Genomic DNA, 54,546 nt, shown 5'->3' on the forward strand with positions numbered 1-54,546 from the left:
GGCGAAATCGGCGGCCCACCTGGCCGCGCTGCGCGAACGCAGCGACCTGCAGGTGCGCCTGGCCGACCTGACGGAGCGCGAGCGCGACGTCATGGACCTGGTGGTCGAGGGCCTGCCCAACAAGCTGATTGCCGATCAGCTCGACATCAGCGTGCGCACGGTGGAAGTGCACCGCGCGCGCGTGTTCGACAAGATGCAGGTCAAGTCGGCCGTGGAGTTGGCCAACCTGCTGCGCCAAGGGCACTGAGCCTGGCGCTCAGTCCTTGCCTGGCGGTGGAGAGGCTTTTTCGCCCTCCTCCTGCTCCGGGGCCTTGAGCTCGCCGCCACGCCGCCCGGAAAACATGGTCCACCAGACGATGGCCACCAGCACCACCAGCGCGAGCAGCGCTTCAAGCAAAATCAGCCCCATGAAATTGACACTCCTGCGCCTTGTGACGACGGCGCTGATTGTAGGAACGCTGGCCGCCTGCTCCAGCACGCCGCCCCCAAGTCCCTCCCGCCCCGCGGTCCTCTCCCCAGCGCTGCCGCCGGGCGCGGTGTCCATTCCCGGAGACAACGGCCCGCTGCCGCCGGCCATGGCCCAGCCCAAGAGCCGCTGGATCCCGGTGCGCTGGGCCGAGTTGCCCGGCTTTGCCAACGACGCGCTGCACGAGGCCTGGAATGCCTGGATCAAGAGCTGCGAGCGTCCGGCCCCGCAGTTCGTGCAGCTGTGTGGCGAGGTGCGCCAGCTGAGCATCGCCACGCCCGAGGAGCAGCGCGCCTGGATGGTGGCGCGGCTGCAGCCCTACCGCGTGGAGTCGGCCGAGGGCAACCCCGAGGGCCTGCTCACCGCCTACTACGAGCCCCTGATCGACGCCGCGCGCCACCCCGGCAACGGCTACACCGTGCCTGTGTACCGGCTGCCCGCAGGGCATGGGGCACGCAAGCCCTGGTACACGCGCCAGCAGATCGACACCCTGCCCGAGGCGCAGGCCGCCCTGCAGGGCCGGGCCATCGCCTGGCTGCGCGACCCGGTGGAGTCCATGGTGCTGCACATCCAGGGCTCGGGCCGCCTGCGCGTGGCCGAGCCCGATGGCTCGGTGACCCTGGTGCGGGTGGCCTATGCGGGCACCAACGACCAGCCTTACCAGAGCGTGGGCCGCTGGCTGCTGGACCAGGGCGCCACGCGCGATGCCACCTGGCCCGGCATCCGCGCCTGGCTGGCGCAGAACCCGCAGCGCACCAACGAGCTGCTCTGGGCCAACCCGCGCTATGTGTTCTTCCGCGAAGAGACGCTCGATGGCATGGAGGCCGGCTTCGGCCCCAAGGGTGCCCAGGGCGTGGCGCTCACGCCGGGCCGCTCCATCGCGGTGGACCGCCAGAGCATTCCCTATGGCACGCCGGTGTGGCTGGCCTCCAGCGGGCCGCAGGTGCAGCTGAGCCGCCTGGTGCTGGCGCAGGACACGGGCAGCGCCATCCTGGGCGCGGTGCGGGCCGACTATTTCACGGGCTGGGGCCAGGAGGCCGGTGACATCGCCGGGCGGCTCAAGCAGGGCCTGCGCTTGTGGGTCCTCTGGCCCCGTTGATCCAGGAGCTCAGGTCTCGCGCAGACCGTCGAGCCCGGCGGCCGCCATCGACGGCAGGAACTCGATGAGCTCGTAGTCCGCGAGCTGCTCGCGGTGGAAGGGGTCTTGCTGCACGATGGCGAGCACCTCGTCGCGGCTGGCGGCGCGCACCAGGATCACGCCGCCGGTGCGGGGCTCCCGGCGGCCCGAGAGCTGGAAGTGGCCGGAGGCGTAGTGCCGCTCCAGGAATTGCCGGTGCTCGGGCACGAACCGGTCCACCTCGGACAGGGGCTGCTTGTAGCTGAGGATCAGGAGGTACATGGGTGTTCAGCGCTCCACCACGAAGCGCGAGACCAGGGGCGGGGCGTCGCCGATGTGGAAGGCCAGCTTGCGTTCGCGCAGCGCGACGTCGGAGGCGGTGACGCGGTCGAAGCGGCGCAGGTGCTCGGTCCAGGATTCGTCCTCGATCTGCTCCACATAGCGCGCCGGGTCGGCGATGTCGTGGCGCAACTGCCAGGACAGGGCGCCCTGGCGCAGGCGGCTGCGCCGGCTTTCCTGCATGAGCTCGCGGAAGTCGGCCGCGCGTGCGGGGTCGATGGTGTATTCGATGGTGGCGACCACGTGGCCGCGCTCAGGGGGCGTGGGGGCCACGGGGGCCTTGAAGGCCTGCGAGGGGCTCAGGTCCTCCTCGATGCTGCGGTCGGCCACCAGGCGCTGCACCACGGCCATGGCGGTGAAGCCGGTGACGGCCGCGATGCCCAGGCTCAGGTGCACGCTGGTCAGCGTGGCCACCTGGCCCCAGACGGCCGCGCCCAGGGCGGTGGAGCCCATGATGGCCATCTGGAAGATCGACATGCCGCGCGCGCGCACCCAGTTGGGCAGCGCCAGCTGGGCCGAAACGCTGAGCGTGTTGGCCGTGGTGATCCAGGCCATGCCGCCCACCACCATGGCCGGCACGGCCACATAGACATTGGGCGCAATCGCCATGACGCCCGTGGCCGCAGCCTGCAGCAGGGTGCCGCGCAGCACCAGCACGTCGCGTGGCATGGCCTGGCGCAGGCGGGGCAGGAACATGGCGGCCGCGATCGCGCCCGCGCCCATGGAGGCCAGCAGCAGCGTGAAGGTGCCGGCGCCGCCGCCCTCCAGGCCCTTGGCCAGTAGGGGCAGCATGGCCATGAGCGCCGTGGCATGCAGGAAGAACACAGAGATGCGCCAGAGCACGGCGCGCAGGCGCGGCGACTGGCGCACGAACTGCAGGCCCACGCGCATGGCGCTGGGCAGGCGCTCGCGGCCCAGCGGGCTGGGGACATGGGTGCGCTTCCAGCGCATGATCACCAGGCCCGAGCCCACCGACAGCACGGCGTTGAGCACGAACACCCAGGCGCTGCCGGCACTGGCGATGATGGCGCCTGCCAGCAGCGGGCCGATGATGCGCGAGGCGTTCATGGCCACGCCGTTGAGTGCCAGGGCGGCGGGCAGCTGCGGCCGGCTCACCAGCTCGGGCACGATGGCGGCGAACACCGGCCAGCGCATGGCCAGGCCGATGCCGTTGGCAAAGGTCAGGGCCAGCAGCAGCGGCGCGGTCATGCCGCCGGCCAGGATGGCCACGCACAGCACCAGGGCCACGGCGGCGACCCAGAACTGCGTGGCCATGAAATAGCGCCTGCGGTCCAGGATGTCGGCCAGCGCACCGCTGGGCAGGCCCAGCAGGAACACGGGCAGGGTGGAGGCCGACTGCACCAGCGCCACCAGGATGGGCGAGGTGGTGAGCGTGGTCATGAGCCAGGCGGCCGCCACGTCGTTCATCCACATGCAGGTGTTGGCGGCCACCCAGGTGAGCCAGAGCATGCGGAACACCGGCACCGACAGCGGCGCCAGCGGCGAGAGCGATACCTGGTTCGGGTCGGCGGGGGGAGTGGCCGCATCGGCCTGGGGCGTTCCCTGCGCGGATCCGGCCCCCTCGGCGCTGGAAGGGGGGAGGGATTCGGGTGCGACGCTGCGCGTGCTTTCGTGGGACGGCAATGGTGGCATGTCCCGCCATTGTGCGCCGGTTGGAGTGGCCGTGCCGGATCAGCGCCAAATAGCCGACTGCAAGCCTGTCCCCTCCCCCGGCACCCCTTCACACCGCATCGGTCGGCTCAGCCGGTGCGTGCTTGCCTGCCCGCCTGGTCTGCCGCAGCAGCAGCCAGGCCATGAGCGCCAGCGCCCCCACGCCTGCCAGCAGCACGCCCCACAGCACGGCACTGCGCGTGGAGATGCCGCCGCTGGCCTCTGCAGCAGGCACCTGCGTGCTGTCTTGGAGCTTGCCACCGGTGATGTCGGCCCGGGCTGCATCGGCCAGCGCTATGGGCAACTGGTTCTCCTGAGCGGGCTGGTAGCCCGGCACCAGGCTGGCCAGGGGCAGAAAGGCACTGGCCGCTGCGCTGGCACCGGGCAGCCCAGCGGCCAGTGTGAAGGGCCCTTGCCCGCTGGCCAGGAACACCAGCTGCACGGGCTCGAACTGCAGCGCCATCTCGGGCGCGGCGGCAAAGCCGGGGGTCTTGGGGTCGACTTCGATCTTGATCTCGCGCACCGAGGCGCCGCCCAGCCCGATGGGGCCGCTGGCCTGCTCCTGGCCTCCCATGGTCATCTTGTAGACCACCGCGCTCGCCAGCGGCGACCAGGGCTGCTCGCGGTGGTTGCGGCCCAGCACGCGCACGGGGATCAGCACATTGCTGCCGGGCGGCTTGATCTCAAGCGCGGCGACTGGCGTCGCAAACGGCAGCGCAAACACCAGTTCACGCGGGTTGTTGCCCAGTGGCGGCACCGCCATGCTGGCGCTGACGCGCTCGCGCGGGCCCGTTTGGGCCGAGGTAGCCAGCTGGACGCCGCGCAAGGTCACAACAGCATCGCCCCAGGTCACGCGCAGGTAGTGGCCCTTGAGGTCGGCCCGTTGCAGGTCGATCTGCTCGCTGCCCAGGCGGCCTGGTGCCGTGGGTGGCATCGCAGCGCTGGCGCGGTACAGCACGGTCTCGGCCAGTGGGTGCCAGTGCTGGAGGTCCTTGCTGGCCTGCACCCGGAACGTCACGGGTTGGCCTGCGGGCAGATCCGCGTCCAGGGCCATGCGGGCCACGGGCAGCTGCACATCGCGCGCGTCGAGCAACGCGCCCCACACGGTTTGTGTGGCTGCAGGACTTGCGGTGCCGGGCCTGTCGATCTGCACCACGCGCTGGCCCTGGCGCTCCTCGATGCGCAGCGACAGGCCTTCCAGCCCTGCTGTCCCCGCGCTGGCAGCGCCCAGGATGGGATAAGCGGGCAAGGTCACCGACCCCTCGGGGGCACTGGCTGCCGCCACACCGGCCAGTGCCATGGGCACGGGCTGGCCCAGGCCGTTGAAAAGGCGCAGGTCGGCGTAACCCGGGCTTTGCAGGCGCACCAGCACCTCGGCGGGCAGCGGGATGCGCTGCAGCGGCGCATCGGCCGCGAGCGCCACGGGAAGGCGGATGGCGTAGGCGGCGGGGTCGTTGGCATCGGTCACCGCGTGGGCCGCACCGGCACACAGGGACAGGGCGGCAGCGGCCAGCGCCAGGGGCAGGTTCAGAGCGGCAGGCTTCATGGGAGTGTTTCTGGTTGCGATGGCGCCAGCGGCGGCGCAGCAGGCTCCGCGCGGGCAGCCGCCTTGGGCGGCAACGGCGCGAAGTAGCCCACCACCAGCATGAGCACACCCACGGCGATGAAGGCAATGATGCGTTCGGCACCGCCGGCATTGGACAAATCGATCAGCAGCAGCTTGACCACCACCCCGCCCAGCAGGCCTGCGCCCACCAGCCACAGCGGCCGCTGCATGCGCCGGTGCGCCAGCACCATCATGCCGAGCGCCAGCAGCGTCCACAAGATGGCGTAGCCGGTCTGCACCACGAAGCTGTCGAACAGCGCCGACGCATTCCAGCGCACGCCGAAGAAGTGGTGGGCCACACGCAACCACACGGTGTTGATCACGATGAAGGCCAGCAGCGCCAATGCCAGCAGTGCATGGCGCCCGGTGACCCAGCCCGAGCGGGCCGGGAGCGGCAGCGCCGAAAGCAGTGCCCGCCGCCAGAACACCAGGCCGCCCAACGCGAGCGCGAGCGTCAGGTCGGTGGGGTTGAGCAGTGGAATGTAGGGCAGCGGCGCGGTGTGGCCCGACGAATGCACTGCCGCCAACAGCGCGCCCCAGAACACCATCACCGCCATGGGCAGGGCCGCCAGCCAGTAGTAGGCCTCGGCATGCGGGTTGAGCGGCCAAGGCAGCGCTGCACGCGCTGCCGGCCGGTTGCCACGACCCGCCCACAGCGCCAGCAGCACCAACACCGCAATGGCGCTGACCAGCAGGACCACACCGGCCCAAGAGGTGTGCCATAGCTCAGCCTTGCCGATGCCGGACCACAGGCAGTCGGCCAGCAGCAAAGTCACCAGCCACGCTGTGGCAGCATGGAACCAGCCAGCGAGCGGGCTGGGCGCACCCGGCTTGCCATCCACATCGGCCGCCAGCTGCAGCTGGTCTGTCTGCCGCAGCATCCACACATGCAGCGCCAGCACGGCGGGCCACACGGCCCAGGCGGGGGTGGCGAGCACGCGGTAGCCGTCGGCCACCTGCACGGCCCACCCCAGCGCCAGCACGGCAATGGTGCCGCGCGCCGGCCAGGTCGCCACTGCCCAGCGCGTGCGAAGGCCCAGCACCATCGACAGCGCGGCGCTGAGCACGACGGCCAGCATGGCCAGCAGTTCGGTCACCTGTTCGGAGAACACCGGCGTGGGCCACTGGCCCGCTTCCAGGCCGGGCACATGCCGCGTGATTTCCATGAGCCAGGCCAGGCACCAGAATACAAAGCCGTAGAGATAGGCCGGGTTGGACAGCCGCGCCTCCACACCCGCATAACCCCGGGCCCAGGCGGAGCCGCTGTGCGGCAGCGGCTGGCGCAGCCACCAGGCCAGCAGCAGCGAGGGCAGCGCGATCAGCAACGCGCCCAGGAAGGCGGGGTTGACCAGCGGCAGCGGCGAGATGCTGGAGGTGCTGCCCAGGAAAGCCAGCATGGCCACGACCTGCAGCACCAGCCCGAAGGCGCGTGGCATCCAGCGGGCCTGGCGCATGCCGACCCAGAAAGCGCCTGCGCCTTCGAGCGCCCAGACCGCAGACGTCCATTGCGCGTCCAGCGCCAGCGGCACGGCCAGTGTGGCAAAGCCCACGCCAACGGCAATGAAACATTCGACGAGCAGGCGCCAGCTGTCCAGCGCGCGGCGCGCCAACACGGTCGCCGTCACCAGGTACAACGCGGCAAAGGCCATGGCGGAGAAGGCGGCGCCCAGCTCGAAAGGCTGTACCAGCCCGGCCTGCAGACCAAAACCCACCAGCGGCGTGCCAAAGACCAGCATGGTGTCCACGGCATTGCCCAGCTTGGTGGGCGTGTTGCGGGCATAGAGGATGGCAGCACACAGGTAGATCAGCACAAAGCCCGCAAGAAAGGGCTGCGTGCTGGCGTAGTGCTCTGGCTGGTACTTGAGCGCGCCCCATGCCGAAGCGACGCCGAAGGTGGCGACAAAGCCCACCACGTTGAGCATGCGCCAGGAGCGCTTGTGGGCAATGAAGAGAATGGCCAGGTTCAGCAGGGTGTAGTAGCTGAACAGGCCCACATGGCTGCCCTGGCCCGTGGACAGCAGGATGGGGGCGGCAAAGCCACCGGCAAACGCAGCCACGGCAAGTGCGCGCGAGTCCTGCAGCAGTGCCAGCGCGCAGCTGGCCGCGCAGACCGCGATCATCAGACCAAAGGCATACAGCGGTGGCAGCAACCCGTAGAGCCGGAAGGCGGCGAACACGGTGAGGTACATGACCGCCACGCCACCGCCCTGCAGGGCCAGCGCAAAAGCGGGCTTGTCAGCGCGCTTGCGAAAGCCCACTACCAGCAGCGCAATGCCCACCGCCGCGACCGCGGCCAGGCGGAATTCGACCGGCAACAGCCCGGCCGAAGCGGCATACCGCGCAAGGAAGGACAGGCCAATGAACAAAATCACCAGGCCTACCCGCACGATGGTGTTGCCGCCCAGCAGCCAGTTCCTGGCGGCCAGCACGGCCTGCTCCAAGGGGTTGGGTGGGGCGGGCTGGCGAAGTTCATCGGGGCGGGGAGGCACCGGAGCCGAGGTGGAGGCCGAGGTCGGGACGGGCGGCAGGCCGTGCGGCGTGGGTTCGCCCGTCCAGAACGGATCGTCCGCGTCCGGGCTTGTGTTCTGGGGCACCGGCGGGAGGGGCGGTGAGGGCGGGGCCACCTGTGCCCGGTCTTCGGCCGAGGGCGCCGCTTGCGCCGACGCAGCGGGCGGGGCGACAGCCTTCGCGGCCTGCGCCTGCAACTCCGTACGAATGGCGGAGCGCACCGCCCAGCGCAACGACAGGCCGGCAAAAAAGCCCAGGATGGCGCCGACAAACGGTCCGAAGTCACCATGGCCGCCAAACCACGAACCCAGCACCGCGCCCCAAAAAATGCCCCAGATGATCATGCCGCTCGCTCCCTCTTTGGGACTTCCCTCGGCAGGCCGCCTGCCTGTGCGATAGAAGCCACCGTATTTTTAGCCCCACCGGCCAACGTGCAACCCCCTGGGCATTGCGGCAAAGCGCCCCGGTCGTACAGGGGGGGCGCGCGGCAGCTGGGTGGTTCCGCGGTGGTTGTGCAGTGGCGTCGCAGGCTTATACAGCACACCCTGTGGTGAGTGCACGCCCGAACGCCTTGTTACCGCGGCGTGTCAGCGCCGATATCCGTCCGAAAGAGACCTTGGCGCATGCCCATCGAGCGCGATTTGCTGCGAAATCAGCAGCGCCATCACTTCGTCCGGGCCAGGTGTGTGAGCGGAAGCGCCCCGCTGGCCTTGACCTCGCCCAGCGAGAAACTGGTGTGCATGTCCTTCACATTGGGCAGGTTCAGTAGCACATTGCGCGCGAACTGCGAAAAGCTCTCCAGGTCGCGTGCCACCACCTGCAGCTCGAAGGTGCCGGTGCCACTGATGTAGTGGCAGGCGATCACCTCGGGGATCTGGGCGATGGCGTCCTCCATCTCGCGCGTGAGGTTGCCGGTGCTGCGGTCGGCATCGAGCCGCACGAAGGCCAGCACCCCCAGGCCGATCTTGTTGCGGTCGATCTCGGCGCGGTAGCCCTTGATGAAGCCCTCTTCCTCCAGCGCACGCACGCGGCGCCAGCAGGGCGCGGCCGACAGGCCCACGCGCTGGGCCAGCTCGGCATTGGTCAGGCGGGCATCGGTTTGCAGCTCGTTGAGGATGGCCAGATCGAATTTGTCGAGAGTGTTCACAAAGTGCTTGGTTTGAGAAAGATCCTTTCTCAGAATAGCCTAAATGCGGCACACAACGCAAAGACATATCAGCGACGCGGGCATACACTTGTCTCCACACTGGAGGTGCCGCCCTAAACGGGAGGCGCGGCCATGAACCACAGCTTCCACAAGAGGCGCACCCCACAAAAGCCATTGGAGACATAGCCATGAATGCCCCGCTGCCCGAGCACATCCGCAAGGCCCTCGAGACCGTCACGCTGGACGATAAGTACTCTTTAGACAGTGGGCGGGCCTTCATGAGCGGGGTGCAGGCCCTGGTTCGCCTGCCCATGCTGCAGCGCCAGCGCGATGCCGTGGCAGGGCTCAACACCGCCGGCTTCATCAGCGGCTACCGTGGTTCGCCTCTGGGCACCTACGACCAGGCCCTGTGGGCGGCCAAGAAGCACCTGGCGGCCAACAACATCGTCTTCCAGCCCGGGGTGAACGAGGAGCTCGGCGCCACGGCCGTCTGGGGCACGCAGCAGCTCGACCTGTACCCCCAGTCCAAGAAGTTCGATGGCGTTTTCGGCATCTGGTACGGCAAGGGCCCGGGTGTGGACCGTTGCTCGGACGTGTTCAAGCACGCCAACATGGCAGGCACCGCCAAGCATGGTGGCGTGATCGCCATCGCGGGCGACGACCACATCAGCAAGAGCAGCACGGCCGCGCACCAGAGCGACCACATCTTCAAGGCCTGCGGCACGCCGGTGTTCTTCCCGAGCAGCGTGCAGGAAATCCTGGACATGGGCCTGCACGCCTTCGCCATGAGCCGCTTCTCGGGCGTGTGGTCGGGCATGAAGACCATCCAGGAGGTGGTGGAGTCCTCCAGCAGCATCTTGGTGGACCCCGACCGTGTGAAGATCGTGATGCCCGAGGACTTCGTGATGCCGCCCGGCGGCCTGCACATCCGCTGGCCCGATGCGCCGCTGGAGCAGGAAGCGCGCCTCATGGACTACAAGTGGTACGCGGCCCTGGCGTACATCCGCGCCAACAAGCTCAACTACAACGTGGTCGAAGGCCCGAACGACCGCTTCGGCATCATCGCCAGCGGCAAGGCCTACAACGACACGCGCCAGGCCCTGGTGGACCTGGGCCTCGATGACGCCACCTGCCGCCAGCTCGGTATCCGCGTGCACAAGGTGAACGTGGTGTGGCCGCTCGAAGCGACCATCACGCGCGACTTCGCGCAAGGGCTGCAGGAGATCCTCGTGGTCGAGGAAAAGCGCCAGGTCATCGAATACCAGCTCAAGGAAGAGCTCTACAACTGGCGCGCCGACGTGCGCCCGAATGTGCTGGGCAAGTTCGACGAGCCCGAGGGCGATGCGACGGGCGGCGAGTGGTCCATGCCCAACCCCAGCCAGAACTGGCTGCTGCGCGCCAAGGCCGACCTGACCCCGGCCATCATTGCCAAGGCGATCGCCAAGCGGCTCAAGAAGCTGGGGGTCTCGGACGACATCATCGCCCGCATGGACGCGCGCATTGCCGTCATCGAAGCCAGCGAGCGCGGCATGGCCGAGCTCAAGGTGGACACGGGTGAGCGTGCGCCCTGGTTCTGCAGCGGCTGCCCGCACAACACCAGCACCCGCGTGCCCGAGGGCTCGCGCGCCGTGGCCGGCATCGGCTGCCACTACATGGCCAACTGGATGCCCGACCGCAACACCTCCACCTTCACGCAGATGGGCGGCGAGGGCGTGACCTGGGTGGGCCAGGCACCGTTCACCACCGACCAGCACGTGTTTGCCAACCTGGGCGACGGCACCTACTTCCACAGCGGGCTGCTGGCCATCCGCCAGAGCATCGCGGCGGGCACCAACATCACCTACAAGGTGCTCTACAACGACGCCGTGGCCATGACCGGCGGCCAACAGGTGGGTGAGCGGCCCGAAGGCCACTCGGTGCTGCAGATCATGAACAGCCTGAAGTCGGAGGGCGTGGTCAAGCTCATCATCGTCACCGACGAGCCGCAGAAGTACGACGGCGTGGCGCTGGCCGAGGGCGTGACGGTGCACCACCGCGATGAACTCGACGCGCTGCAGCGCCAGTTCCGCGAGATCAAGGGCTGCACGGTCATCATCTACGACCAGACCTGCGCCACCGAAAAACGCCGCCGCAGGAAGCGCGGCACCCTGGCCACGCCCGACAAGACCGTGGTCATCAACGACCTGGTGTGCGAGGGCTGCGGCGATTGCTCGACCAAGTCCAACTGCCTGAGCGTGGAGCCGGTGGAGACGGAGTTCGGCCGCAAGCGCCGCATCAACCAGAGCACGTGCAACAAGGACTACTCCTGCGTCAACGGTTTCTGCCCGAGCTTCGTCACGGTGGAAGGCGGCAAGCTCAAGAAGCCCAAGAAGGAAAAGAAGGGCGACCTGGCCAGTCTGCCGGCCATCCCCGATCCCGTGCTGCCCGTGGCCGAGGCGGCCTGGGGCATCGTGGTCGGCGGCGTGGGCGGCACAGGCGTGATCACCATCGGCTCGCTGCTGGGCATGGCAGCCCACCTGGACGGCAAGGGCGTCATCACCCAGGACGCCGGCGGCCTGGCCCAGAAGGGCGGCGCCACCTGGAGCCACATCCAGATCGCCAACCGGCCCGAGGCCATCTACACCACCAAGGTCGACACCGCCAAGGCGGACCTGGTGATCGGCTGCGATTCCATCGTCGCGGCGCACAAGTACACGCTGGCCGTGATGCAGCCGGGCCGCACCTTCGTGGCGCTCAATACCCATGGTACGCCCACGGCGGCCTTCGTGACCAACCCCAACTGGCAGTTCCCCGGCGCCAACTGCGACAGCGCCATTGCGGCGGCGGTCGGGGCCGGTGGCGTGGGCAGCTTCGATGCCGAGCAGGTCGCCACCCAGCTGCTGGGCGACAGCATCTACACCAACCCGCTGATGCTGGGCTATGCCTGGCAAAAGGGCCGCGTGCCGCTGACCTACGCTTCGCTGATGCGCGCCATGGAGCTCAATGGCGTGCAGGTGGACAACAACAAGGCGGCCTTCGAATGGGGCCGCCGCTGTGCCCACGACGTGAAGGCCGTGCAGTCGCTGTTCCAGGCGGCGCAGGTGATCGAGTTCGTCAAGAAACCATCGATCACGGAGATGCTGTCCAAGCGCGTGGACTTCCTCACGGACTACCAGAACGCCGCCTATTCCGCCGAGTACACGGCCTTTGTCGAAAAGGTGCGCGCTGCCGAAGGCCAACTGGGGACCACGACGCGCCTGTCGGAGGCCGTGGCCCGCTACCTGTTCAAGCTCATGGCCTACAAGGACGAGTACGAGGTGGCACGCCTGCACACCGACAAGGCCTTCACGGACAAGATCGCGAACATGTTCGAAGGCGACTACAAGCTGGTGCACCACCTGGCCCCGCCCATGACGGCCAAGAAGAACGAGCGCGGTGAACTGGTCAAGCAACCCTTTGGCCCCTGGATGCGCAGCGCCTTCAGTGTGCTGGCCAAGCTCAAGGGCCTGCGTGGCACGGCCTTCGACCCCTTCGGCCGCACCGAAGAGCGCCGCATGGAGCGCGCGCTGATCGTGGAGTACCGCGCCTGCATCGACGAGCTGCTGCAGGGCCTCACCGCCGACAACCTGGCGCTGGCCGTGGAGATTGCCCGCATTCCCGAAGAGATCCGCGGCTACGGTCATGTGAAGGAGCGCCACCTGGCGGCGGCCCGTCCCAAGTGGGAGGGCCTGATGGCCCAATGGCGCCGGGGCGGTGCGGTGCGGACCGAGCGCCAGGCCGCTTGAAGTCCGGCGGCCTGGCCGCACCTTGCAGGGAGAGCCCGCGCTTGCGTGGGCTTTTTTGCTATCAGGAGTGTAGCAATTGATCCTTTGCAGGCTTGCCAGAGTCGGCATTCTGTGGAGGACAACAAACACCCGCTGCCACCTTGGGTCATACCCCTTGGGGGCGTGGCGGGGGCCCGCATACAATGTCCTGTTCCGCCCGGTGAGCGCGCAGGCGCTGTCTGCAGGCGGTTTTCAGTGTGTTTTGACCATCCGTTGTGGAGTTCCGTCCGTGTTTATTTCTTCTGCTTTTGCCCAGACCGCTCCCGCCGCCGCTGCGGGCGGTGGCGACATGATGTCCTCGCTCACCGGCATGCTGCCCCTGGTGCTCATGTTCGTGGTGCTGTATTTCGTCATGATCCGCCCCCAGATGAAGCGCCAGAAGGAACACCGCGCCATGATCGACGCCATCGCCAAGGGCGATGAGGTGGCCACGGCCGGCGGCATCGTGGGCAAGGTCACGCGCCTGTCCGAAGGCTTCCTGCACATCGAGATCGCCAGCGGCGTGGAAGTGCAGCTGCAGCGCAGCGCCGTGGTCCAGGTCCTGCCCAAGGGCACGGCCAAGTAAGGCCCGAGAGAGCCCCGTGTGTCCAGGGCGCCCGGTGCAAGGCCGGCGCCCTCTGAAGCTTTCCAAGAGGCAAGAGCGCGATCATGAACCGATATCCGGTGTGGAAGTACGCGATCCTGGTGATCGTGCTGCTGGTGGGGACCCTGTACACCCTGCCCAATTTCTTTGGCGAGGCCCCTGCGGTGCAGGTGTCTGCCGTCAAATCCTCCGTGAAAGTGGACACCGCTGTCCTGCAGCGGGTGGAAGAGGCGCTCAAGGCCGCCAGCATCACGCCCGTTTCCGTGAGCCTGGAGGGCAATTCGGTGCGGGCCCAGCTCGACTCGGTGGACACCCAGGGCAAGGCCAAGGACGCGATCCAGAAGGTCCTGGTTCCCAATGAGGCCGATGCCTCCTATGTGGTGGCGCTCAACATGTTCTCGCTGTCGCCCAAGTGGCTGACCTCGATCCATGCCATGCCCATGTACCTGGGCCTGGACCTGCGCGGTGGCGTGCACTTCATGCTGCAGGTGGACATGCAGGCCGCGCTGACCAAGAAGGCCGAGTCCTATGCCGGCGACCTGCGCACCCTGCTGCGCGACAAGAACATCCGCCATGGCGGCATCAGCCGCGATGGCCAGGCCGTCGAAGTGCGCCTGCGCGACGAGGCCACGCTCACAGCCGCCCGCAACCTGGTGAGCGACCAGTTCCCCGACCTGGTGGCCACCAGCGTGCCCGACGGCAGCGAGTTCAAGCTGCGCGCCACCATCAAGCCCGAGGCCACGCGCCGCGTGCAGGAGCAGGCGCTCAAGCAGAACATGGTCACGCTGCACAACCGCATCAACGAACTGGGTGTGGCCGAGCCGGTGATCCAGCAACAGGGCCTGGACCGCATCGTGGTGCAGTTGCCGGGTGTGCAGGACACGGCCAAGGCCAAGGACATCCTGGGCCGCACGGCCACGCTGGAAGTGCGCATGGTCGACGAGGGCACCGAGGCCCGCGCGGCCGAATCGGGCCGCGGCCCGGTGCCGTTCGGCTCCGAGCGCTACCCCGATCGCAGCGGCCAGTCCATCGTGGTCAAGAAGCAGGTCATCCTGACCGGCGAGAACCTGACCGACGCCCAGCCCGGCTTCGACGGCCAGACCCAGGAGCCCACCGTGAACCTCACGCTGGACGCCAAGGGATCGCGCATCTTCCGCGACGTCACGCGCGAGAACATCAACAAGCGCATGGCCATCGTGCTCTTTGAAAAGGGCAAGGGCGAGGTGGTCACGGCGCCTGTGATCCGCAGCGAAATCGGCGGCGGCCGGGTGCAGATCTCGGGCCGCATGACCACGGCCGAGGCCAACGACACGGCGCTGCTGCTGCGCGCAGGCTCGCTGGCGGCGCCCATGGAGATCATCGAGGAATACACCATCGGCCCGAGCCTGGGCGCCGACAACATCGAGCGCGGCATCCACAGCGTGGTCTGGGGCCTGGTGGCCATTGCGGCCTTCATGTGCTTCTACTACATGCTGTTCGGCGTGTTCTCCAGCGTGGCGCTGGCCGTCAACGTGCTGCTGCTGATGGCCATCCTGTCCATGCTGCAGGCCACGCTCACGCTGCCCGGCATTGCCGCCATGGCCCTGGCCATTGGCGTGGCCATCGACTCCAACGTGCTGATCAACGAACGCATCCGCGAGGAACTGCGCGCCGGCCTGTCACCGCAGGCGGCCATCCATGCGGGTTACGAGCGCGCCTGGGCGACCATCCTGGACTCCAACGTGACCACGCTGATCGCCGGCCTGGCGCTGCTCGCCTTCGGCTCCGGCCCGGTGCGCGGCTTTGCCGTGGTGCACTGCATCGGCATCCTGACCAGCATGTTCTCGGCCGTGTTCTTCTCGCGCGGCCTGGTGAACCTGTGGTACGGGCGCCAGAAGAAGCTCAAGAGCGTGTCGATCGGCCAGGTCTGGAAACCTGATGCCGACGGCACCTCGGTGGCCAAGACGAACTAAGGGGCAGTGGCCATGGAATTTTTCAGAATCAAAAAAGACATCCCCTTCATGAAGCACGCGTTGATCTTCAACGCGATTTCCTTCCTGACCTTCGCGCTGGCCGTGTTCTTCCTGCTCACGCGCGGGCTGCACCTGTCGGTGGAGTTCACGGGTGGCACGGTCATGGAAGTGGCCTATGTCCAGCCGGCCGAGCTCTCCAAGGTGCGCGAGACGGTGGCTGCACTGGGCTACCCCGACGTGCAGGTGCAGACCTTCGGTTCCGCGCGCGACGTGATGATCCGCCTGCCGGTGCAGAAGGATGTCACTTCTGCCCAACAAAGCGAGCGGGTGCTCACTGCGCTGAAGGCGGCAGACCCCGAGGTCACCTTGCGCCGCACCGAGTTCGTCGGGCCGCAGGTGGGCGAGGAGCTGGTGCACGGCGGCCTGATGGCCCTGGGCATGGTGGTGCTGGGCATCGTGATCTACCTGGCCTTCCGCTTCGAGTGGAAGTTCGGCGTGGCGGCCATCATCGCCAACCTGCACGACGTGGTGATCATCCTGGGCTTCTTCGCCTTCTTCCAGTGGGAGTTCTCGCTGTCGGTGCTGGCGGCCGTGCTGGCCGTGCTGGGCTATTCGGTCAACGAGTCGGTCGTTATCTTCGACCGGATCCGCGAGGCCTTCCGCAAGTACCGCAAGATGACGACGCACGAGGTGATCGACCACGCCATCACCAGCACCATGAGCCGGACCATCATCACCCACGCTTCCACCGAGGCCATGGTGCTGTCGATGTTCTTCTTCGGCGGCCCGAGTTTGCATTATTTTGCACTCGCGCTGACCATTGGTATCCTGTTTGGTATCTACTCGTCGGTGTTCGTGGCTGCGGCGATTGCCATGTGGCTGGGCGTCAAGCGTGAAGACCTGATCAAGACCAACACCAAAAAGGACGGCGATCCCAACGATCCCAACGCCGGGGCCACCGTCTGAACCGCTAATATTGGCGCATGCAAAACTCCCCTGCCCCCTCACCGCAGCGCCGCCTGGCACGCCTGGCGCGCCAGCGGTTCGTTGAGGGGCTCTGCGCAGGGCTGGTGGAGGTGGACAAGACCGTCGCCGACTTCCTGGGGGTGCTGATCGCACAGACCGGAACCGCGCGCGAGATGCAGTCGCGCCGCGACACCTGGATGCTCTACCAGCAGCACCATGCCAAATGGGTGTCGGCCACCAGCAACGCCTGGCAGGAGGCACTGGCGCCCCACACCAGCGCGCGTTCGGGTCTGTCTGCGGCCGGCGGCAACAACCTGTCGTTCGAGCTGCTCAGCGACGACGTGGTGGAAAACAAGATCGTCGCTTCGCGCATGGCGCTGACCATGGCCGAGCAGGCCGGCCAGCAATTCGACGCACTGCGCCAGCGCACCCAGATGCTCGAAGGGCAGGAGATCGACAGCAGCGACATCCTGCGCCCCGAAACCATCTGCCTGCTGCTGGTGCAGCAGTGGGTGGAGGCGGGCCTGCCGCGCACCGACCTGCTCACCGTCGTGGACCCCCTGCAGCGCGAACTGGCGAATGTGCTGCAAAAGCAGTACCAGGCCACCAACGCCTTCTATGTCGAGCAGGGCGTGGCCGTGTCCTCCGACCTGCGCTCGCGCGTGCGGCGCACCGGAGCGGGAGGCGGTGGCGCACCGGGCGGCGGCGACACCGGTCCGGGCGGGCTGGCATCGCAGGCCCTGGCCCAGTCGCGCGAAGCGATGGTGGCCGCTGGCCGACAGGGCGGCGCCCCCGCGGGCATGTACCCGCAGCAGATGCAACCAGGCCCCCACATGCAGGGGCAGCGCATGCCCCAGGGGCCGGGTTATCCCATGCCCCCGGGCGGCATGGGCTTTGCCACGGGCATGACGCCGCTGATCCGTGCGCGCCAGCGCGCACAGGGCGTCATGGGGCAGCTGCGGCGCCTGCTCACCCAGCCGGCGACGGGCTACGACATGATCAAGGCCCCGCCGGCTTCGGCGGCATTGGCGCATGCGCTGTCGGCCCAGCGTGTGCAGGCCGACACCTATTACAGTGGCATCGCCACGCTCATGGAAGACTACAGCCCGGCCGCCGTGGTGCAGGTGGCGGGGGCCGTGCGCGAGCGCTCCACCGAATTCAAGAACAAGGCCTCCACCGCGGGTGAAAAAGCCATCATCGAGGTGGTGGCCCTGATGTTCCAGAGCATCCTGGCCGAAGACCGGATTCCGCCGGCCGTGCGCGTGTGGTTTGCGCGCCTGCAGGTGCCGGTGCTGCGTGTGGCGCTGGCCGAGCCCGAGTTCTTCAGCAACCTGGACCACCCCGCGCGCCAGTTGATCGACCGCATGGGCGCCTGCGTGATGGGCTTCGACTCCACCAGCATCAACGGCAGCGCGCTGGAGGCCGAGATCCGCCGCGTGGTGCAGGTGATCGAGCAGTACCCGGAGACCGGCCGCCGCGTGTTCCAGCTGGTCTACGACGAGTTCGAGAAGTTTTTGTCCAAGTTCCTCACCGAGAAGCAGGCCACTTCGCGCCTGGTCAGCGTGGCGCAGCAGGTCGAGCAGAAGGAAACCCTGGCCATCCAGTACACCATCGAGCTGCGCACCATGCTCAAGGACATGCCGGTGCGCGACGAGATCCGCGAGTTCCTGTTCAAGACCTGGGCCGAGGTGCTGGCCCTGTCGGCCGTGCGCGATGGCGCCCAGCATGCCGACACCATCACCTTGAAGCGCACGGCGGCCGACCTGGTCTGGGCCGCCAGTGCCAAGCCCAACCGCAGTGACCGCGCGCAGGTCATCCAGAACCTGCCGGGCCTGCTGCAGCGCCTGCGCCAGGGCTTGGCACTGATGGGCATCCATGATGCCCCGCAGGACGCCCTGATCAAGACGCTCACCGACACGCTGGCCGATGCCTTCCTGTCCAAGACGGCATCGATTCCGCAGGCCCACATCGAGGCCATGGCCAAGCGCCTGGCCAACCTCGAGGACTTCATCAACGATGCGACCCTGGGTGACATGCCGCTCAATGCCGACAACATCGAGATGATGCTGGGCATCGACGCCTCGTCGATCCACGTGGTGGCCGACAACGGCGCACCGGTGGACGAAGGCATGGTCGTCTGGGCCCAGGAGCTCAAGCCCGGTACCTGGTACACGCTGGACCACAATGGCGCATCGGCGCAGGTGCAGTACGCCTGGCAGAGCCAGCGCAAGCAGCTGCACCTGTTCGCCGCGGTGGACGGCAGCAGCTACCTGATCCAGCTGCGGCGCCTGGCGGCCTACCTGCAGGCGGGCCTGTTGGTGGCCCAGGACGAGGAAGGCATCACCACGCGCGCCACGCGCGATGCGCTGGCCAAGCTGGACGCCAATCCGGAGCGCTTGCTGGGCTGATGGGCTGGCGGCCTTCGCAAGGCTGCCTTGGCGCGCCGGTGGCTAAGCTGCACCCATGCGCTGGAACAGCCCGCCGGGCAGGCGGGCCACATTCCCTGAGAGTTCGAGTTCCAGCAGCTGGACCTGCAGGCTGGCTGCATCCATGCCGGTTCGGGCCAGCAGCGCATCCAGGCCCATGGGGTCGAACCCCAGGGCCTGCAGCAAGGGGCTGTCCTGCCGCGCATGCCCGCGGCCCAGGCCTTGCGCGCCACCTGTTGCGCCCGCTGCCTGGGCGGTGGTTGTGGTCCCGGGCAAGCGCAGCTCCTCCAGCACGTCCTGGGCAGACTCCACGAGCTTGGCACCCTGGCGGATCAGGGCATGGCACCCCCGGGACTGGGGCGAGTGGATGGAACCCGGGATGGCGAACACCTCGCGGCCCTGCTCGGCCGCCAGCCGCGCGGTGATCAGCGAGCCCGAGGCCAGGGCGGCCTCGACCACCAGCGTGCCCTGCGAAAGCCCCGAGATGATGCGGTTGCGTTTGGGAAAGTTGGGGGCCAGCGGTGGCGTGCCCAGCGGGTACTCGCTCACCAGCAGCCCCTGCCGGGCAATGCGGTGGGCCAGCGCCCGGTTGGCGGCCGGGTAGACCCGGTCCAGGCCGGTGCCCACCACCGCAATCGTCGCCGGGTGGTCTTCGTCCAGACCGGCGCTTTCCAAGGCGCCCTCGTGGGCCGCGGCGTCCACGCCCAGCGCCAGGCCCGAGACGATGGTGAGACCGGCCGCGTGCAGGGACTTGGCGAACTGCAGGGCGTGTTCCGCGCCCTGGGCCGTCGGATTGCGGCTGCCCACCACGGCCAGGCAAGGCCGTTCGCCCAGGGGGTGCTCGGACGCCAGGCGGGCTGCAGGGCCCATCAGGTACAGCAGCAGCGGTGGATCATCGGTGTTCAGCAGGGTGCGCGGATAGCCGGCATCGCCCAGGGTGAGCAGCGTCCGGGCTGCGGTACCGGGCTCGGGCGCATCCTGGAGCCATTCCCAGGTGGTTTCCACCAGGTCCGCCAGGGTGGGGGGGAGTGTGCGCAAGGCCTTGGCCTGGGCCGGGGTCACGCACTCCAGCAGGGCTGCTTCCGATTGCTCGAAGATGGCTTGCGGCAGGCCGAACCGGGCCAGCAGCAGGCGCGCAGCAGCATTGCCCACACCGCGCGACAGCGTCAGCCTGAGCCAGGCCTGCAACTCGTCGTGTTCCATGGGCATGGCGTCGTGGCCCGGTGGCTTCACAAGCCAGGCGCATTTCCCTGCAGGCGGAGCTCGATGCCTGCTGCAGGGCGGCTGCGCCGGCGATTTACTCTTGCGGGCTGACCAGCCGGTCGCCCACGCGCACGCCGGTGCGGATCTCCAGGATCAGCGCGTAGGAAACGCGGTCGAAGGTGCGGAACACCATGGCCAGGCCGTTGCTCTCGCTGGGCAGCTTGATCATGGGGAGCTTGGGATCGGTCTTGTCCTTGATCACGTCGCCCTTGGTCATCAGGCGCATCACGTGGCCGGCCTCGATGCCATTGCGGGTGCCCAGGTTGATGGCGACCACCTGGTTCTGGCCGGCCGAACCGGCCGAAGCGCCGGCAGCCGAGCTGCCATAGATGGAAACCACGCGGGCCTCGGTGCCCTCACGGGGCGCGCGGGGCACGTAGCTGATGAACTCGCGTGCGGGCGCGGGCAGCAGCCGGTCGCCGGCCCGGATTTCTTCCTTGCTGCCGCTCAGGTCCACAGTGGCGGGCACGTAGTCGGTGCGGATGCCGCCCTTGCCGTCGGAGGACTTCTCGAAGCTTTCGCCGCGCACCAGCTCGGCCTTGCCCAGGTACTGGGCCTCGTAGCCCAGGATCTCGCCCGTCTGCGGATCCTTGAGGGCCACGGCGTCGCGGAACACGCGGAACTGGCGCGGCTCGCCCGGATCCATTGTGAGAGGGGTGGCTGCGTCACCGCGCACATAGGCGCGGTCGCCGCTGGCCATGAGCACACGCTCCTCCTGGGTGGCGATCACGCGCGGTGCGCGCTGGAGCACGCTGGCATCCACCACCACAGGCTCCACGAGGAAGGGCTCGATCAGATGCGGCTTGAGCGTCGGCAGGGCCGTGCTGGACAGGCTGTCGCTGCGCGTGCTGGGCGAGACGCGGACTGTGCCGGACGAGGCGGACGTGCCCGGAGCCGTGGTGCGCAGGCGCGCATAGCCGCCGTCCTTGTCCAGGTACAGCGTCTGGCCGGGGTAGATCAGGTGCGGGTTGGGCAGGGCCTGCATGTTCATGCCCCACAGTTCGGGCCAGCGCCAGGCGCTCTTGAGGTACAGGCCGGAGATGCCCCACAGCGTGTCGCCGCGCTTGACCACGTAGACATCGGGAGCGTTGGGTGCCAGGTCGGCCACGGGAATGCCGCGCTGCGACACGTCCTGCGCCGTGGCGCGTTGCTGGCCGGAAATGGGGTGATTTTGCGCCTGGGCCGGTGCGACGAGCAAAGCGCCTGCGGCCACGGTCAGGGCGCCCAGGGCGGTTCGCCGCGCGCTGGTGAATGCCGTCATGTGGTTCCTTTTCTGATGCATTGTGAAACGCCCCCTCACTGGCGTCCGAACTGTGTTGCACATGCAAGCAGCCGGACGAATACGTTACAAACCTTCTTAGATTCTCTGCTCAAGCCCTTGATTCGGCAACGATTATTGAGTTGAGTATCTGCAGCTTGGGGCAAAAGTGGCGAAAATAGCGACATCTATTACCCGATTCCATGGCAATTCTCCCCATTCTCTGTTACCCGGACCCCCGGCTCCACAAGATCGCCCGGCCGGTCGAGGCCGTGGATGCGCGCCTGAAGACCCTGGTCTCCGACATGCTGGCCACCATGTACGACGCCAACGGCATCGGCCTGGCAGCCACCCAGGTGGACGTGCATGAGCGCCTGATCGTGATCGACGTCTCCGAGGGGCGCAACGAACCCATGGTGCTGATCAACCCCGAAATCGTCTGGGCCAGCGCCGAAAAGCACGTCAACGACGAGGGCTGCCTGTCGGTGCCCGGCATCTACGACGGGGTCGAGCGCCACGACGCCGTGCATGTGAAGGCGCTCGATGGCGAGGGCCAGTCGCGCACCATCGAGGCCGAAGGCCTGCTGGCGGTCTGCATCCAGCACGAGATGGACCACCTGATGGGCAAGGTCTTTGTCGAATACCTGTCTCCGCTCAAGCGCAACCGCATCAAGACCAAGATGGTCAAGCAGCAGCGGGAGAACCGCTGATGGCCGTGGTGGCGCCCCGCGTGTTGCGTGGTGCCGCTGTGCTGGCCCTGCTGGCAGCGTTGTCGGCCTGTGCCGTGCCTTCGCGTGAGCCGCTGGGTACACCGCGCGCCCAGGTGCTGGCGCGGCTAGGCCAGCCCACCTCCGTTCACCCCCTGCCCCAGGGTGAGCGGCTGCTGTACTCCCAGTTGCCCGCCGGCACCGAGGTCTACAACCTCGATTTCGATGCGGCCGGCCGCCTGGAGCGCTCCGAGCAAGTCCTGACGCAGACCCGGCTGGAGAGCATTCCGCCAGAGCGGTGGGCCGTGGCCGACCTGCTGCGCACCTTCGGTCCGCCGCTGCGCGTGGAGCGGGTGGCCCGCTGGGACGGTGACATCTGGACCTACCGCTTCAAGCAGGGCTCCGACCCGCGTTTTGCCCACGTGCACCTGGATTCTGCCGGCGTGGTCCGCCGCATCGGCTTCACCGACGACATCCCCAACACCGACAAAGGACGCGACTGATCGTCCTTGTTGCAGAAAATCCCATGAACGTCATCTTTGCCGGCACGCCCGAGTTCGCCCGCGTGGCCCTCGCGCGCTTGCTGAAGGCCGGCTTCACCGTCCCCCTGGTCCTGACCCAGCCCGACCGCCCTGCCGGCCGCGGCATGAAACTGCAGGCCTCGCCTGTCAAGCAGTGCGCCCTGGACCATGGCATTGCCGTGGCCCAGCCGCGCAGCCTGCGCCTGGATGGCAAGTACCCCGAGGATGCCGCCGCCGCCCGTGAGGCCCTGCTGGCGGCCCGGGCCGATGCCATGGTGGTGGCTGCCTATGGCCTCATCCTGCCCCAGTGGGTGCTGGATCTGCCGCGCCTGGGTTGCCTGAACATCCATGCCAGCCTGCTGCCGCGCTGGCGCGGTGCGGCCCCCATCCACCGCGCCATCGAGGCCGGTGATGCCGAGACCGGCGTCACCATCATGCAGATGGATGCCGGCCTGGACACGGGCGACATGCTGCTCACCGAGCGCACGGCCATCACGGCCGCCGACACCACCGCCAGCCTGCACGATCGGCTGGCCGACCTGGGCGGCCGCATGGTCGTGGAAGCCCTGGAGATGGCGGCCTGTGGCGGCCTGTCTCCCGTGGTGCAGCCCGCTGAGGGCGTGACCTATGCGCACAAGATCGAGAAGGCCGAGAGCGCCGTCGACTGGTCGCTGCCGGCACAGGCCATCGCCCAGCGCATCCGGGCCTTCGATCCCTTCCCCGGCGCGAGCACGCGCCTGGGCGAGGAAACCATCAAGCTGTGGGCTGGCGTGCCCGAGGCCGGGGATGCCCCGGCCGGGACCCGGCCCGGGCAGGTCCTCGCCGCCGACGGTTCGGGTGTCACCGTGGCCTGCGGCACGGGGCGGCTGCGCCTGACCGCCCTGCAGCGTGCCGGGGGCAAGCGCCTGGCGGCCGCCGACTTCCTGCGCGGTTTCGACGACCTGGGCGCCGGGGCCGTGCTGGGCGGCGGTGCGCCATGAGCGCACTGGCCGCGCGCATCTCCCGCACCGTCCGCGACCCGCATTTCCGGCTGGCCGCCAAGGACATGGCCGGTACCTCCCTGGGCATTGGTGCCTGGGGCCTGGTGACCGGCGTGGCCATGGTCAAGAGCGGCATGTCCGTGCCCCTGGCCCTGCTGATGTCGCTGGTGGTCTATGCCGGCAGTGCACAACTGGCAGTGATCCCGCTGCTCACCGTGGGCGCCCCGCTGTGGGTGATCTGGCTCACGGCCGCCTGCGTGAACCTGCGCTTCGTGATCTTCAGCAGCATGTGGCGCAGCTATTTTGCCCACCGGCCGCTGCGCGAGCGCCTGGCCATCGGCTATTTCAGCGGTGATGTGATCTATGTCTCGTTCATGAACCGCTTCCCCGACCCCAAGCCCCGGCCCGAACAGGTGCCCTATTTCTGGGGGGCGGCCACCACCAACTGGATCGCCTGGCAGGTGCCCTCCATCGCCGGCATCCTGCTGGCCAATGCCGTGCCCCTGTCCTGGGGCCTGGGTTTCGCGGGTGTGCTGGCCCTGCTCGGCGTGCTGCTGTCGCTGCTGTTCGACCGTGCCACCTGGCTGGCCACGGGCGTGGCGGCCACGGCGGCCGTGGCTGCGTTCGCGCTGCCGCTCAAGCTCAACATCCTGGTGGCCATCGCGGCGGCGGTGGCCGCCGGCCTGCTGATGGAGGCCATGGACCGCCGGCGCAAGGGCCGCCACCCCGAAATGCTGCTGGTGCCGGCCGACAGCGTGATGCCCCCCGAGGAGCGCCAGCACATGAAGGACGGCGACGTGGTTCCCCTGCGCGAGGAGCGCCACCCATGAGCGGCCACTGGATATTTACCGCCATCGCCATCCTGGGGCTGGCCGTGATCACCGTGGTGTCGCGCTCCTTCTTCATGATCCCCGAGCGCGAGCTGCCCCTGCCCGACTGGCTCAAGCGCGGCCTCAAGTACGCGCCGCTGGCCGCGCTCACGGCCGTGATCGCACCCGAGATCCTCATGACCCAGGGCGAACTGCTCGACACCTTCAAGGATGCGCGCCTGCCCGCTGCGATTCTGGCGAGCGCTTACTATTTTTGGAAGCGTGGCATCCTGGGCACCATCGTGGTGGGCATGGCCGTGTACCTGCCGCTGCACATCGGCTGGGGCTGGTAGGCATCCAGAGGGGGCGGCGGCAGCCCCCTTTAAAATGGCGGGCTTCAGTGCCCATCCAGGAACCCTGCCCCCATGAACATCCTCCGCTTTTCCGATCTGTGTGCCCAGGGCAAGGCCCAAGGCCAGCGCGTCTTCATCCGTGCCGACCTGAACGTGCCACAGGATGACAGTGGCGCCATCACCGAAGACACGCGCATCCGTGCCTCCATCCCCTGCATCCAGATGGCCCTGGACGCCGGCGCCGCCGTGATGGTCACCAGCCACCTGGGCCGCCCCACCGAGGGTGAGTTCAAGCCCGAGGACACCCTGGCCCCCGTGGCTGCGCGCCTGGGCGAGCTGCTGGGCCGCGAAGTGCCCCTGGTCTCCAACTGGGTTGATGGCGTGAGCGTGGCGCCGGGCCAGATCGTGCTGCTGGAGAACTGCCGCCTCAACGTGGGCGAGAAGAAGAACAAGGAAGAGCTGGCGCGCAAGATGGCCGCGCTGTGCGACATCTTCGTGAACGATGCCTTCGGCACCGCCCACCGCGCCGAGGGCACAACCTACGGCATCGCCCAGTTCGCGCCCGTCGCCTGCGCCGGTCCGCTGCTCTCGGCCGAGATCGACGCGCTGACCAAGGCCCTGGCCCAGCCCCAGCGGCCGCTGGTGGCCATCGTCGCCGGCTCCAAGGTGTCGAGCAAGCTCACCATCCTGAAGAGTCTGGCCGACAAGGTCGACCAGCTCATCGTGGGCGGCGGCATTGCCAATACCTTCATGCTCGCCGCTGGCCTGCCCATCGGCAAGAGCCTGGCCGAGCCCGACCTGGTGGGCGAGGCACGCGCCGTGATGGACGCCATGAAGGCCCGTGGTGCCGAGGTGCCGATCCCCACCGACGTGGTGACGGCCACGGCCTTCGCCGCCGATGCCCCCGCCACCACCAAGGCCGCAGCCGACGTGGGCGCCGACGACATGATCCTGGACATCGGCCCCAAGACGGCTGCGCAGCTGGCGGCCAAGCTCAAATCGGCTGGCTCCATCGTCTGGAACGGACCGGTCGGCGTGTTCGAGTTCGCCGCGTTTGAAAATGGCACGCGCGAGATTGCCGCGGCCATCGCCGAATCGCCGGCATTCAGCATCGCTGGCGGCGGAGATACTCTGGCGGCCATCGCCAAATACGGCATCGAAAAACAGGTGGGCTATATCTCCACGGGCGGCGGTGCGTTTCTGGAAGTGCTGGAAGGCAAAACCCTGCCGGCCTTCGAGATATTGGAAAAACGCGCAGTTGCAAATTAACCATTTTGGTTACATTTCCACCTCCTGAATCAAGGCCGTTGCGATGGCCTTTTTTTGTGCCTGCAGTGGTCTTCGTAGCGGGCCGCTGCGACCCGCGCAGGGCTTTCCCGCCGCGGGCCGCCTAAAATCGGGTCCCATGACTTTTCTCGACATGCTGCGCGACGCGTCCGCACAGAACAACTCCATGCTGTGCGTGGGCCTGGACCCCGAGCCCACCCGTTTTCCTGCAGCGCTCAAGGGCGATGCGCGCAAGATCTACGATTTCTGTGCCGCCATCGTCGATGCCACGGCCGACCTGGCCTGTTCCTTCAAGCCGCAGATCGCGTACTTTGCCGCCCATGGCGCCGAAGACCAGCTGGAGCGGCTGATGCAGCACATGCGGGCCAACGCGCCGCATGTGCCCGTGATCCTGGACGCCAAGCGCGGCGACATCGGCTCCACGGCCGAGCAGTACGCCAAGGAAGCCTTCGAGCGCTATGGCGCCGATGCCGTCACGCTTTCGCCCTTCATGGGCTTCGACTCCATCGCGCCCTACCTGGCCTACCACGGCAAAGGCGCCTTTCTGCTGTGCCGCACCTCCAACCCGGGCGGGGACGACCTGCAGATCCAGCGCCTGTCCAGCGTCGAAGGCGAACCCCTGCTGTACGAGCATGTGGCACGCCTGGCCCAGGGCCCCTGGAACCGCAACGGCCAGCTCGGCCTGGTGGTGGGGGCCACCTACCCGCAGGAGATCGAGCGCGTGCGCGGCATCGCTCCCACCTTGCCCCTCCTGATCCCGGGCGTCGGCGCCCAGGGCGGTGATGCCGTGGCCACCGTGCGCGCCGGCCTGCGCGAAGGCGGGCCCATCATCGTGAACTCCTCGCGCTCCATCCTCTATGCCTCGGGCGGCGAAGATTTCGCCAGCGCTGCGCGCACCGAAGCCGAGCGCACCCGGGCCGTGCTGGAAGCCGCCCGGCCCTGACGCCTGCGCGCGAAGGCGCGCTCCCCATCGCCGCAAGGATCCCGGATGCAACTGAAGTGGCTGGAGGATTTCATCGTGCTTGCGCAGGAGCGCAGCTTCACGCGCGCGGCCGAGTTGCGGCATGTCACCCACCCGGCCTTCGGGCGGCGCATCCGGGCGTTGGAGGAATGGGCCGGCACCCCGTTGGTGGAAAAGGGTGGCGGCCCAGTGACGCTCACGCCGGCGGGCAAGCGCTTTCTGGAGACTGCCGGCCAGATGGCGCACAGCCTGGCCCAGTCGCACGAGGAGCTGCAGAGCATGGCCGGGCGCACCGCGCGCACCGTGACCATCGTCACGGGCCGCACCCTGGCCCGCACCCTGCTGGCCGACTGGCTGGTGCGGTTGCCGCGCGCGCTGCATGCCAGCGAGCTGTGCATACGCACCGGCTCCCTGGCCGAGACCGTGGCCCAGCTCGAACGCGGCGAGGCCGATTTCTCGCTGGTCTACCACCATACCGCACTGGCCGTGCGGCTTGATGCCCGGCAGTTCAGCCATGTGACCGTGGCCAGCGACCGCCTGGTGCCCGTATCACGCGCTGCCACCGAGGGCCAGCCCCAGCACCGCCTCGGCTCCGAAGGCCCGGCGACGACAGCCTACCTGGCCTACGCGCCCCAGCTCGCGCTGGGCCGGCTGGTCGAAGACCACCTGGCCAACCACCCCCATGCGCCGCGGCTGCAGCGCGTGGTCGAGTGCGATTCGCCCGATGCCCTGTACGAATACGCCTTGCGCGGCGTGGGCGCTGCCTGGCTGCCCTGGTCGCTGGTGCATGCCGACTGCAAGGCGCAGCGCCTGGCACCCGCGGGCGATGCGCGCATGGAGGTGCGCTTCGATGTGCGCCTGTACCGCCCCAAGCGCCGGCTGACGCCCCTGGCCGAGGCCTTTTGGCAGGCGTTCGCGCAGCGCTGAGACACCCGCGAGGTCAACCAAAACGGCACATTCTGGTGCCATTTCAGCACCGCCAGGGCTGGCCTGCTTTCTCACAATGGCTTACATACCAAGCCCAGTCCCCACCCGATGAGGAGTTCCATTGTGAAAACCCCCGCCCGTTTCGCGCGCCGCGCCGCCCTGCTGAGCGCCCTCGCCGCCTGCTTTGCCAGCACCCCCGCCCTGGCGCAGGATGCCTACCCCTCCAAGCCCATCACCATCGTCGTGGGCTACCCACCGGGCGGCAGCACCGACCTCACGGGCCGTGCCGTGGCGCAGGAGCTGGGCAACAAGCTGGGCGTGCCCGTCGTGATCGAGAACATCGGAGGGGCCGGTGGCGCCATCGGCGCCCAGAAGGTGGCCAGTGCCGCACCCGACGGCTACACCCTGCTCGTGGGCGCCAGCAACGAGATCGCGATCAACAAGCTCGTGACCAAGAAGGTCAAGTACGACGTCAAGGATTTCACGGCCATCGGCCTCGTCGCCTCGCAGCCCCTGGTGCTGGTGGCATCGCCCGGCGCGGGCGTGAAGAACCTGGCCGAGTTCACGCAGAAGGTCGCCAAGAACCCTGGCAAGTACAGCTACGGCAGCTCGGGCGTGGGCACCTCGCTGCACCTGGCAGGTGAAATGGTCAAGGAGCAGGGCAAGCTGTTCATGACCCACATCCCCTACCGCGGCGTGGCGCCGTTGACCAACGACCTCTTGGGCAACAACCTCGAATTCGGCGTGTTCGTACTCTCCAGCGGCCTGCCCCACATCAAGAGCGGCAAGGTCGTCGCGCTGGGCACCACCGAGGCCAAGCGCTCGTTCACCACGCCCGACATCCCCGCACTGGCCGAATCGCCCCAGTTCAAGAACGTGGACATCGGTGTGTGGTTTGCGCTGCTGGGCCCGGCCAACCTGCCCAAGCCGGTGTTCGACAAGATCAAGAAGGCGCTCAACGACACGCTGCAATCGCCCGACTTCCGCAAGAAGATGGAGGCCAGCGGCTCCACCGTGGCGGCGACCACGGTGAACATGGACCAGTACCTGGCGGCCGAAGTGGCCAAGTACAAGAAGATCGTCGAGTTCGCCAAGATCGAGGAATGAGCGGCATGACTGCAGAGATCACCTCCCAGCCCCTGGTCTTCGAACTGCCCGCGCCCGACATCAGCGCCTGGCGCGACGGCAACACCGGTACCGAAGGCGTCTGGCACTTCGATTCGGGCGTGCCCGGCCGCCACGTGATGCTCAGTGCCCTGGTGCATGGCAACGAGCTGTGTGGCGCCTGGGCGCTCAAGGGCTTGTTGGAGGCCGGGCTGCGCCCCGTGCGCGGCAAGCTCACATTGGCTTTTTGCAACCTCACGGCCTTCGACCGCTTCGACCCGCAAAGCCACGATGCCTCGCGCTTCACCGACGAGGACCTGAACCGCCAGTGGCTCGACGAGCGCATGGACGCGGGCGACACCAATGAGCGTCGGCGCGCTGCTGCATTGCGCCCCTTTGTGGCCCAGGCCGACTGGTTGCTCGACATCCACTCCATGCACGAGCCCTCGGCCCCGCTGCTGCTCACGGGCGTGCAACCGCGCAATCTGCAGCTGGCGCGCGCCATGCGCTCGCCCGAGCACATCGTGGTCGATGCGGGCCACAAGGACGGCGTGCGCATGCGCGACTACGGGCGCTTCGGCCTGGGCGATGCAGAGGGGGGAGACACCCGCTCCCTGCTCATCGAGTGCGGTTTCCATGGCGACCCGGCCAGCCGTGCCGTGGCGCAGGACCAGTGCGTGCGCTTCCTCGAACAGTCGGGCGTGCTCGGTGCCGATGCGCTGGCGCAGCAGCTGCCCGGTTGGCGTCTGCCCGATGCACCGCGCCAGTGGGCGCTGGAAGTCACCGGGCCGGTGGTGGCTACCAGCAGCGCCTTCCGCTTCGTGGCGCCGTACACGGGCCTGGAGGTGATCGAGAAGGCCGGTATGGTGATTGGTGACAACGATGGCGTGCCCGTCACTACGCCATACGATGACTGCGTGCTCGTGATGCCCTCGGTGCGCCAGGCGCGTGCCGGCGTCACCGTGGTGCGCTACGCCACGCGCCGGCCGCTTTGAGCCGACTTTGGCTATTCCCGGCGCTAGGCTACATCACCCGTGGCGCGTGAAACCGGCGCGGCCAAAGCCAGTGCCCCCGTGCAAGGGCCGCCAAGCCGCGTAGGCGGCGCTTCGCTTGCGTGCACCGGGGGCGTCCCCCTCCCGACTCGCGCAGCGAGTCGAGAGAGGGGTGAAGGCGCGAAGCGCCTCAGGGGGTGTTACTTCGATGGGCGTCGGCGCTTCCACCAGAGCCAGACGCCCGTGATGCCCATGGCCGCCAGGACCAGCCCGCCGAAGGCGACGGCTGCCTCCAGCGCCACGCCACCGAGCACGCCCGTGTGCAGCGGGTAGATGACCGCCGTGGCGCGGGCCCCAGGGTCCAGTTCGTTCCAGCGGTGCGCGGCCAGCACCTCGCCCGTGGCCGGGTGCAGCCACACGGACGTCAGCCCATTCGGGTGGGGGTCGTCCGCGAGCCGCATGCGCACGCGCAGCGGCCGGTCGGCCTGTGCAGGCACCTGCACATAGCCGATGGGCGCCTGAGGAAACTGCGCCTGTGCCTGCGCCACCAGGGTGTCGAGCGGCAATGCGGGGGCCGATGCGGAGCCCTTGGGCAGCGTGGGGGCCTTGGTGGGCGCGGCCCCGCTGAGCGTGGTGACGAAGCCGCCCAGCGGCCGCCAGGCCATCCAGGCCCCGCTGGCCACCGACACCGCGATCAGCAGCCCCAGGGCCGCCCCGCCCACCCGGTGCAGGTCGAAGAAGGCGCGCAGCAGGCCCTTGTCCAGCACGATGCGCCAGGACGGCGGCCAGCGCCGCGGCCACCAGAGGATGAGCCCGGTGGCGAGCAAAAAGAGGTAGCCCAGCGCCACCCAGGCCAGGATGGCCTTGCCCGTGTCCTGCCACCACAGCGAGCTGTGCAGCTTGAACAGGGCGTTGACGAAGCCCTCGGTCTCGCCACGGCGGCCTTGCTCCAGGCCGGTGGCCGGGTCGAAGTAGACGGTGCCGCGCCAGGGGCCGTTGACCAGCACCCACAGGCTTTCACCGGGTTCGCGGGCTGGCCGCATCGTGAAGCTGCCCTTGGGCCACTCGGTCTTCAGCGTCTGCAGCACCCCTTGCAGGGCTGCATCGGATGCACCCGCGCTGGCCTGCGTCCGGGCATGGAACAGCTCCGGGTGCAGCCAGCGGTCCAGCGGCTGGGCCACCACCAGCACGGCCCCGGTCAGGCCCGACAGGATCAGCACCCAGCCCAGGCTGAGCGCGGTCCAGCGGTGTATGCGCAGCCAGAGGTGGCGCAGCCGCTGCATGTCAGCGAGCGCTCTGGGTCGACCGCATCAGAACGCGAAACGCCCTTGCACGTACAGCATGCGCGGCGTACCCACCATGCGGCCGGGGTTGCCGTCCACATTGCGCGTGTAGTAGCGCTTGTCGGCCAGATTGTTCACGCCCACGGCGATGCTGCTGCCCTTGTAGCCGGGCACCTTCCAGTCGGCCTGGATGTTCCACAGGCGGAACCCGGGGATGCGTCCCAGGCGCGCGTCGGCCGTTTCGGCAAAGGTGTTGGCCGTGTCGGCGTACTGCGCGCTCTGGTGCGTGCTGGCCAGGTTGAAGGCCCAGTCGCCCAGTTGGTAGCGTGCGCCCAGGGTGTCGGTGTTGCGCGAGTAGAAGGGCACGTCCAGCCCGGCCGTGGTGCCCGACTTCTGGATCGCCTTGGTGTAGCTGTAGTTGGCATACACGTTCAGGCCGGCGAGTGCGCTGGCCTTGTCGAACGTGTAGTCGATGGCGGCCTCGATGCCCTCGTGGCTGGTGGCGCCAATGTTCTGGAAGGTGGCCGGCGTGATGCCCGGTACCTGCAGGATCTGGTTGTCGAAGCGGATCTTGAAGGCCGTGAGTTCGGCGCGGATCTGCGGGGTCTGCCAGCGCGCCCCCACTTCGGCGGTCTTGGCCAGCTCGGGCTTGAGCGGGTTGGTGGCCGTCTGCGAGTTCAGCTGGATGTTCTGCACCGGGCCGAACGAGGTGCCGTAGTTGGCGAACAGCGTGAGCGCCGGGTTCACCAGGTAGGCCACGTTGAGCGAAGGCAGCGCCTTGTTGTTGGTGGTGTCGAAGCGCTGCGTGGTGGCGCGGTCCTCGCGGTTCGTCTCGATGTGCTCGAAGCGCACGCCCGGCGTCACGCGCCAGGCGCCGAAGGCGATGCGGTCGTCGATGTAGACCGCGTGCGCATCGGTCGCGTTGTCAAAGCGTGTGGTGGCGCTGTTCACGCCGGTGGCGATGGTCTGGTTGTAGGCCCGGTCGTTGCCGCGCTCGCGCAGGAAGCGGTAGCCTGCCGTCACATCGTGCGTGGTGGCGCCCAGCTGCACGCGTTGGGTGTAGCGCGGCTCGATGCCCAGCACTTCGTAGTCGCGCGGCTGGTGCGCCAGCTGCGTGCCGGTGGCGTTGATCAGCGTGCTCTTGCGCGTGCTGTCGTTGTAGTAGGCGCGCACCTCGAACTCCTGGTTGTCCGAGATCGTGTTGATGTAGCCCAGGTCCAGCCCCTTGCGCTCACCGTTCCAGTAGTCGGTGGGGCGGGTGTTCTGGAAGGGGTTGGCATTGAACTGCGCCACCGTGAGGCCGCCCGGCGTGCGCGAGTTCACGTCGTAGTAGGAGACCTTGCCGTAGACCTCGGAGCTGCCCGTGAGTTCGTAGCGGAACTTGAAGGCCAGGTCGTTGACCTTCTCGTCACTGCCCTGGCGCCAGCTGCTGCCGGTCATGCCCGAATACAGCAGCGCCAGGCCCAGGCCGTTGTCCAGCTGCGAGCCCAGGAAAGTGCTGTACTGCGTGTTGTCCTGGCCGCCTTCGCTGTAGTGGTTGTGGCGCACGGTCACGTCGCCCGTGAGGCCGGGCTTGGAAGGTATGGCACGGCTGGTGAAGTTGATGATGCCGCCCACGTTCTGCGGGCCGTAGCGCACCGCGCCGCCGCCGCGCACCACGTCGATGGCTTCGATGTTGTTCAGGCTCACCGGCGCAAACGAGAGCTGGGGCTGGCCGTAGGGCGCCACCGCCAGCGGTACGCCGTCGAGCAGGATGGTGGAGCGCGGGCTGTAGCGCCCCGTGAGGCCGCGCACACCGATGTTCAACGAGATCGCGCTGCCCGCGGTGCCCGAGTTCTCGGAGGCCTGCACTCCGGGGATGCGGCGCATCACCTCGCCGATGCTGGCGGCGCCCGTGGCCTCGATTTTTTCCTTGTCCACCTGCGTGCGTGCGCCGGCAAAGTTCTTCACGCTGTTCTGCAGGCCCGTGCCCAGCCAGCTGCCCGTGATCTGAATGGTCTCCAGCGCGGGCGAGGCCTGGTTGGCGTCCTGCGCATGCAGCGCCAGCGGCATGGCCAGGCAGGCCAGCGCGACAGCGGCTGCGCAGCGGTTGGGTGCAAGGCCGGCGGGCGCCAGGCTGTGTGGTGTCGTCGTCATGTCGTATTTCCCCGGTGCGTATGGGTTTGCCGCCGGGACCGCCAGCGAGAAACCTGTTCTTACAAATGCAATGATAGTAATTATCATTCATATGGTGAAAAGATGCCTTGGCCCGCACTACGGGCAGGAGAGCCCCCGCGTTGGCCCCGGGCCGGGCGGGGCCAACGCGGGGGCGACAGCAGGGGTCACCGTGCTGGGCTAAGCTCGTCGTCCTCGCATTGCTCCCTGTTATCCGCCAGCTGCCATGTCCCAAGATCCCACCCGTTCCCTGCCCATGGCCGGTGCCACCAACTTCCGCGACCTGGGGGGCTATGTCGGCCAGCATGGGCGGGCCGTGAAATGGCGGCGCATCTTCCGCTCGGACCACCTGGCCGGGTTGACCGCGACCGACCAGGCGCTGCTGGCCGAGCTGGGGGTCACCCGCGCCATCGACTTCCGCGGCAAGGCCGAGGGCGCAGCCCATGCCTATGCCATCCCCGGCGTGGCTTACCACCCGCTGGTCATCGAGCCCACCGTGGTGCAGCGCGCACTGGAGCTGCAGGCCACGGGCCGCACACTCACCGCGCAGGATGCTGTGGGCCTGATGCAGCAGACCTACCGCGGCTTCGTGCACGAGAACGCGCCACGCTTTGCCGAGCTGTTCCGCCTGCTGCTGGCCAGCGATGCCCCCACGGTGTTCCACTGCACGGCCGGCAAGGACCGCACCGGCTTTGCCGCGGCGCTCATCCTGCTCGCGCTGGGTGTGCCGCGCGACACCGTGATGCAGGACTACCTGCTCACCAACAACCTCTACCGCCGCCCCGCCGGCATGGGCAGCCATGCGCCCGAGGAAGTGCTGGCCGTGCTCTGGCGCGTGCAGGAGGAGTTCCTGGACGCCGCATTGCACATGGTGGACCAGGACTACGGTGGCGTGCAGACCTACCTGGTGGAGGTGCTGGGGGTGGATGCGGCCGCGCAGCGGCAGTTGGCGGGGCTGTACCTGCAAGCTGCGGCCTGAGCGTGGCGTGGTGCGCTCGGTAGCGGATACCTGCTTACACGTGGATACCTGGCTGCCCTGCTGCGGCATGCGGGTGGTGGCATAGTCCACGCCTTTCTCCTGCCGACTGTTTTTGAGTGAGTTTTGAATGAACCTTCGCAAGCAATGCCTGCGTGCCGGCCTGGTGCTGGCACTGTCGCTGGGCGCCTTGTCCCCCCTGGCCATGGCGGCCCAGACCGATGCGGAGCGCCAGGCCGTGATCCTGTCCATGTTCAAGGACGGTGCCACCCTGACGGAAGACGTGCACCGTGAGTTCTGGTCCGGCCTCAAGGACCCCGAGGCGGCGGTCAGCCGCAGTTCCACGGAACGGGTGGCCTTTGCACTCCAGAACACCATCGAGCTCGAACGCGCCACGCTGGTGAGCTACAAAGCCAGCATCAAGGAACGCAAGCCGGTGGTGGACAAGAGCTACGAGCAGGCCCTGATGACCCGTGTGGAGATGATGCGCATGCGCAAGCTGTCCACCGACCCCGTGCTGGCCAAGGACAAGGCGTTCCGCGAGTCGCTGGTGCCGGTGTCCAAGGGCCAGGCCTTCGAGGTGGGCGGCAGCAAGGTCTCGATGACCAACGCCGTCATCGACAAGGAACTGCTGCGCCTCGACGCATCGCGCGCGCGCCTGGAGCGCTTGCTCAACCCGGTCTGGACGCCGCAGGGCAAGTGACCCTCTGCCCGAGCCGCTACAACAAGGAATGGCAGTGACCTCTGCACACCGTGCCGGCCAGAGCGCCAGCGCCGATGGCTTCGATGCGGCCTATTACGAGCGTTTCTACTTCGACAAGAAGACCAGCGTGGTCGACCCGGCGCACACCGAGCGGCTGGGCGCCTTCGTCTGCAGCTACCTGCAGTACCTGCGCGTGCCGGTGCGGCGCGTGCTGGACCTGGGCTGCGGCATCGGCCTGTGGCGCGACATCGTGGCCCGGCACTTCCCCAAGGCCTCGTTCCATGGCGTCGAGTTCAGCGAGTACCTGTGCGGCCGTTTCGGCTGGGAGCGGGGCTCGGTGGTCGACTACCAGGCGCGCACGCCCTACGACCTGGTGATCTGCCAGGGCGTGCTGCCCTACCTCAATGAGGCCGATGTGCAGCAGGCCATGCGCAACCTCGCCGGGCTGAGCCGGGGCGCGTTGTACGTGGAGGCCGTCGCGCGCGAGGACTGGGAGCAGGACGTCGTGGACGAGACGCTGACCGACCCGCGCATGTTCCGCCACCCCGCGCAGCTGTACCGGCGTACGCTGGGCGAAGGTTTCACTGAGCTGGGCGGCGGCCTGTGGCTGAGCCCGAAGGCCGAGCTGCCCTTGTTTGCCCTCGAACACATGGGTGGCCGGTGACGGCCGCTGCCATGCCCGTGCCGGCACTGCCGCACGCCGTGTCGCGCCTGCGCGCCGCGCGACTGGCACGCAGTGCCAAGCCCTTTCTGGCCCGGGGCGGGCCGCGTGGTGTGCGCTGCCCGGGGTGCCGGCTGGTGCCCAGCCATTGCCTGTGCGCGCTGCGCCCGCAGCTCACCCCGCAGGCCGGCGTCTGCCTGCTGATGGCCGACATCGAGCCGCTCAAGCCCAGCAACACCGGCTGGCTGATCGCCGACGTGGTGGCCGATACCTGGGCCTTCGGCTGGGCACGCACCGAGGTCGACCCGGCCTTGCTCGCCCTGCTGGCCGATCCGCAGTGGCAGCCCTATGTGGTGTTCCCGGGCGAATTCGTGGTCCCCGAGCGTGTGGTGGCGAATGTCGCGGGAATGCCGGCCGGCAAGCGCCCGCTGTTCGTGCTGCTCGACGCCACCTGGCCCGAGGCGCGCAAGATGTTCCGCAAGAGCCCCTACCTGGACCGCTTCCCCGTGCTCAGCCTGGCCGGTGAGCAGCTTTCGCGCTACCGTCTGCGCCGCAGCACGCGCGAGGACCATTTCTGCACCTCCGAGGTGGCGGCCCTGTGCATGGAGCTGGCGGGCGAGGGCCATGCAGCCCAGACGCTGGAAGCCTACCTCGACGTGTTCACCAACCACTACCTGCAGTCCAAGCACCAGTTGCCGGTGGACCCGGGCGACGCAGTGCATGAGCGCCTGCGCGCCCTGCGCCGCTAGGGCTGGCCGATGTGGGTCATCCGCGATTTCGAGCCGGCCGATGCACCCGCGTTGCGTGCACTGTTCCATGCCGCCGTGCATGCAAGGGCCCGTGCGGAATACACCCAGGAGCAGCGCGATGCCTGGGCCCCCCTGTCCTACGACGTGGCGGCCTGGGGGGCGCGCCTGCAGTCCAACCGGCCCTTCATTGCGCAAGGGCGTGCCGGGGATGGCGTGGCCACCATTGCCGGTTTCTCGGATCTGCAGCCCACGGGCTACATCGACCATTTCTTCGTCGCGCCCGCCCATGCCGGCCAGGGGGTGGCGCAGGCCCTGATGGCGCACATCCATGCGCAGGCCGCGCTGCGTGGCATTTCCCGCCTGTGGGCCGACGTCAGCCTCACGGCCGAGCCTTTCTTCGCGAAGAGCGGATTTGCCGTCGAAGCCCGCCAGCAGGTGGAACGCCACGGCGTGGTGCTGTCCAACGCGCGCATGGCCAAGCGGCTGACGGGGGCCGCGGGAGTGGGACAATAGCGCCCCGGCATTCTTCCCTCCCCCTCTTCAGAACGGCAAGGCCCTTCCCATGACCAAGCAACACGAACGGCACACCGAACTCAAGCCCATGGAGCTGTGCGAGTCCTGCAAGGGCATCCAGCGCAACTGGCGCCGCGCGCCCGGCCATGCCGAGCTGGTGCAGCGCGGCAGCCGCAAGGAAGACCGTGACCATGGCCAGGTCACTTTCACCCGCTACCAGTGCGACCGCTGCGGCACGGCCTGGGAGTACGAGAACGACAAGACCAACCTGCACGCCGGCTGGTCGGTGGTGGGGCGCTGAGCGCCGCCCCTTCCGGCTTCAGTCCTGCTCCTTCAGGCCTGCGGGTCCTGCCCGCCCGGCAGGGCGGCCAGCAGCATCGCAGCCACCACGCAAGCCAGGCCCAGGCCCTGCCAGCGGTGGAGGGATTCACCGAGAAACGCCACCGACAGCAGCAGGGCCGACACCGGCAGCCAGACGGTGGCCAGCGATGCGCGCACGCCGCTGGTGCGCGCGCTGCCCGCGTACCACAGCAGAAAGCCGCCCACGGTCGGCACCCAGGCGTAGTACAGCACTGCGGCCAGTGCCGGTGCTGTGAGGGTGGAGGGTGAGGCCTGTGCCATCCACCAGGCCGGCAGGATGGAAAGCAGCAGCCCCCCACCCGACATCAGGGTGGACAGGGCCAGCGCCGGAACAGGCACAGACAGCCGCTTGCTGGCCAGGATGAACACCGCCTCGCAGGCCACGGCCGCCAGCACCAGGGCGATGCCCGCCAGGCGCGAGCCGCCACCCCCTTGCGCCAGGCCTTCGCCAGGGCTGGCCGCGACCGCCATGACCCCGGCCGTGGCCAGCGCGATGGCCACCACCAGGCGCCAGCCGGGCCGCTCGCCCAGCAGCAGGGCTGAGAACAGTGCAGCGGCCGCAGGCAGCGTGCCTGCCACGATGCCTGCGTCCGATGCGCTGGCGAGCTTTACCCCGAGGATCAGCAGCACCGAGTAGCCCACGCTGCCCGCAGCCGCCTGCACGGTGAGCAGCAGCGCATCGCGCCGGCCCAGGCGTGGCAGCCGCTGGCCGCGCCAGCGCATCAGCGCAAAGAACACCGGCAGCGCCAGCGCGTGGCGCAGCACGGTGGCCGCAAACGGCTCGATGTCCTGTGCGATCACTTTGCTGACCACCACCGTGCTGCCCACCAGCACCATGGCCAGGCTGCACAGCAGCTGGCCCTTCCATGCGTCCGAAACGCCCATCCCCTGCCCCTTTGCGCTTGTTGAAAACTGCAGGCAGTGTCGCGGGGCAGGCGCCAGCGGTCTTGAACGTTATTGCGGCAGCGGCCGGCGCGGTGGGCTCGCCGTGGCCTTCTGCCAGGCGCCGGGCGTGAAGCCGAATTGCCGCGTGAAGATGCGCGTCATGTGGCTCTGGTCGGCAAAGCCGCTGTCGGCCGCTGCATCGGCCAGGCTGGCGCCGCGCAGCACCCGGTGGCGGGCATGCTCGGCACGCTGCTGCAGCAGCCAGGCATGGGGTGGCAGGCCATAGGCCTGGGTGAAGCGGCGCAGCAGCTGGTACTTGCCCAGGCCGGACATGGTGGCCAGCTGCGCAAGCGTGGGCGGTGCCCGCAGCAGGTCGGCCAGCCGGTCGCGCACCTGGCGCATGGCAGCCGCTGCCTCGGCGGCGCTCGCTTGCGGCAGTGCCGCATTGGCATGCCGGCCCAGCAGCAGGGCACCCGTGTGGGCCAGCGCCTCCTCACAGGCCAGGGCGGCCACGCTGGTGGAAGCCTGCGGCCCCTCATTCCAGTGCGCCAGGCGCTGCAGCAACTGGTCCAGGGCCGTGCGCAGCGCCAGGTCGTGCTGGATCACCGGGCGGGCCAGGGCCAGCCCCTGGGGCGACGCGATGGCCAGGTCGTCGGCCATGGCCTGTACCACCGAGGGCTCCAGGTAGACCATGCGCCAGCGGCGCGATGGGGTACCCAGGGGCCGGCCGTCATGCACCTCGCCGGGGTTGGTGGTGATCAGGTCGCCCGCATAGGCATCCACCGCGCCGCGACCGCTGGCCGAACTCTGCGCGCCCTGGTCGAGAAGCCCCAGGCCATAGACGGCATGCCAATGCCTGCCATAGTGGCGGGAACTTTCGATGTGCGTGGCGTACACACCTTCCCAGGGCGATCCGAAGACCTGGGCACGATGGGTGGGCGTTGGCGTTGTTGTCACCATCCGCCCATTATTCCCAGGTCTGCCTGCCATCCATCCAAGGAGCTGCTGAATGCGCCGCCGATTTTTTCTTGCCACTGGAGCGTGCCCATGGGCGCTTGGCAGCCTGGCGCTGCTGGGCGCGCGCGCCGCGCAGGCCCAGCCGGGCTACACCGTGTCGCTCGAACAATTGCAGGAGGCCGTGGCGCAGCGCTTTCCCTTGCGCTACCCCATGGCCGGTCTGGTGGATGTGGACGTGCAGACCCCGCGCCTGTCGCTGCTGCCCGAAAGCAACCGGCTGGGCGCGGCCTTCCCGCTCAGCGCCGCCGGACCCGCGCTGCGCCGCAGCCACAGCGGCACGCTGGAGGTGGAATTCGCCCTGCGCTATGAAGCCAGCGACCGCAGCCTGCGTGCCCACCAGCTGCGCCTGGTGCGGCTGGACTTTCCCAGCCTGCGGCCCGAGGTGGTGGTGCTGCTCAACGGCTATGGCCCGGGCCTGGCGGAGCAGTCGCTGCGCGAGGTGATGCTGCACCGGCTGCGCCCGCAGGACTTGGGGCCGCTCGACGGCATGGGCTTGCAGCCAGGCGCCATCACCGTGACGCCCCGAGGCTTGTCCATCGCGTTCGTGAACAAGCCGGTACCTTGACGGCTCAATCCCCCCGTACCCGCTGCGCAAAGCCACGCTGGCTGAACTGTTCGATGATGAAGTCCACGAACACCCGCGTGCGCGCAGGCAACAGCTTCTTGTCGGGGTAGTACAGCGAGGTCGGCCCGGCATCGGACCACCAGCCCGGCAGCAGGCGCACCAGGTCGCCACTGGCCAGCCAGGGCTGGGCAAACGGCATGGGCAGCAGGGCCACGCCCAGGCCCATCAGCGCGGCCTGGCACATGGCCTCAGGGTCGTCGAAGACGATGCGCGGGCGCAGCTCGGCTGCGGCCGCGTCGCCGGCCTTGTTGCGCAGCGTGACCACGTGGATGCGGCCCGTCTGGATCGAGCGGCGCGCAATGCCGTCCCATTGCGCGAGGTCCGATGGGTGGCGCGGCGCCTTGCGGCCCTGCAGCTGCGCACGAGACGCCACCGCCACGATGTGGATGGTGCCCAGCGTGCGCGCCACCATGCCGGGGTTGAGGTTTAGCCCGCCGCCAATGCCCGCGTCAAAGCCCTCGCCGATCAGATCGACCTGGCGGTTTTCGAAGCGCCAGTCGGGCTGGATGGCCGGGTAGCGCTGCAAAAACTCGCCCAGCAGCGGCACCAGGTAGGCACGGCCGAAGGCCTGGCCCATGCTGACCTTGAGCGTACCTGCCGGGGCGCGGTCGGCCTCGGCCGCGTGCTCCACGGCATCGGCCAGGGTGGCCAGCGGTGTGCTGATCTGTTGCAGCAGGCGCTGGCCGCCCTCGGTCAGCACCAGGCGCCGCGTGCTGCGCTGAAACAGGCGCACGGAGAGATTGGCCTCCAGCCGTGCCACGTTCTTGCTCACGGCGGCCGGTGTGAGGCCCATGCGCCGTGCGGCGGCCGAGAAGCTGCCGAACTCGGCGGACTGGACGAAGGATTCGAGGTGGCTGAGCGGCTGCATGCCTCTATTTTCAACCAAGGGTTGAAACAGGAACAGCCGATTCATGGCTACCGGCCGTGCAATGGTTTTCCGAGACTGCAGGTGTTGCCAGTGCATTCACTGGTCCACTTCACCGGAGATCCACCATGTCTGCCACCTCTGTTTCCTCGTCGTCTTCCACCCGCGTCCTGGCCGGCAAGGCCGCCTTCGTCACCGGAGGCTCGCGCGGCATCGGTGCCGCCATCGTGCGCCGCCTGGCGCGCGATGGTGCTGCCGTCGCCTTCACCTACACCAGCAACGCAGCGCCAGCCCAGGCGCTGGCCGCCGAGATCGAGGCTGCGGGCGGCCGTGCCCTGGCACTGCGCGCCGACAGCGCCGATGCAGCTGCCATCACCGCGGCCATCGACGGCGCGGCGCGTGAACTGGGCCGCCTGGACATCCTGGTCAACAATGCCGGTGTGGCCATCATGGGCGAGGTCGGCAGCGTTGCGCTCGACGACCTGGACCGCACGCTCGCCATCAACGTGCGCGGTGTGTTCGTGGCCACCCAGGCCGCTGTGCGCCACATGGGCCAGGGTGGTGCCTATGGCCGTGTCATCACCATCGGCAGCACCAATTCCGAGCGCCTGCCCTGGGCCGGCTTCAGCGTCTACGGCATGAGCAAGGCCGCCATCGTGGGGCTCACCAAGGGCCTGGCACGCGACCTGGGGCCGCGCGGCATCACCGTGAACAACGTGCAGCCCGGCCCGGTGAACACCGACATGAACCCCGCCGACGGCCCCATGGCCAAGGACATGCATGGCCTGATGGCGCTCGACCGCCACGCCGACCCGGCCGAGATCGCCGGCATGGTGGCCTACCTGGCCGGGCCCGAGTCGGGCATGGTCACAGGGGCCAGCCTGCTCATCGACGGCGGTTTCGCAGCCTGACCTCAGGCCGGCAACTGCGCGACCACATCGTCCAGCGCCACATGGCCCTGGAACCCGCCGCTGCTGGTGGTGGGCCGCTGCCGCTCGATGGCATCGGCGAACACCACGGCGGGGTCGGCGCGCAGCTTGGCCAGGTGGGCTGCCAGGTGAGGGTAGTCCTCGACCCGCAGCACACCGTGGTACTCGGCCCAGCGGGCCACAGCGGCCAGGTAGGCATCGGCCACGGTCTTCTTGCTGCCGCCGTCGATCCATTCGCGTTCCGCCAGCAAGCGGTCGAGGTGAGCGCAGCCCTTGGCGACCTGGGGGCGGCCCCAATCGCGCAGCGCTTCCTGGCGCGGTGGGTCGGTGGCCATTTCATAGGCGGCCCACAGCGGTGCAAAGGCCGCGAAGAAATCCGTGGCCAGATAGGCCAGGGTCTGGTTGAGCCGGTCGTGCTCCGGGCTGCCCTGCGGGTAGCCGAGCTGGTGGCCCTTTTGCGCCGCCAGGTGCAGCAGGATGGCCATGCTTTCGCTGAGCAACTGGCCCTCGGCCGTCACGTAGGCGGGTGTCAGGTTCTGCGGATTGATGCGCGCAAACGCCGCGGGCCAGGGGTGTTCGAGCATCTCGATGCGCGAGAGCGCGTAGGGCGCGCCCAGCCATTCGAGCGCGATGATGCTGGCCAGCGAGCAGCCCTGGGGCACGCCATAGAAAAGGGTTGGTGTCATTGCAGGTTCCTTGGTTGAGAAAAGAAAAAGAAAGATCAAAAGAAGACCTTGCAAAGATACGGATGTGGCCGTTGCCTGTGTAGTCAGGCAAAAGTAGACTCATCGTCTCTTTTTGTGGACGATAGGGCATGCTCAATCTCAATGACCTGCAGTGGTTCGTGCGCGTGGTGGACCATGGCGGCTTTGCTGCGGCTGCGCGGGCGCTGGAGGTGCCCAAGTCCACGCTGAGCAAGCGCGTGGCGCAGCTCGAGGCCACGCTGGGCGTGTGCCTGATACAGCGCAGTTCGCGCGTCTTCGTGGTGACCGACACCGGCCAGGCCTTCTACCGCCATGCCGCGGCCATGCTGATCGAGGCCGAGGCAGCCGAGAACGTGGTGCGCGGCCTGCAGGCAGAGCCGGCAGGCATCGTGCGCATCACGGCCTCGGTCACCACAGCCCAACTGGTGCTGGCCGATCTGCTGCCCGGCCTGGCCGTGCGCTACCCGAAGCTGCAGGTGATGCTGCATGCGACGGACCGCTTCGTGGACCTGGTGCAGGAGGGCTTCGACATCGGTGTGCGCGACCATTCGGCCCCGTTGCCCGACTCGGACCTGGTGCAGCGGCGCGTGGGCCGCGAGCCGTTCTACACGGTGGCCGCGCCGGCCTATCTGTCGGCGCGAGGCATCCCCGTTCATCCGGACGAACTGGCCGGGCACGACGCGCTGCTCCTCTCGCCCGCACCGTCCGCGTTGGTGTGGACCTTTGTGCGCGGCGGTGAGACCTGCGCGGTGCGCCCGGTGCCGCGCTTCTTTGCCGACGAGCCCTGGACGCTGCTGCAGGCGGCCCATGCGGGCGTGGGCATCGGCTGCCTGCCGCGCGGCCTGAGCCAGCCCAGCATCGAGGCCGGTCGGCTGGTGCGCTTGCTGTCCGGCTTCGACTTCGCGGGCGGCATGACGACCACGCTGCTCATCTCGCACCGGCGCGGGCAATTGCCTTCGGTACGGGCTGCAGTGGACTTTCTGGCCGAGGGCATTGCGCGCTACCGGGGGTTCGAGGCGCCGGCCCCCGTATAGTGGCCGGTCCAGCCATCGGGGGAGACCATTGCATGCACCACGCTTTCAGGCCTTTGCGGATTGCCACAGCCCTGGTTGTGGGCGCGCTTGTCTGCGCCCCGGCACAGGCGCTCACCGAGGCCGAAAAGGCCTTTGTGGGCGAGTACCGGGGCGGTTCGGTCGACACCGTGGCGCAATTGGCGCTGCTGGACGACAACACCTTCTGCTTTGCCTTCATGGGCGGGTCGCTCGACCTGCTGGCCGCAGGCCGCTGGAAGGCCGAGGGCCAGGGCATCCGCCTGCAGCAGGTGCGGCCGGAGAAGACGGCGTTTGTGGTGCTCCCAGGCCGCAAGGAGGCCCAGGGCGGCATGGTGGAGCTCGACTTCCATGGCCACACGCTGTCCAACGCGCGTGCGCCGGCCGTCGCCTGGTCGGCCGATGACAAGCCCCCGGCCACCTTGAGGCCCCTGTTCGGCAAGGACCAGAACTCCTGGTCCGAGATCTACAAGCTGCCGCCCGTGCCACTGGCGCAGGCGCGCTACCTTTACCTGGGCGACGTGACCGAGCCGGCGCCCGGCAAGCCGGTGGAGGTGCAGGTCGTGCAGTACCGGCTGGAGGCCGCGGGCTCCGTGCTCGTGGCGTTCGATGAGGTGCAGGCCATGCCCTTGCTCACGCCGCATGCCGTGTTCAAGGGCGATGTGCTCTACCTGGAGGGCGACCGCATGGGCAAGCGCCGGCCGCTGGCGGCAGAGGCCGTGGACGAAGCACGCACGGCCTGCATCCAGCCGGCGCTGGCCCCCAAGGACGGTGCGGCGGCGCAAGAGCGATCTGGCAAGACCCTCGTGCCCGCCAAGGCTTTCAAGGCCAAGCCTTCGGCCATCCAGGGCAAGCCCTATTTCGAAGCCAAGGGCGGTTGAACGCGCAGGGCGCTGTCAAGCCGACAGTGCTGCTGCCGGCGTGCGCGGCGCCATCTCGATGCGCGCCTTGGCCAGGCGCAGCGCCTTGCGCATGTAGCCGCGCCACAGCACGCTGGCCAGCAGCCAGAGCACCGGAGCGGCCCACTTGGAGCGCGCGTGGAAGGCATGGCGCCAGCGCACCGTGGTCTGTGTGCCATTGGCCTCGGGGTCGAACCACCAGGCACCGTCGGCCCCCGTGGCCAGCCAGCGCAGCGCGCCCGTGAAACCGCTCACCGTGTAGGCAAAGTACTGGGCCGGGCGGTAGTGCTTGAGCCCCTCCTGTACGCTGCTGCCGTCGGACATGGCCACCGTGCGCGTCTGCCCCGGGGCATCCCAGGGGCCGGTCTGGTCGCGGGTGCCGGTCACGGCCGGCAAGGGGCCATAGCCGGTGAACAGCGTGGTCGGGTCGATAGGCGCGATGAACCCGAACGCCTGGGCAGGCGAGGCCTTGATATGCGTCTGGACCGTGGCGGTAAAGGTGGGCATGGTGGCGGCGTCCGGTTCTTGCAGGGTGAATCGAATGTATTGTGGAAGGCGGAAACGATAAATACCGTTTTCTCAAACGGACTGTTTGCCAAACCGTGAACAATTGCCCCTTCCCGTGCCGAAAGAACCGTGCGCAAACGGGGCTCAGGCCGTGGATTGCCGCCGCCGGGGCTTGCGCTGTGCCCCAGCCAGCTCCTGGGCGCCCAGGCTGAACACCGGCTGGTCCGCCAGCATCTCCACGGCCAGGTCGATGAAGGCGCGCACGCGCGCCGGCTGGGCCGCACGGCTGCCGTAGTACACATACAGCCCCAGGTGCCGGGGGATGAAGCCGGTCAGCACCGGCACCAGCTGCCCGCTGCGCACCAGGGGCGCGGCGGTCACCCCCACCAACTGGCCAATGGCATGGCCGCCCAGCACGGCGCGCGCCTCCAGCTCGATGTCGTTGGTGCAGAAGGCCGGTGGAATGGCGTGCGCCACGATGTCCTCGCCCACCTGGAACTCCCAAGGCATGGGCTTGCCCGTGGCCGGGTGGCGAAAGCCGCTGCAGCGGTGCTGCGCCAGGTCTTCGATGCGCATGGGCGTACCGTGGCGTGCGAGGTACCCTGGCGTCGCGCACACCACCAGCTGCAGCCACAGCAGGCGCCGCGCGATCACCCCGCCCTCGGGCGGGTAGCCCGAGCGAAAGCCCACGTCGACCCGGTCCTCGACCCAGTTGCCGATGCGGTCGTCCAGCTGCACATCGGGCTCCACCAGCGGGTAGCGGCGCACGAACTCGTCCACCACGGGCCAGATCACCTCCAGCATCATGGAGCGCGGCGCGGTGATGCGCAGCGGCCCGGCGATCTCCTCGCGCCCGCGCCGCGCACCGTGCACGGCGCGCTGCAGCGTGGCCAGCCCGGGCTGGGCGGCGTCGAGGAACTGGCGCCCCTCTTCGGTCAGGCTCAGGCTGCGCGTGGTGCGGTGGAACAGGCGCACGCCCAGGTGCGATTCGAGCTGCCCCAGCGCCAGGCTGGCGGCCTGCGGCGTGATGCCCTGGGCCGAAGCCGCCTGGCGCAGGCTGCCCAGCTCGGCCGCCTTGGCAAAGGTGGCGATGGCGCGCAACTCGTTGATGGCCATGGTGAAACTCCTTAAATTGGCAAGTATTTATTGCCAATAAATCAGGCGATTATGGGCTAGTGAGATGGCAATGGAGTGCCTACATTTCATCCCCATGGCGACGCACCGCGTCTGCCAGAACCCCGAAATTCAAGCTTTCCAAGGACTTCTGCCATGACCGCTCACGCTTCTTCCTCTTCCTTTCCCCGCATCTGGCTGATCACCGGCGCCTCGCGCGGCATCGGCGCGCGCATTGCCGAGGCCGCGCTGGCCCAGGGCGATGCCGTGGTCGCCACCTCGCGCAGCGCCGAGTCCATCACGCGCCGCCTGGGCGCCAGCGATGCGCTGCTGCCCCTGGCGCTGGACGTGACCGACGAGGCCCAGGCCCGCCACGCCGTGGGCGCGGCGCTGGAGCGCTTCGGCCGCATCGACGTGCTGGTCAACAACGCGGGCTACGGCCTGCTGGGCGCGGTGGAGGAGGCCACCGCCGACGAGGTGCGCAGCCTCTACGAGACCAATGTCTTCGGCCTGCTGCATGTGACGCGCGCCGTGCTGCCCGCCATGCGCGCGCGCCGCGCCGGCCACGTCATCAACATCTCGTCGCTGGGTGGCGTGCGCTCGGCGGCTGGCTTTGGGGTCTACTGCTCCACCAAGTTCGCAGTGGAAGGTCTCACCGAAGCCCTGCACGCTGAACTGGCGCCGCTGGGCATCCACGCCACGGCGGTGGAGCCGGGCTACTTCCGCACCGAGTTCCTGGACACGGCCTCGCTCTCGGTGTCGCCGCGCGTGCTGGACGATTACGCCCCCAGCGCGGGCGTGATCCGCGAGGCCGCCCGCCGCATCAACCTGAACCAGCCCGGCGACCCGGTGCGCCTGGCCCAGGCCGTGATGCAGTTGGTGGCCAGCCCCACGCCCCCGCTGCGCCTGCCGCTGGGCACCGACACGCTGCAGACCATTGCCGAGAAGCACGCCTTTGTGGAAAAGGAAACCGCCGCGTGGCGCGAGCTGGCGGCCTCGACGGACTTCCCGGTGCAGGCGGCAGCCTGAACCCATACGTTTCTTGACGTCGGCTGAGTGTGAAACTGGCGTGGCCAAAGCCAGTGCCCCCGCGCAAGGGCCGCCCCGCCGCGCTGGGGGCGTCCCCCTCCCGACTCGCGCAGCGAGTCGAGAGAGGGGTGAAGGCGCGAAGCGACTCAGGGGGTGCTTACATTCACACCATGCCGCCGTTGGCGCGCAGGGTCTGGCCGTTGATCCAGGCCCCATCGGGCCCGACCAGAAAGGCCACTGTGCTTGCGATGTCCTCCGGCGTGCCCAGGCGGCCCAGCGGATTCATCTGCGCCAGGCGCTCCACCAGCTCAGGCGTCTTGCCATCGAGGAACAGGGCGGTGGCCGTGGGGCCGGGGGCGACGGCGTTCACGGTGATGTTCCTGCCGCGCAGCTCCTTGGCCAGGATCTGCGTCATGGTCTCCACCGCGCTCTTGGTGGCGGCATACACCGCATAGCCGGGCATCGCGGTGCCGACCAGGCTGGTGGAGAAATTCACGATGCGCCCGCCCGGCTCCAGCCGGCGCGCGGCCTCGCGCAGGGTGTTGAAGCTGCCCTTGAGGTTGATGGCGATCAGCCGGTCGAAGGTGGCGTCGTCGGTGTCGGCCAGGTGCGGCAGGTGCGCAGGCATCACGCCCGCGTTGTTCACCAGCACGTCCACGCGGCCAAAGGCCTCGGTGGCCTGGTCAAACAACCGCGCTGCAGCCGCAGGGTCGGCCACATCGGCCTGTACCGTGATGGCCTGGCCACCGGCGGCCGTGATGGATTGCGCCACCACCTCGGCCTCGGCGGCATTGCCGGCGTAGTTGACCACCACATTGAAGCCATCGCGCCCCAGGCGCTGGGCAATCGCGGCGCCAATGCCGCGGGAGGACCCGGTGACGATGGCGACAGGGCGGTGGGTGGACGGGGTGGACGTGTCGTTGGTGGCCATGGAGAACTCCAGAACAGTGGTGATGGGTGTATTGTTCTGTTGGCGCCGGGTTTGATAAAGACCCGTGAATTGCCATGACTGTTCAACGCACGAAAACAATCAAGCCCTGCTCCCCATGGACCGATTCGACGCCATGCGCCTGTTCACCCGCATCGTGGAGCTGGGCAGCTTCACCCAGGCGGCGGAAGACCTGCAGCTGCCCCGCGCCACCGTGACGCTGGCCGTGCAGCAGCTCGAAAAGCGCCTGGGCGCACGCCTGCTGCACCGCACCACGCGCCACGTCTCCCCGACCCAGGACGGTGAGGCCTACTACGCGCGCTGCCAGCAGCTGCTGGCCGACCTCGACGAGACCGAGGCAGCCTTCGCCAGCGCGGGCCAGCAGCCCAAGGGCAAGCTGCGCGTGGACCTGCAGGGCACGCTGGCGCGCTATTTCGTGCTGCCGCGCATCGGCGAGTTCTTTGCACGTTACCCGGGCGTGGAGCTGGAACTGGGCATGGGCGATCGCCTGGTGGACCTGGTGCGCGAGCGCGTGGACTGCGTGATGCGCGGTGGCGAGCCGGCCGACTCCAGCATGGTGGGCCGGCGCGTGGCGCAACTCGCGCAAGTGACCTGCGCCAGCCGCACCTACCTCGCGCGCCATGGCGTGCCCCGCAGCGTGGACGAACTGCGCGGCCACCGCGCGGTGAACTACCTGTCCTCGCGCACGGGCAAGCCCATGCCCCTGGACTTCGTGGTCGACGGCGCGCCGCGCAGCGTGCAGCTCAAGGGCGCGGTCTCCGTGACGGATGCGTTTGCCTATGTGGCCTGCTGCACGGCCGGGCTGGGCATCATCCAGGTGCCGCGCTACCACCTGGAGCCGCAGCTGGCCGATGGCAGCCTGGTCGAGGTGCTGGCCGACTTTCGCCCGCCGCCCATGCCGGTGACCGTGCTCTACCCGCACAGCCGCCAGCTCTCGCCGCGCGTGCGCGTGTTTGTGGACTGGCTGGCCGAGGTGATGGCGAATGCGCGTTAACCCGCCTGTGCCGGACGGGAGAACTCCATGACCCAGTTCACCTCCCAGGTTTGCCCGCCATCGTCCGAGAAGGCCTGCTCCCAGCGCGGCGTGCCGATGGCGAGGTTCTTGGCCCACTCGAAGCGCACCAGGACAGGCCGGCCATCGAGCCGCTCCTGGCCGAAGAAAACGCCCCGGTCCGTGCCCGCAAAGCCGCCGCTCACGGGTGGCTGCAGCAGACCGGTCGCCGTGTCCAGGCCGCCGGTCACATTGTCCAGCCAGTAGATGCTCCAGCGCTGCGCCTGGGGATTGAACAGGCGCAACGCCATGCCCACATAGCCGGCATTCCAGCCTTCGGGGATGAAGTCATCGCAGTTGCCGATGCCGCCGGACAGCGGTCGCGCCGTGCCGGTGGCGTCAAAGGTCTCCCAGTCGGTGCAGCCTGCGAGTCGGCGCACCAGGCGGGTATTGCGGATGCGCCAGGGGCCCATCAGAAAATCGAAGTCGCTGGCATCGCCAGTGGGTGGGGTGATCGGCATGCTGGTGTCTCCGGTAGGGGTGTGCGTCAGGCGTGCAGGGCCGAGCGCGCCGTGGGCTGCAGCCGATGGGTCTCGGGTGCGCGGGCGAGCCAGGGGGCGAGGCCGGGCGCCACAGCGCGCTGCCAGGTACTGCCCTGCGCAAAGGCATCGAGCGCTGCCGCATCGCCGAACAGCGCCAGGCCCAGCAGCACATGCTCCCCTTCGCGCACCGGCAGGCGGGGAAAGGTGTTGGGGCTGGTATCGCTGGCGTACCAGGCCGTATGGTGCGCGCCACCCGCACGCAGCGCGGGGTCCATGCGCTCGCGGCAGTACGCCAGCAGCCCGGGTGTTGCAGGCTCCTTCAGGTAGAACACCGTGGCATCGAGCAGGCCCCGTTCCGTGCCGCTGGCGCCGGGAGCGGTGCGGTCTGCGGGCAGGCCATCGGCCGCACCGGGCCAGGCCGGGTGCAGCAGCAGCACGTTGTCCGAATCGACCATGGTGGCATTGGCCGCCTCGCGGTGCGCGGCCCACACCGGGCCGCCATAGAAGGCTTCGAGCGCCTGCCGGCGCGCTTGCATATCGGCGAAGCCGCGCAGCCAGACGAACAGGTCCGGCTGGTCGAGGTCGCGGAACTGGCCGATCACGCGCATGCCTTCGCGCTCCTGGGTTTCCAGGAATTCGCGGTCGAACAGCTCGATCAGCACCTCGCGCTGGCCGGGGTGCAGGGTGTACTGGCGCAGCTCGACGATGGAGCAGTCCGGCAGGGATGGGGTGGTTGGCATGCGGTCTTCCTTGGCTGGATATGAAAGGGAAGGCTGCAGTGTGCGGCGCAATACATGACAAGGCATGGCAGGTATTGGCGGCATACTGCAGCGGTCGTTGTTTCAAGCCATGCCATGCGTGCCAGCCGCCTGTTGTCCATCCAGATGCTGCTCGAAACCCGGGGGCGCATGAGCGCGCAGGCGCTGGCCGAGGCGCTGGAGATCTCGGTGCGCACGCTCTACCGCGACGTGGACCAGCTCACGGCGGCGGGTGTGCCCATCTATGCCGAACGCGGCCGCAATGGCGGTTTCGCGCTGCTGCCGGGCTGGAAGACCACGCTCACCGGCCTCACCCCGTCCGAGGCGCAGGCCGTGTTCCTGAGCGGCCTGCCCGGCCCGGCCGGCGACCTGGGCCTGGGCGATGAGGTGGAGGGGGCGCGCCTGAAGCTGTTGGCCGCGCTGCCCGCGCCCTGGCGCGAAGATGCCCAGCGTGTGAGCGCCCGCCTGCACCTGGATCCGGTGGACTGGTACCGCGAGAGCGCGCCCACGCCCCACCTGGCCACGGTGGCAGCAGCCGTCTGGGGTGGCGAGCAACTGGCCCTGCGCTACGAAAGCTGGGCCGATACGGTGGAGCGCACGGTGGCCCCGCTGGGCCTGGTGCTCAAGGCGGGTGTGTGGTACCTGGTGGCGCAGCCGGTGGACAAAGCCTCGGCGGACCGTGGCCCGCGCACCTACCGTGTTGCCAACATCCGCGCGGCCACGGCGCTGGGCACGCCCGTGCGCCGCCCGGCGCGTTTTGACCTGCCTGCGTACTGGAGCGCATCCATCCGCCGCTTCGAGTCCGGCCTCTACACGGGCGAGGCCGATGTGCTGGCCACGCCCGCCGGCCTCAAGGGCCTGAGCGCCCTGAGCAGCGCCGTGGCGCGGGCGGTGGCGGCGGCCCCGCCTTCGCGCCGCAAGGACGGGCGCGTGGCGCTCACCATTCCCATCGAGTCAGTGGCCCATGCCTGTGGCCAGCTCATGCGCCAGTCGCCCGAAGTGGAGGTGCTGCGCCCGGCGGTATTGCGGCGTGCACTGATAGAGCGTGTCCAGGCGACGGCGCGGCTCTACAAGCTGGGCTAAATCCCCCGCTCCACCATGTCCAGCAGCCGCTGGCCCAGCAGCGCCAGCATGTCGGCGGGCGTCCCGCGCAAAGGCCCGTCGATGGAGAGCAGCGCCATGCCATGCACGGTGGACCAGGCCAGGTACTCGGCCCCCGGGCGGCGTTCTGGCGGCAGGGCGCCGGCCTTCACCAGGTCGTCGAGCGCGGCCGAAAGGTGCTCGAAGGGGTTCAGGCCTGTCAGGCCGCCCATGGCGGGGTCGGGGTCCTGCTCCACGCTGAACTGCCCGCCGAAGGCGGTGCGGAACAGCCCCGTCTCCGCGTGCGCAAAGCGCATGTAGCCGGCGCCCACGGCGCGCACCCGGGCATGGGCCTGCTCGGTGGGCGTGCCTTCGGTGGGCACGTGGGCCATCTCGGCTTCCATGGACTGGGCCACGGCGGCCACGGCAGCGGCGCGCACCGCCGCCAGCAGGTCCTGCCGGTTGGCGAAATGGCGGTAGGCCGCATTGGGCGCCACGCCCGCGCGGCGCGTGGCCTCGCGCAGCACCACGGCATCGGGCCCGCCCTGGCGTGCCAGCTCGATGCCGGCGTCGAGCAGGGCACGGCGCAGGTCGCCGTGGCGGTAGGTGCTGCGCGCGGCGGGTGGAGTGCCGCTGCTGGCATCAGGGCTGTTGCGGTTGCTTACGGACATGGACGGCTGAATGTGGACACTGTCCATTATCTCTGGTATTGTTTGTGAACGGTGTCCACAATTGCATGGACACCTTGCCCTGATCCGATACCCCAAAGGAGACCGCCATGAAAGTCGAGCCCTATCTGTTCTTCGAAGGCCGCTGCGAAGAGGCCCTCACGTTCTACCGCAAGGCCCTGGGCGCCGAGGTGACCATGCTCATGCGTTACAAGGACAATCCCGAGCCCGCGGCCGGTGCGGGCTGCTCCGTGGACGGCAGCACCGGCCCCGGACCCCAGCCCGAGATGGTGATGCACGCCTCGTTCAATGTGGGCGACACCCAGGTCATGGCGTCCGACGGCATGGGCTCGGGCAAGCCGAGCTTCCAGGGCATCTCGCTGTCGCTGGCGCCCGAGACGGAGACAGAGGCGAAGCGCCTGTTCGATGCGCTGGCCGATGGCGGCCAAGTGCAGATGCCGCTGGGCAAGACCTTCTTCTCGCCCGCCTTCGGCATGGTGGCCGACCGCTTCGGCGTGTCGTGGATGGTGGTGGTGCCCCAATGACGGCGGTAGCTGCACCCGGAGCCCAGCCCCTGCGCTACACCGGCAGTTGCCACTGTGGCAAGGTCGCGTTCGAAGTGGAGGGCACGGTCGACAGCGCCCTGGCCTGCAACTGCAGCATGTGCCGCCGGCGCGGCTCGCTGCTGTGGTTCGTGCCGCATGGGCAGTTCCGGCTGACCACGCCGGAGGCGGACCTCGCCAGCTACACCTTCCACAAGCACGCCATCCAGCACCGCTTCTGCCCGGCCTGCGGCATCCACACCCATGGTGAAGGCACGCATCCCGCGGGCCACAAGATGGCCGCAGTGAACCTGCGTGTGCTCGACGGCGTGGACCTCGACGCCATCCCCGTGCACCACCACGACGGCCTGGCGATGTAACCCCAAGGAGACTTACCATGATGAATCCCGAACCCCAGGCGCAACACCGCTGGCTCCAGCAACTGCTCGGCGACTGGACCTGCGAATCCACCTGCGACGCCGGTCCCGGCGAGCCGCCCATGACGACCACCGGCACCGAACACGTGCGCCAGCTCGGCGACCTGTGGGTGCTGGGCGAAGGCACGGGCACCATGCCCGGCGGCGGCGATGCGCGCATGCTCATCACGCTGGGCTACGACCCCGAGAAAAAGGCCTTCATTGGCACCTGGATCGGCTCGATGATGACCCACATGTGGGTCTACCGCGGCACGCTCGACGCCACCGAAAAGGTGCTGCCGCTCGAGACCGAAGGCCCGAGCTTCGCCGGCGACGGCAGCACCGCGAAGTACCGCGACACCATCACCATCGTCGGCCCGAATGAGCGCACCCTGACCTCCGCCACGCAGCAGCCTGATGGCAGCTGGAAGGAGTTCATGAAGGCCACCTATCGGCGCAAGACCGCCTGACCCCGCACCACCGACCATGACGCTTCGCATCGAAGGCCGCGCACGCTGGCCTGCGCTCATCCTGCTGTGCCTGGGCGAGCTCAAGATCGTGCTGGACACCACCATCGTCAACGTGGCCCTGCCCAGCATCCGCGCGGACCTGGGTTTCAGCGAAACCTCGCTGGTGTGGGTGGTCAACGCCTACATGCTCACCTTTGGCGGCTGCCTGCTGCTGGGCGGGCGCCTGGGGGACCTGTATGGCCATCGGCGGCTGTTTCTGGCCGGCATCACCCTGTTCACCGTCGCCTCGCTGGCCTGCGGGCTGGCGAACACCCAGGGCCTGCTGGTGGCGGCACGTGCGGTGCAGGGCGTGGGCGGTGCGGTGGTTTCGGCCGTGGCGCTGTCGCTCATCATGAATCTGTTCACCGAATCCGGCGAGCGGGCCAAGGCCATGGGCGTCTATGGCTTTGTCTGTGCCGGCGGCGGCAGCATCGGCGTGCTGCTGGGCGGCGTGCTCACCAGCCTGCTGAGCTGGCACTGGATCTTTCTGGTCAACATCCCCGTGGGCGTGGCGATCTACGCCGCCTGCCTGGTGTTGCTGCCCGGCGGCAAGGGGCAGGCCGGTGGCCAGCGGCTGGACTGGGCGGGTGCCGTTACCGTGACGGCGGCGCTGATGCTGGCGGTCTACGCCATCGTCAACGGCAATGAAGCGGGCTGGACCTCGGTGCAGTCGCTGGGCCTGCTGGGGGGCTCGGCCCTGTTGCTGGCCGTGTTCGGCGTGATCGAGTCGCGCGTGGCGGCGCCGCTGGTGCCGCTGGCCCTGCTGCGGCTGCGCAACCAGGCCATCTCCAACGTGGTCGGCGTGCTCTGGGCGGCGTCCATGTTCGCCTGGTTCTTTCTCTCGGCGCTGTACATGCAACTGGTGCTGGGCTACGACGCGATGCAGGTGGGCCTGGCCTTCCTGCCGTCCAACCTCATCATGGCCGGCTGCTCGCTGGGGCTCTCGGCCTGGGTGGTGATGCGCTTCGGCATTCGCAGCACCCTGGGCTGGGGCCCAGTCCACTGAAACCGAGAAATCGGCTGTGTGCCGGGGTAGCAGCGGGTGCAGCGCAAGGCGCGGGCTGCGGCCAAGGCTGGCCGCCTTGGCAAAGCCTGCAACGCCGCGATGTGCCCGCTGCCACCCCGGTCCGAAGGATGAGGGTCTGACAGGGCCGCACTCGTCGTTGCCGTGCTCGCCGGGTGTGCAACCCGGCTGCGCCCGGCGCCTAGATTGCGGCCCTGTCAGACCCTCACGCACAGCCGATTTCTCGGTTTCAGTGGACTAGTGATGGCGGCCGCCGGGCTGGTGCTGTTCGCGCTGGCGCCGGTGCAGGGCCGTTTCACG

The 54,546-nt window shown here is 68.6% G+C and carries 53 protein-coding genes and 2 pseudogenes (2 of these 55 running past the window's edge); 35 read left to right on the forward strand and 20 right to left on the reverse strand.

What is annotated here, in order from left to right; genetic code table 11:
* Positions 1-247 carry the end of a response regulator transcription factor gene (locus tag HNP48_RS03620; RefSeq protein ID WP_184855459.1) on the forward strand. 383 nt of this gene lie to the left of the window's left edge, so only the last 247 of its 630 coding nucleotides appear in the window; its start codon lies beyond the left edge, outside the window; it ends in the stop codon at positions 245-247.
* A 9-nt stretch (positions 248-256) separates the two neighbouring features.
* Here HNP48_RS03620 and HNP48_RS03625 read toward each other — a convergent pair whose 3' ends face one another.
* A complete protein-coding gene (locus HNP48_RS03625; RefSeq protein WP_184855460.1) occupies positions 257-409 on the reverse strand; it encodes a hypothetical protein in 153 nt (50 codons plus the stop codon).
* Here HNP48_RS03625 and HNP48_RS03630 point away from each other — a divergent pair.
* Positions 342-1,565, forward strand: a complete 1,224-nt coding sequence (locus HNP48_RS03630; RefSeq protein WP_184855461.1) for a murein transglycosylase A — start codon at positions 342-344, stop codon at positions 1,563-1,565. The two genes, HNP48_RS03625 and HNP48_RS03630, sit on opposite strands and share 68 nt — an antisense overlap.
* A gap of 9 nt (positions 1,566-1,574) precedes the next feature.
* Here HNP48_RS03630 and HNP48_RS03635 read toward each other — a convergent pair whose 3' ends face one another.
* The 5 genes from HNP48_RS03635 to HNP48_RS03655 form a co-directional block, all read right to left on the reverse strand.
* A complete protein-coding gene (locus HNP48_RS03635) occupies positions 1,575-1,865 on the reverse strand; it encodes a YciI family protein (RefSeq protein ID WP_184855462.1) in 291 nt (96 codons plus the stop codon).
* 6 nt (positions 1,866-1,871) lie between these two features.
* The gene (locus HNP48_RS03640; protein ID WP_184855463.1) at positions 1,872-3,575 is read right to left on the reverse strand and encodes an MFS transporter; all 1,704 of its coding nucleotides are present in this window, start codon (positions 3,573-3,575) and stop codon (positions 1,872-1,874) included.
* 88 nt (positions 3,576-3,663) lie between these two features.
* Positions 3,664-5,139 carry a DUF3999 domain-containing protein gene (locus HNP48_RS03645; RefSeq protein ID WP_184855464.1) on the reverse strand — a complete coding sequence of 492 codons (1,476 nt, stop codon included), beginning with the start codon at positions 5,137-5,139 and terminating at the stop codon, positions 3,664-3,666.
* Positions 5,136-8,051, reverse strand: coding sequence for a DUF2339 domain-containing protein (locus HNP48_RS03650; RefSeq protein WP_184855465.1), 2,916 nt, complete (start codon positions 8,049-8,051; stop codon positions 5,136-5,138). Before HNP48_RS03650 ends, HNP48_RS03645 begins: the two co-directional genes overlap by 4 nt.
* A 320-nt stretch (positions 8,052-8,371) precedes the next feature.
* On the reverse strand, positions 8,372-8,854 hold the full coding sequence (locus HNP48_RS03655; RefSeq protein ID WP_184855466.1) for an Lrp/AsnC family transcriptional regulator: 483 nt from the start codon (positions 8,852-8,854) through the stop codon (positions 8,372-8,374).
* Positions 8,855-9,042: 188 nt separating this feature from the next.
* On the opposite strand from HNP48_RS03655, the gene HNP48_RS03660 reads away from it, so the two are divergent.
* From HNP48_RS03660 to HNP48_RS03680, 5 genes are all read left to right on the forward strand, one after another.
* Positions 9,043-12,618, forward strand: coding sequence for an indolepyruvate ferredoxin oxidoreductase family protein (locus tag HNP48_RS03660; protein ID WP_184855467.1), 3,576 nt, complete (start codon positions 9,043-9,045; stop codon positions 12,616-12,618).
* A gap of 268 nt (positions 12,619-12,886) precedes the next feature.
* Positions 12,887-13,222, forward strand: a complete 336-nt coding sequence (yajC, locus tag HNP48_RS03665; protein WP_184855468.1) for a preprotein translocase subunit YajC — start codon at positions 12,887-12,889, stop codon at positions 13,220-13,222.
* Between the two features lie 83 nt (positions 13,223-13,305).
* Positions 13,306-15,192 carry a protein translocase subunit SecD gene (gene secD, locus HNP48_RS03670; protein WP_184855469.1) on the forward strand — a complete coding sequence of 629 codons (1,887 nt, stop codon included), beginning with the start codon at positions 13,306-13,308 and terminating at the stop codon, positions 15,190-15,192.
* 12 nt (positions 15,193-15,204) lie between these two features.
* The gene (gene secF, locus HNP48_RS03675) at positions 15,205-16,158 is read left to right on the forward strand and encodes a protein translocase subunit SecF (RefSeq protein WP_184855470.1); all 954 of its coding nucleotides are present in this window, start codon (positions 15,205-15,207) and stop codon (positions 16,156-16,158) included.
* Positions 16,159-16,175: 17 nt separating this feature from the next.
* Positions 16,176-18,566: a DUF1631 family protein gene (locus tag HNP48_RS03680; RefSeq protein ID WP_184855471.1), complete on the forward strand. Its 2,391-nt coding sequence runs from the start codon at positions 16,176-16,178 to the stop codon at positions 18,564-18,566.
* 42 nt (positions 18,567-18,608) lie between these two features.
* On the opposite strand, the gene dprA is transcribed toward HNP48_RS03680, so the two are convergent.
* On the reverse strand, positions 18,609-19,787 hold the full coding sequence (gene dprA / locus HNP48_RS03685; RefSeq protein WP_184855682.1) for a DNA-processing protein DprA: 1,179 nt from the start codon (positions 19,785-19,787) through the stop codon (positions 18,609-18,611).
* 94 nt (positions 19,788-19,881) lie between these two features.
* Positions 19,882-21,108 carry a LysM peptidoglycan-binding domain-containing protein gene (locus HNP48_RS03690; RefSeq protein ID WP_184855472.1) on the reverse strand — a complete coding sequence of 409 codons (1,227 nt, stop codon included), beginning with the start codon at positions 21,106-21,108 and terminating at the stop codon, positions 19,882-19,884.
* Positions 21,109-21,308: 200 nt separating this feature from the next.
* Between HNP48_RS03690 and def the strand changes: the two genes are divergently transcribed.
* The 10 genes from def (at position 21,309) to HNP48_RS03740 (ending at position 29,749) form a co-directional block, all read left to right on the forward strand.
* On the forward strand, positions 21,309-21,815 hold the full coding sequence (gene def / locus HNP48_RS03695; protein WP_184855473.1) for a peptide deformylase: 507 nt from the start codon (positions 21,309-21,311) through the stop codon (positions 21,813-21,815).
* Complete coding sequence (locus tag HNP48_RS03700; protein ID WP_184855474.1) at positions 21,815-22,315, forward strand: hypothetical protein; 501 nt, start codon at positions 21,815-21,817, stop codon at positions 22,313-22,315. The genes def and HNP48_RS03700 overlap by 1 nt, the downstream gene beginning before the upstream one ends.
* Before the next feature lie 23 nt (positions 22,316-22,338).
* Positions 22,339-23,313 carry a methionyl-tRNA formyltransferase gene (gene fmt, locus HNP48_RS03705; protein WP_184855475.1) on the forward strand — a complete coding sequence of 325 codons (975 nt, stop codon included), beginning with the start codon at positions 22,339-22,341 and terminating at the stop codon, positions 23,311-23,313.
* Positions 23,310-24,143: an AzlC family ABC transporter permease gene (locus tag HNP48_RS03710; RefSeq protein ID WP_184855476.1), complete on the forward strand. Its 834-nt coding sequence runs from the start codon at positions 23,310-23,312 to the stop codon at positions 24,141-24,143. Before fmt ends, HNP48_RS03710 begins: the two co-directional genes overlap by 4 nt.
* Complete coding sequence (locus HNP48_RS03715; RefSeq protein ID WP_184855477.1) at positions 24,140-24,475, forward strand: AzlD domain-containing protein; 336 nt, start codon at positions 24,140-24,142, stop codon at positions 24,473-24,475. The genes HNP48_RS03710 and HNP48_RS03715 overlap by 4 nt, the downstream gene beginning before the upstream one ends.
* 72 nt (positions 24,476-24,547) lie before the next feature.
* Positions 24,548-25,744 carry a phosphoglycerate kinase gene (locus HNP48_RS03720; RefSeq protein ID WP_184855478.1) on the forward strand — a complete coding sequence of 399 codons (1,197 nt, stop codon included), beginning with the start codon at positions 24,548-24,550 and terminating at the stop codon, positions 25,742-25,744.
* A 136-nt stretch (positions 25,745-25,880) separates the two neighbouring features.
* Complete coding sequence (gene pyrF, locus HNP48_RS03725) at positions 25,881-26,705, forward strand: orotidine-5'-phosphate decarboxylase (RefSeq protein ID WP_184855479.1); 825 nt, start codon at positions 25,881-25,883, stop codon at positions 26,703-26,705.
* Positions 26,706-26,750: 45 nt separating this feature from the next.
* The gene (locus HNP48_RS03730) at positions 26,751-27,650 is read left to right on the forward strand and encodes a LysR family transcriptional regulator (protein ID WP_184855480.1); all 900 of its coding nucleotides are present in this window, start codon (positions 26,751-26,753) and stop codon (positions 27,648-27,650) included.
* 108 nt (positions 27,651-27,758) lie between these two features.
* Positions 27,759-28,757 (forward strand): tripartite tricarboxylate transporter substrate binding protein, encoded by a 999-nt coding sequence (locus HNP48_RS03735; RefSeq protein WP_184855481.1) that lies wholly within the window; start codon positions 27,759-27,761, stop codon positions 28,755-28,757.
* Positions 28,758-28,762: 5 nt separating this feature from the next.
* Entirely contained in the window at positions 28,763-29,749 is a 987-nt protein-coding gene (locus HNP48_RS03740) for a succinylglutamate desuccinylase/aspartoacylase family protein (RefSeq protein ID WP_409362532.1), read from the forward strand.
* A gap of 197 nt (positions 29,750-29,946) precedes the next feature.
* Here HNP48_RS03740 and HNP48_RS03745 read toward each other — a convergent pair whose 3' ends face one another.
* Both HNP48_RS03745 and HNP48_RS03750 read right to left on the reverse strand, forming a co-directional pair.
* Positions 29,947-31,029, reverse strand: coding sequence for a PepSY domain-containing protein (locus tag HNP48_RS03745; protein ID WP_184855483.1), 1,083 nt, complete (start codon positions 31,027-31,029; stop codon positions 29,947-29,949).
* A 27-nt stretch (positions 31,030-31,056) separates the two neighbouring features.
* On the reverse strand, positions 31,057-33,165 hold the full coding sequence (locus tag HNP48_RS03750; protein ID WP_184855484.1) for a TonB-dependent siderophore receptor: 2,109 nt from the start codon (positions 33,163-33,165) through the stop codon (positions 31,057-31,059).
* Between the two features lie 244 nt (positions 33,166-33,409).
* Between HNP48_RS03750 and HNP48_RS03755 the strand changes: the two genes are divergently transcribed.
* The 6 genes from HNP48_RS03755 (at position 33,410) to HNP48_RS03780 (ending at position 37,086) form a co-directional block, all read left to right on the forward strand.
* The gene (locus HNP48_RS03755; protein WP_184855485.1) at positions 33,410-34,162 is read left to right on the forward strand and encodes a tyrosine-protein phosphatase; all 753 of its coding nucleotides are present in this window, start codon (positions 33,410-33,412) and stop codon (positions 34,160-34,162) included.
* Between the two features lie 127 nt (positions 34,163-34,289).
* Entirely contained in the window at positions 34,290-34,862 is a 573-nt protein-coding gene (locus HNP48_RS03760; protein ID WP_184855486.1) for a hypothetical protein, read from the forward strand.
* Positions 34,863-34,890: 28 nt separating this feature from the next.
* On the forward strand, positions 34,891-35,526 hold the full coding sequence (locus HNP48_RS03765; protein ID WP_184855487.1) for a trans-aconitate 2-methyltransferase: 636 nt from the start codon (positions 34,891-34,893) through the stop codon (positions 35,524-35,526).
* An 11-nt stretch (positions 35,527-35,537) separates the two neighbouring features.
* Complete coding sequence (locus HNP48_RS03770) at positions 35,538-36,272, forward strand: tRNA-uridine aminocarboxypropyltransferase (protein WP_184855488.1); 735 nt, start codon at positions 35,538-35,540, stop codon at positions 36,270-36,272.
* Positions 36,273-36,281: 9 nt separating this feature from the next.
* Positions 36,282-36,785: a GNAT family N-acetyltransferase gene (locus HNP48_RS03775; protein WP_184855489.1), complete on the forward strand. Its 504-nt coding sequence runs from the start codon at positions 36,282-36,284 to the stop codon at positions 36,783-36,785.
* A gap of 49 nt (positions 36,786-36,834) precedes the next feature.
* Complete coding sequence (locus tag HNP48_RS03780) at positions 36,835-37,086, forward strand: hypothetical protein (RefSeq protein ID WP_184855490.1); 252 nt, start codon at positions 36,835-36,837, stop codon at positions 37,084-37,086.
* A 32-nt stretch (positions 37,087-37,118) separates the two neighbouring features.
* Here the strand turns inward: HNP48_RS03780 and HNP48_RS03785 are convergent, their stop codons facing one another.
* The gene (locus HNP48_RS03785; protein WP_184855491.1) at positions 37,119-38,030 is read right to left on the reverse strand and encodes a DMT family transporter; all 912 of its coding nucleotides are present in this window, start codon (positions 38,028-38,030) and stop codon (positions 37,119-37,121) included.
* A gap of 69 nt (positions 38,031-38,099) precedes the next feature.
* Entirely contained in the window at positions 38,100-38,990 is an 891-nt protein-coding gene (locus HNP48_RS03790) for an AraC family transcriptional regulator (protein WP_184855492.1), read from the reverse strand.
* Positions 38,991-39,039: 49 nt separating this feature from the next.
* On the opposite strand from HNP48_RS03790, the gene HNP48_RS03795 reads away from it, so the two are divergent.
* Positions 39,040-39,612 (forward strand): DUF1439 domain-containing protein, encoded by a 573-nt coding sequence (locus tag HNP48_RS03795; protein ID WP_184855493.1) that lies wholly within the window; start codon positions 39,040-39,042, stop codon positions 39,610-39,612.
* Between the two features lie 4 nt (positions 39,613-39,616).
* Here HNP48_RS03795 and HNP48_RS03800 read toward each other — a convergent pair whose 3' ends face one another.
* Positions 39,617-40,540 (reverse strand): LysR family transcriptional regulator, encoded by a 924-nt coding sequence (locus tag HNP48_RS03800; RefSeq protein WP_184855494.1) that lies wholly within the window; start codon positions 40,538-40,540, stop codon positions 39,617-39,619.
* Positions 40,541-40,665: 125 nt separating this feature from the next.
* On the opposite strand from HNP48_RS03800, the gene HNP48_RS03805 reads away from it, so the two are divergent.
* A complete protein-coding gene (locus HNP48_RS03805; protein WP_184855495.1) occupies positions 40,666-41,448 on the forward strand; it encodes an SDR family oxidoreductase in 783 nt (260 codons plus the stop codon).
* Positions 41,449-41,450: 2 nt separating this feature from the next.
* Here the strand turns inward: HNP48_RS03805 and HNP48_RS03810 are convergent, their stop codons facing one another.
* Positions 41,451-42,152: a glutathione S-transferase family protein gene (locus HNP48_RS03810; protein ID WP_184855496.1), complete on the reverse strand. Its 702-nt coding sequence runs from the start codon at positions 42,150-42,152 to the stop codon at positions 41,451-41,453.
* 128 nt (positions 42,153-42,280) lie between these two features.
* On the opposite strand from HNP48_RS03810, the gene HNP48_RS03815 reads away from it, so the two are divergent.
* On the forward strand, positions 42,281-43,204 hold the full coding sequence (locus HNP48_RS03815) for a LysR substrate-binding domain-containing protein (protein ID WP_184855497.1): 924 nt from the start codon (positions 42,281-42,283) through the stop codon (positions 43,202-43,204).
* 32 nt (positions 43,205-43,236) lie between these two features.
* Positions 43,237-44,100: a hypothetical protein gene (locus tag HNP48_RS03820; protein WP_184855498.1), complete on the forward strand. Its 864-nt coding sequence runs from the start codon at positions 43,237-43,239 to the stop codon at positions 44,098-44,100.
* Positions 44,101-44,115: 15 nt separating this feature from the next.
* On the opposite strand, the gene HNP48_RS03825 is transcribed toward HNP48_RS03820, so the two are convergent.
* Positions 44,116-44,625 carry an SRPBCC family protein gene (locus tag HNP48_RS03825; protein ID WP_184855499.1) on the reverse strand — a complete coding sequence of 170 codons (510 nt, stop codon included), beginning with the start codon at positions 44,623-44,625 and terminating at the stop codon, positions 44,116-44,118.
* Positions 44,626-44,769: 144 nt separating this feature from the next.
* Positions 44,770-45,741, reverse strand: a complete 972-nt coding sequence (locus HNP48_RS03830) for a LysR family transcriptional regulator (RefSeq protein ID WP_184855500.1) — start codon at positions 45,739-45,741, stop codon at positions 44,770-44,772.
* Positions 45,742-45,894: 153 nt separating this feature from the next.
* On the opposite strand from HNP48_RS03830, the gene HNP48_RS03835 reads away from it, so the two are divergent.
* The gene (locus HNP48_RS03835) at positions 45,895-46,767 is read left to right on the forward strand and encodes an oxidoreductase (RefSeq protein WP_184855501.1); all 873 of its coding nucleotides are present in this window, start codon (positions 45,895-45,897) and stop codon (positions 46,765-46,767) included.
* Positions 46,768-46,930: 163 nt separating this feature from the next.
* On the opposite strand, the gene HNP48_RS03840 is transcribed toward HNP48_RS03835, so the two are convergent.
* Positions 46,931-47,698 (reverse strand): SDR family oxidoreductase, encoded by a 768-nt coding sequence (locus HNP48_RS03840; RefSeq protein WP_184855502.1) that lies wholly within the window; start codon positions 47,696-47,698, stop codon positions 46,931-46,933.
* A gap of 115 nt (positions 47,699-47,813) precedes the next feature.
* Between HNP48_RS03840 and HNP48_RS03845 the strand changes: the two genes are divergently transcribed.
* Complete coding sequence (locus tag HNP48_RS03845; protein ID WP_184855503.1) at positions 47,814-48,710, forward strand: LysR family transcriptional regulator; 897 nt, start codon at positions 47,814-47,816, stop codon at positions 48,708-48,710.
* Here the strand turns inward: HNP48_RS03845 and HNP48_RS03850 are convergent.
* Positions 48,707-49,228 carry a hypothetical protein gene (locus HNP48_RS03850; RefSeq protein ID WP_184855504.1) on the reverse strand — a complete coding sequence of 174 codons (522 nt, stop codon included), beginning with the start codon at positions 49,226-49,228 and terminating at the stop codon, positions 48,707-48,709. The two genes, HNP48_RS03845 and HNP48_RS03850, sit on opposite strands and share 4 nt — an antisense overlap.
* Positions 49,229-49,254: 26 nt before the next feature.
* Complete coding sequence (locus HNP48_RS03855; protein WP_184855505.1) at positions 49,255-49,989, reverse strand: NIPSNAP family protein; 735 nt, start codon at positions 49,987-49,989, stop codon at positions 49,255-49,257.
* Between the two features lie 114 nt (positions 49,990-50,103).
* On the opposite strand from HNP48_RS03855, the gene HNP48_RS03860 reads away from it, so the two are divergent.
* Positions 50,104-51,090 carry a YafY family protein gene (locus HNP48_RS03860; protein ID WP_184855506.1) on the forward strand — a complete coding sequence of 329 codons (987 nt, stop codon included), beginning with the start codon at positions 50,104-50,106 and terminating at the stop codon, positions 51,088-51,090.
* Here HNP48_RS03860 and HNP48_RS03865 read toward each other — a convergent pair.
* On the reverse strand, positions 51,087-51,758 hold the full coding sequence (locus tag HNP48_RS03865) for a TetR/AcrR family transcriptional regulator (protein WP_184855507.1): 672 nt from the start codon (positions 51,756-51,758) through the stop codon (positions 51,087-51,089). The two genes, HNP48_RS03860 and HNP48_RS03865, sit on opposite strands and share 4 nt — an antisense overlap.
* 107 nt (positions 51,759-51,865) lie before the next feature.
* Between HNP48_RS03865 and HNP48_RS03870 the strand changes: the two genes are divergently transcribed.
* The 5 genes and pseudogenes from HNP48_RS03870 to HNP48_RS03890 all read left to right on the forward strand — a co-directional run.
* Entirely contained in the window at positions 51,866-52,300 is a 435-nt protein-coding gene (locus HNP48_RS03870; RefSeq protein WP_184855508.1) for a VOC family protein, read from the forward strand.
* Positions 52,301-52,329: 29 nt separating this feature from the next.
* Positions 52,330-52,677 (forward strand): GFA family protein, encoded by a 348-nt coding sequence (locus tag HNP48_RS03875; RefSeq protein WP_184855683.1) that lies wholly within the window; start codon positions 52,330-52,332, stop codon positions 52,675-52,677.
* 17 nt (positions 52,678-52,694) lie between these two features.
* A complete protein-coding gene (locus HNP48_RS03880; protein WP_184855509.1) occupies positions 52,695-53,183 on the forward strand; it encodes a DUF1579 domain-containing protein in 489 nt (162 codons plus the stop codon).
* Positions 53,184-53,199: 16 nt separating this feature from the next.
* A pseudogene (locus tag HNP48_RS03885) lies at positions 53,200-54,216 on the forward strand (MFS transporter); the annotation flags it as partial.
* 261 nt (positions 54,217-54,477) lie between these two features.
* Positions 54,478-54,546 (forward strand): annotated as a pseudogene (locus HNP48_RS03890) (MFS transporter) (its annotated part continues 360 nt past the right edge of the window); the annotation flags it as partial.

Source organism: Acidovorax soli, from assembly GCF_014207955.1.
Taxonomy (GTDB): Bacteria; Pseudomonadota; Gammaproteobacteria; order Burkholderiales; family Burkholderiaceae_C; genus Acidovorax; species Acidovorax soli_A.

Excerpts from the sequence above, each read along its gene's own strand:
- HNP48_RS03650 (WP_184855465.1), bottom strand. The coding sequence starts at position 8,051 with ATGATCATCTGGGGCATTTTTTGGGGCGCGGTGCTGGGTTCGTGGTTT.
- HNP48_RS03625 (WP_184855460.1), bottom strand. The coding sequence starts at position 409 with ATGGGGCTGATTTTGCTTGAAGCGCTGCTCGCGCTGGTGGTGCTGGTG.
- HNP48_RS03715 (WP_184855477.1), top strand. The coding sequence starts at position 24,140 with ATGAGCGGCCACTGGATATTTACCGCCATCGCCATCCTGGGGCTGGCC.
- pyrF (WP_184855479.1), top strand. The coding sequence starts at position 25,881 with ATGACTTTTCTCGACATGCTGCGCGACGCGTCCGCACAGAACAACTCC.
- HNP48_RS03830 (WP_184855500.1), bottom strand. The coding sequence starts at position 45,741 with ATGGCCATCAACGAGTTGCGCGCCATCGCCACCTTTGCCAAGGCGGCC.
- HNP48_RS03795 (WP_184855493.1), top strand. The coding sequence starts at position 39,040 with ATGCGCCGCCGATTTTTTCTTGCCACTGGAGCGTGCCCATGGGCGCTT.
- HNP48_RS03780 (WP_184855490.1), top strand. The coding sequence starts at position 36,835 with ATGACCAAGCAACACGAACGGCACACCGAACTCAAGCCCATGGAGCTG.
- HNP48_RS03800 (WP_184855494.1), bottom strand. The coding sequence starts at position 40,540 with ATGCAGCCGCTCAGCCACCTCGAATCCTTCGTCCAGTCCGCCGAGTTC.
- HNP48_RS03790 (WP_184855492.1), bottom strand. The coding sequence starts at position 38,990 with ATGGTGACAACAACGCCAACGCCCACCCATCGTGCCCAGGTCTTCGGA.
- HNP48_RS03730 (WP_184855480.1), top strand. The coding sequence starts at position 26,751 with ATGCAACTGAAGTGGCTGGAGGATTTCATCGTGCTTGCGCAGGAGCGC.
- HNP48_RS03870 (WP_184855508.1), top strand. The coding sequence starts at position 51,866 with ATGAAAGTCGAGCCCTATCTGTTCTTCGAAGGCCGCTGCGAAGAGGCC.
- HNP48_RS03635 (WP_184855462.1), bottom strand. The coding sequence starts at position 1,865 with ATGTACCTCCTGATCCTCAGCTACAAGCAGCCCCTGTCCGAGGTGGAC.
- HNP48_RS03755 (WP_184855485.1), top strand. The coding sequence starts at position 33,410 with ATGTCCCAAGATCCCACCCGTTCCCTGCCCATGGCCGGTGCCACCAAC.
- HNP48_RS03775 (WP_184855489.1), top strand. The coding sequence starts at position 36,282 with ATGTGGGTCATCCGCGATTTCGAGCCGGCCGATGCACCCGCGTTGCGT.
- HNP48_RS03740 (WP_409362532.1), top strand. The coding sequence starts at position 28,763 with ATGACTGCAGAGATCACCTCCCAGCCCCTGGTCTTCGAACTGCCCGCG.
- HNP48_RS03860 (WP_184855506.1), top strand. The coding sequence starts at position 50,104 with ATGCGTGCCAGCCGCCTGTTGTCCATCCAGATGCTGCTCGAAACCCGG.
- HNP48_RS03850 (WP_184855504.1), bottom strand. The coding sequence starts at position 49,228 with ATGCCGATCACCCCACCCACTGGCGATGCCAGCGACTTCGATTTTCTG.
- dprA (WP_184855682.1), bottom strand. The coding sequence starts at position 19,787 with ATGGAACACGACGAGTTGCAGGCCTGGCTCAGGCTGACGCTGTCGCGC.
- HNP48_RS03660 (WP_184855467.1), top strand. The coding sequence starts at position 9,043 with ATGAATGCCCCGCTGCCCGAGCACATCCGCAAGGCCCTCGAGACCGTC.
- def (WP_184855473.1), top strand. The coding sequence starts at position 21,309 with ATGGCAATTCTCCCCATTCTCTGTTACCCGGACCCCCGGCTCCACAAG.
- HNP48_RS03765 (WP_184855487.1), top strand. The coding sequence starts at position 34,891 with ATGGCAGTGACCTCTGCACACCGTGCCGGCCAGAGCGCCAGCGCCGAT.
- HNP48_RS03770 (WP_184855488.1), top strand. The coding sequence starts at position 35,538 with ATGCCCGTGCCGGCACTGCCGCACGCCGTGTCGCGCCTGCGCGCCGCG.
- HNP48_RS03640 (WP_184855463.1), bottom strand. The coding sequence starts at position 3,575 with ATGCCACCATTGCCGTCCCACGAAAGCACGCGCAGCGTCGCACCCGAA.
- fmt (WP_184855475.1), top strand. The coding sequence starts at position 22,339 with ATGAACGTCATCTTTGCCGGCACGCCCGAGTTCGCCCGCGTGGCCCTC.
- secF (WP_184855470.1), top strand. The coding sequence starts at position 15,205 with ATGGAATTTTTCAGAATCAAAAAAGACATCCCCTTCATGAAGCACGCG.
- HNP48_RS03855 (WP_184855505.1), bottom strand. The coding sequence starts at position 49,989 with ATGCCAACCACCCCATCCCTGCCGGACTGCTCCATCGTCGAGCTGCGC.
- HNP48_RS03760 (WP_184855486.1), top strand. The coding sequence starts at position 34,290 with ATGAACCTTCGCAAGCAATGCCTGCGTGCCGGCCTGGTGCTGGCACTG.
- HNP48_RS03630 (WP_184855461.1), top strand. The coding sequence starts at position 342 with ATGGTCCACCAGACGATGGCCACCAGCACCACCAGCGCGAGCAGCGCT.
- HNP48_RS03820 (WP_184855498.1), top strand. The coding sequence starts at position 43,237 with ATGCACCACGCTTTCAGGCCTTTGCGGATTGCCACAGCCCTGGTTGTG.
- HNP48_RS03645 (WP_184855464.1), bottom strand. The coding sequence starts at position 5,139 with ATGAAGCCTGCCGCTCTGAACCTGCCCCTGGCGCTGGCCGCTGCCGCC.
- HNP48_RS03710 (WP_184855476.1), top strand. The coding sequence starts at position 23,310 with ATGAGCGCACTGGCCGCGCGCATCTCCCGCACCGTCCGCGACCCGCAT.
- HNP48_RS03815 (WP_184855497.1), top strand. The coding sequence starts at position 42,281 with ATGCTCAATCTCAATGACCTGCAGTGGTTCGTGCGCGTGGTGGACCAT.
- HNP48_RS03825 (WP_184855499.1), bottom strand. The coding sequence starts at position 44,625 with ATGCCCACCTTTACCGCCACGGTCCAGACGCATATCAAGGCCTCGCCT.
- HNP48_RS03845 (WP_184855503.1), top strand. The coding sequence starts at position 47,814 with ATGGACCGATTCGACGCCATGCGCCTGTTCACCCGCATCGTGGAGCTG.
- HNP48_RS03700 (WP_184855474.1), top strand. The coding sequence starts at position 21,815 with ATGGCCGTGGTGGCGCCCCGCGTGTTGCGTGGTGCCGCTGTGCTGGCC.
- HNP48_RS03840 (WP_184855502.1), bottom strand. The coding sequence starts at position 47,698 with ATGGCCACCAACGACACGTCCACCCCGTCCACCCACCGCCCTGTCGCC.
- HNP48_RS03865 (WP_184855507.1), bottom strand. The coding sequence starts at position 51,758 with ATGTCCGTAAGCAACCGCAACAGCCCTGATGCCAGCAGCGGCACTCCA.
- HNP48_RS03680 (WP_184855471.1), top strand. The coding sequence starts at position 16,176 with ATGCAAAACTCCCCTGCCCCCTCACCGCAGCGCCGCCTGGCACGCCTG.
- HNP48_RS03720 (WP_184855478.1), top strand. The coding sequence starts at position 24,548 with ATGAACATCCTCCGCTTTTCCGATCTGTGTGCCCAGGGCAAGGCCCAA.
- HNP48_RS03745 (WP_184855483.1), bottom strand. The coding sequence starts at position 31,029 with ATGCAGCGGCTGCGCCACCTCTGGCTGCGCATACACCGCTGGACCGCG.
- HNP48_RS03805 (WP_184855495.1), top strand. The coding sequence starts at position 40,666 with ATGTCTGCCACCTCTGTTTCCTCGTCGTCTTCCACCCGCGTCCTGGCC.
- HNP48_RS03735 (WP_184855481.1), top strand. The coding sequence starts at position 27,759 with ATGAGGAGTTCCATTGTGAAAACCCCCGCCCGTTTCGCGCGCCGCGCC.
- secD (WP_184855469.1), top strand. The coding sequence starts at position 13,306 with ATGAACCGATATCCGGTGTGGAAGTACGCGATCCTGGTGATCGTGCTG.
- HNP48_RS03690 (WP_184855472.1), bottom strand. The coding sequence starts at position 21,108 with ATGACGGCATTCACCAGCGCGCGGCGAACCGCCCTGGGCGCCCTGACC.
- HNP48_RS03810 (WP_184855496.1), bottom strand. The coding sequence starts at position 42,152 with ATGACACCAACCCTTTTCTATGGCGTGCCCCAGGGCTGCTCGCTGGCC.
- HNP48_RS03835 (WP_184855501.1), top strand. The coding sequence starts at position 45,895 with ATGACCGCTCACGCTTCTTCCTCTTCCTTTCCCCGCATCTGGCTGATC.
- HNP48_RS03785 (WP_184855491.1), bottom strand. The coding sequence starts at position 38,030 with ATGGGCGTTTCGGACGCATGGAAGGGCCAGCTGCTGTGCAGCCTGGCC.
- HNP48_RS03880 (WP_184855509.1), top strand. The coding sequence starts at position 52,695 with ATGATGAATCCCGAACCCCAGGCGCAACACCGCTGGCTCCAGCAACTG.
- HNP48_RS03750 (WP_184855484.1), bottom strand. The coding sequence starts at position 33,165 with ATGACGACGACACCACACAGCCTGGCGCCCGCCGGCCTTGCACCCAAC.